The 57,671-nt window shown below is 55.5% G+C and carries 48 protein-coding genes and 1 tRNA gene; 15 read left to right on the top strand and 34 right to left on the bottom strand.

Going from position 1 to position 57,671, the window contains the following annotated elements; all coding sequences use genetic code 11:
* Window positions 1–43: 43 nt before the first annotated feature.
* Window positions 44–2,206 carry a dihydroxy-acid dehydratase domain-containing protein gene (locus tag WBY09_RS18905; RefSeq protein ID WP_336233594.1) on the bottom strand — a complete coding sequence of 721 codons (2,163 nt, stop codon included), beginning with the start codon at window positions 2,204–2,206 and terminating at the stop codon, window positions 44–46.
* A 72-nt stretch (window positions 2,207–2,278) separates the two neighbouring features.
* Window positions 2,279–3,040: an SDR family NAD(P)-dependent oxidoreductase gene (locus WBY09_RS18900; RefSeq protein ID WP_008892007.1), complete on the bottom strand. Its 762-nt coding sequence runs from the start codon at window positions 3,038–3,040 to the stop codon at window positions 2,279–2,281.
* A 241-nt stretch (window positions 3,041–3,281) separates the two neighbouring features.
* Here WBY09_RS18900 and xylF point away from each other — a divergent pair, with 241 nt between their 5' ends.
* The 5 genes from xylF to WBY09_RS18875 all read left to right on the top strand — a co-directional run bounded on the left by xylF (window position 3,282) and on the right by WBY09_RS18875 (window position 9,042).
* The gene (xylF, locus tag WBY09_RS18895; RefSeq protein ID WP_336233591.1) at window positions 3,282–4,313 is read left to right on the top strand and encodes a D-xylose ABC transporter substrate-binding protein; all 1,032 of its coding nucleotides are present in this window, start codon (window positions 3,282–3,284) and stop codon (window positions 4,311–4,313) included.
* 101 nt (window positions 4,314–4,414) lie between these two features.
* Entirely contained in the window at window positions 4,415–5,680 is a 1,266-nt protein-coding gene (locus tag WBY09_RS18890) for a sugar ABC transporter permease (protein ID WP_336233590.1), read from the top strand.
* An 11-nt stretch (window positions 5,681–5,691) separates the two neighbouring features.
* Complete coding sequence (locus WBY09_RS18885) at window positions 5,692–6,519, top strand: ATP-binding cassette domain-containing protein (RefSeq protein ID WP_336233589.1); 828 nt, start codon at window positions 5,692–5,694, stop codon at window positions 6,517–6,519.
* Between the two features lie 17 nt (window positions 6,520–6,536).
* On the top strand, window positions 6,537–7,718 hold the full coding sequence (locus tag WBY09_RS18880; protein ID WP_336233587.1) for a fumarylacetoacetate hydrolase family protein: 1,182 nt from the start codon (window positions 6,537–6,539) through the stop codon (window positions 7,716–7,718).
* Between the two features lie 58 nt (window positions 7,719–7,776).
* Complete coding sequence (locus WBY09_RS18875; RefSeq protein WP_336233586.1) at window positions 7,777–9,042, top strand: ROK family transcriptional regulator; 1,266 nt, start codon at window positions 7,777–7,779, stop codon at window positions 9,040–9,042.
* Between the two features lie 78 nt (window positions 9,043–9,120).
* Here the strand turns inward: WBY09_RS18875 and WBY09_RS18870 are convergent, their stop codons facing one another.
* The 3 genes from WBY09_RS18870 to araD all read right to left on the bottom strand — a co-directional run bounded on the left by WBY09_RS18870 (window position 9,121) and on the right by araD (window position 13,169).
* Window positions 9,121–10,635, bottom strand: a complete 1,515-nt coding sequence (locus WBY09_RS18870) for an aldehyde dehydrogenase (NADP(+)) (protein WP_336233585.1) — start codon at window positions 10,633–10,635, stop codon at window positions 9,121–9,123.
* A gap of 69 nt (window positions 10,636–10,704) precedes the next feature.
* Complete coding sequence (locus WBY09_RS18865; RefSeq protein WP_336233584.1) at window positions 10,705–11,424, bottom strand: ribonuclease activity regulator RraA; 720 nt, start codon at window positions 11,422–11,424, stop codon at window positions 10,705–10,707.
* An 11-nt stretch (window positions 11,425–11,435) separates the two neighbouring features.
* Complete coding sequence (gene araD / locus WBY09_RS18860; protein WP_336233583.1) at window positions 11,436–13,169, bottom strand: L-arabinonate dehydratase; 1,734 nt, start codon at window positions 13,167–13,169, stop codon at window positions 11,436–11,438.
* A 227-nt stretch (window positions 13,170–13,396) separates the two neighbouring features.
* On the opposite strand from araD, the gene WBY09_RS18855 reads away from it, so the two are divergent.
* Entirely contained in the window at window positions 13,397–14,107 is a 711-nt protein-coding gene (locus tag WBY09_RS18855; RefSeq protein ID WP_336233581.1) for a GntR family transcriptional regulator, read from the top strand.
* Window positions 14,108–14,132: 25 nt separating this feature from the next.
* Here the strand turns inward: WBY09_RS18855 and WBY09_RS18850 are convergent, their stop codons facing one another.
* The 8 genes from WBY09_RS18850 to WBY09_RS18815 all read right to left on the bottom strand — a co-directional run bounded on the left by WBY09_RS18850 (window position 14,133) and on the right by WBY09_RS18815 (window position 24,344).
* Complete coding sequence (locus WBY09_RS18850; RefSeq protein WP_336233580.1) at window positions 14,133–15,044, bottom strand: dihydrodipicolinate synthase family protein; 912 nt, start codon at window positions 15,042–15,044, stop codon at window positions 14,133–14,135.
* 238 nt (window positions 15,045–15,282) lie between these two features.
* On the bottom strand, window positions 15,283–16,089 hold the full coding sequence (gene fdhD, locus WBY09_RS18845) for a formate dehydrogenase accessory sulfurtransferase FdhD (RefSeq protein ID WP_336233579.1): 807 nt from the start codon (window positions 16,087–16,089) through the stop codon (window positions 15,283–15,285).
* Window positions 16,089–16,313, bottom strand: a complete 225-nt coding sequence (locus tag WBY09_RS18840; RefSeq protein WP_063090392.1) for a formate dehydrogenase subunit delta — start codon at window positions 16,311–16,313, stop codon at window positions 16,089–16,091. Before WBY09_RS18840 ends, fdhD begins: the two co-directional genes overlap by 1 nt.
* Window positions 16,314–16,405: 92 nt before the next feature.
* Window positions 16,406–19,285: a formate dehydrogenase subunit alpha gene (fdhF, locus tag WBY09_RS18835; RefSeq protein WP_336233578.1), complete on the bottom strand. Its 2,880-nt coding sequence runs from the start codon at window positions 19,283–19,285 to the stop codon at window positions 16,406–16,408.
* A gap of 4 nt (window positions 19,286–19,289) precedes the next feature.
* Window positions 19,290–20,846 carry a formate dehydrogenase beta subunit gene (locus WBY09_RS18830; RefSeq protein WP_336233577.1) on the bottom strand — a complete coding sequence of 519 codons (1,557 nt, stop codon included), beginning with the start codon at window positions 20,844–20,846 and terminating at the stop codon, window positions 19,290–19,292.
* Entirely contained in the window at window positions 20,843–21,307 is a 465-nt protein-coding gene (locus WBY09_RS18825) for a formate dehydrogenase subunit gamma (RefSeq protein WP_064781958.1), read from the bottom strand. The genes WBY09_RS18830 and WBY09_RS18825 overlap by 4 nt, the downstream gene beginning before the upstream one ends.
* Before the next feature lie 111 nt (window positions 21,308–21,418).
* Window positions 21,419–22,312, bottom strand: a complete 894-nt coding sequence (locus WBY09_RS18820; RefSeq protein ID WP_336233576.1) for a LysR family transcriptional regulator — start codon at window positions 22,310–22,312, stop codon at window positions 21,419–21,421.
* A 307-nt stretch (window positions 22,313–22,619) separates the two neighbouring features.
* Window positions 22,620–24,344, bottom strand: coding sequence for an OFA family MFS transporter (locus WBY09_RS18815; RefSeq protein WP_051007672.1), 1,725 nt, complete (start codon window positions 24,342–24,344; stop codon window positions 22,620–22,622).
* A 371-nt stretch (window positions 24,345–24,715) separates the two neighbouring features.
* Here WBY09_RS18815 and WBY09_RS18810 point away from each other — a divergent pair, with 371 nt between their 5' ends.
* A complete protein-coding gene (locus WBY09_RS18810) occupies window positions 24,716–25,294 on the top strand; it encodes a GNAT family N-acetyltransferase (RefSeq protein ID WP_336233575.1) in 579 nt (192 codons plus the stop codon).
* Between the two features lie 6 nt (window positions 25,295–25,300).
* Here WBY09_RS18810 and WBY09_RS18805 read toward each other — a convergent pair whose 3' ends face one another.
* The 4 genes from WBY09_RS18805 to WBY09_RS18790 all read right to left on the bottom strand — a co-directional run bounded on the left by WBY09_RS18805 (window position 25,301) and on the right by WBY09_RS18790 (window position 30,414).
* Window positions 25,301–27,316: a sensor histidine kinase gene (locus WBY09_RS18805; RefSeq protein WP_336233574.1), complete on the bottom strand. Its 2,016-nt coding sequence runs from the start codon at window positions 27,314–27,316 to the stop codon at window positions 25,301–25,303.
* Window positions 27,313–28,746: a sigma-54-dependent transcriptional regulator gene (locus WBY09_RS18800; protein WP_336233573.1), complete on the bottom strand. Its 1,434-nt coding sequence runs from the start codon at window positions 28,744–28,746 to the stop codon at window positions 27,313–27,315. Before WBY09_RS18800 ends, WBY09_RS18805 begins: the two co-directional genes overlap by 4 nt.
* 138 nt (window positions 28,747–28,884) lie before the next feature.
* Window positions 28,885–29,643 carry an SDR family oxidoreductase gene (locus WBY09_RS18795; RefSeq protein WP_197145452.1) on the bottom strand — a complete coding sequence of 253 codons (759 nt, stop codon included), beginning with the start codon at window positions 29,641–29,643 and terminating at the stop codon, window positions 28,885–28,887.
* A 36-nt stretch (window positions 29,644–29,679) separates the two neighbouring features.
* Window positions 29,680–30,414 (bottom strand): TSUP family transporter, encoded by a 735-nt coding sequence (locus WBY09_RS18790; RefSeq protein WP_197145453.1) that lies wholly within the window; start codon window positions 30,412–30,414, stop codon window positions 29,680–29,682.
* A gap of 196 nt (window positions 30,415–30,610) precedes the next feature.
* Here WBY09_RS18790 and WBY09_RS18785 point away from each other — a divergent pair, with 196 nt between their 5' ends.
* Window positions 30,611–31,930, top strand: coding sequence for an aminotransferase class III-fold pyridoxal phosphate-dependent enzyme (locus WBY09_RS18785; protein WP_286791913.1), 1,320 nt, complete (start codon window positions 30,611–30,613; stop codon window positions 31,928–31,930).
* A 68-nt stretch (window positions 31,931–31,998) separates the two neighbouring features.
* On the opposite strand, the gene pdxR is transcribed toward WBY09_RS18785, so the two are convergent.
* Window positions 31,999–33,513 (bottom strand): MocR-like pyridoxine biosynthesis transcription factor PdxR, encoded by a 1,515-nt coding sequence (pdxR, locus tag WBY09_RS18780; protein ID WP_286791914.1) that lies wholly within the window; start codon window positions 33,511–33,513, stop codon window positions 31,999–32,001.
* A gap of 234 nt (window positions 33,514–33,747) precedes the next feature.
* Between pdxR and WBY09_RS18775 the strand changes: the two genes are divergently transcribed.
* The 4 genes from WBY09_RS18775 (at window position 33,748) to WBY09_RS18760 (ending at window position 38,237) form a co-directional block, all read left to right on the top strand.
* Complete coding sequence (locus tag WBY09_RS18775; protein ID WP_286791915.1) at window positions 33,748–34,890, top strand: substrate-binding domain-containing protein; 1,143 nt, start codon at window positions 33,748–33,750, stop codon at window positions 34,888–34,890.
* Between the two features lie 158 nt (window positions 34,891–35,048).
* Window positions 35,049–36,146: an ABC transporter ATP-binding protein gene (locus WBY09_RS18770; protein ID WP_120225340.1), complete on the top strand. Its 1,098-nt coding sequence runs from the start codon at window positions 35,049–35,051 to the stop codon at window positions 36,144–36,146.
* Between the two features lie 13 nt (window positions 36,147–36,159).
* Window positions 36,160–37,080, top strand: a complete 921-nt coding sequence (locus tag WBY09_RS18765; RefSeq protein WP_064781968.1) for an ABC transporter permease — start codon at window positions 36,160–36,162, stop codon at window positions 37,078–37,080.
* Window positions 37,077–38,237 carry an ABC transporter permease gene (locus tag WBY09_RS18760; RefSeq protein WP_064781969.1) on the top strand — a complete coding sequence of 387 codons (1,161 nt, stop codon included), beginning with the start codon at window positions 37,077–37,079 and terminating at the stop codon, window positions 38,235–38,237. The genes WBY09_RS18765 and WBY09_RS18760 overlap by 4 nt, the downstream gene beginning before the upstream one ends.
* Before the next feature lie 85 nt (window positions 38,238–38,322).
* Here WBY09_RS18760 and WBY09_RS18755 read toward each other — a convergent pair whose 3' ends face one another.
* The 15 genes from WBY09_RS18755 to WBY09_RS18685 form a co-directional block, all read right to left on the bottom strand.
* Window positions 38,323–38,718: a RidA family protein gene (locus WBY09_RS18755; protein WP_063090420.1), complete on the bottom strand. Its 396-nt coding sequence runs from the start codon at window positions 38,716–38,718 to the stop codon at window positions 38,323–38,325.
* Window positions 38,711–39,142 (bottom strand): acyl-CoA thioesterase, encoded by a 432-nt coding sequence (locus tag WBY09_RS18750; RefSeq protein WP_064781970.1) that lies wholly within the window; start codon window positions 39,140–39,142, stop codon window positions 38,711–38,713. The genes WBY09_RS18755 and WBY09_RS18750 overlap by 8 nt, the downstream gene beginning before the upstream one ends.
* A gap of 1 nt (window position 39,143) precedes the next feature.
* Complete coding sequence (locus WBY09_RS18745) at window positions 39,144–39,833, bottom strand: ABC transporter ATP-binding protein (protein WP_064781971.1); 690 nt, start codon at window positions 39,831–39,833, stop codon at window positions 39,144–39,146.
* A 1-nt stretch (window position 39,834) separates the two neighbouring features.
* Window positions 39,835–40,584, bottom strand: coding sequence for an ABC transporter ATP-binding protein (locus WBY09_RS18740; protein ID WP_336233571.1), 750 nt, complete (start codon window positions 40,582–40,584; stop codon window positions 39,835–39,837).
* Window positions 40,577–41,563, bottom strand: a complete 987-nt coding sequence (locus WBY09_RS18735; RefSeq protein ID WP_064781973.1) for a branched-chain amino acid ABC transporter permease — start codon at window positions 41,561–41,563, stop codon at window positions 40,577–40,579. Before WBY09_RS18735 ends, WBY09_RS18740 begins: the two co-directional genes overlap by 8 nt.
* Window positions 41,563–42,480 (bottom strand): branched-chain amino acid ABC transporter permease, encoded by a 918-nt coding sequence (locus WBY09_RS18730; protein WP_064781974.1) that lies wholly within the window; start codon window positions 42,478–42,480, stop codon window positions 41,563–41,565. Before WBY09_RS18730 ends, WBY09_RS18735 begins: the two co-directional genes overlap by 1 nt.
* Window positions 42,481–42,559: 79 nt before the next feature.
* A complete protein-coding gene (locus WBY09_RS18725) occupies window positions 42,560–43,699 on the bottom strand; it encodes an ABC transporter substrate-binding protein (RefSeq protein WP_008891971.1) in 1,140 nt (379 codons plus the stop codon).
* Window positions 43,700–43,836: 137 nt separating this feature from the next.
* Window positions 43,837–44,685, bottom strand: a complete 849-nt coding sequence (kynA, locus tag WBY09_RS18720) for a tryptophan 2,3-dioxygenase (protein WP_197145460.1) — start codon at window positions 44,683–44,685, stop codon at window positions 43,837–43,839.
* Between the two features lies 1 nt (window position 44,686).
* Window positions 44,687–45,880, bottom strand: coding sequence for a kynureninase (gene kynU, locus WBY09_RS18715; RefSeq protein WP_197145461.1), 1,194 nt, complete (start codon window positions 45,878–45,880; stop codon window positions 44,687–44,689).
* On the bottom strand, window positions 45,877–47,502 hold the full coding sequence (locus tag WBY09_RS18710; RefSeq protein WP_336233569.1) for an AMP-binding protein: 1,626 nt from the start codon (window positions 47,500–47,502) through the stop codon (window positions 45,877–45,879). Before WBY09_RS18710 ends, kynU begins: the two co-directional genes overlap by 4 nt.
* 25 nt (window positions 47,503–47,527) lie before the next feature.
* Window positions 47,528–48,679 carry an acyl-CoA dehydrogenase family protein gene (locus WBY09_RS18705; protein ID WP_197145463.1) on the bottom strand — a complete coding sequence of 384 codons (1,152 nt, stop codon included), beginning with the start codon at window positions 48,677–48,679 and terminating at the stop codon, window positions 47,528–47,530.
* Entirely contained in the window at window positions 48,679–49,491 is an 813-nt protein-coding gene (locus tag WBY09_RS18700; RefSeq protein ID WP_197145464.1) for an enoyl-CoA hydratase family protein, read from the bottom strand. The genes WBY09_RS18705 and WBY09_RS18700 overlap by 1 nt, the downstream gene beginning before the upstream one ends.
* On the bottom strand, window positions 49,484–49,978 hold the full coding sequence (locus tag WBY09_RS18695; protein WP_143588777.1) for a MarR family winged helix-turn-helix transcriptional regulator: 495 nt from the start codon (window positions 49,976–49,978) through the stop codon (window positions 49,484–49,486). The genes WBY09_RS18700 and WBY09_RS18695 overlap by 8 nt, the downstream gene beginning before the upstream one ends.
* Before the next feature lie 2 nt (window positions 49,979–49,980).
* Window positions 49,981–50,739, bottom strand: coding sequence for an SDR family NAD(P)-dependent oxidoreductase (locus WBY09_RS18690; protein ID WP_197145465.1), 759 nt, complete (start codon window positions 50,737–50,739; stop codon window positions 49,981–49,983).
* 6 nt (window positions 50,740–50,745) lie between these two features.
* Window positions 50,746–53,040 (bottom strand): bifunctional salicylyl-CoA 5-hydroxylase/oxidoreductase, encoded by a 2,295-nt coding sequence (locus WBY09_RS18685; RefSeq protein WP_336233567.1) that lies wholly within the window; start codon window positions 53,038–53,040, stop codon window positions 50,746–50,748.
* Between the two features lie 180 nt (window positions 53,041–53,220).
* On the opposite strand from WBY09_RS18685, the gene WBY09_RS18680 reads away from it, so the two are divergent.
* The 3 genes from WBY09_RS18680 (at window position 53,221) to WBY09_RS18670 (ending at window position 57,184) form a co-directional block, all read left to right on the top strand.
* Window positions 53,221–54,057: an alpha/beta hydrolase gene (locus tag WBY09_RS18680; protein ID WP_197145467.1), complete on the top strand. Its 837-nt coding sequence runs from the start codon at window positions 53,221–53,223 to the stop codon at window positions 54,055–54,057.
* 1 nt (window position 54,058) lies between these two features.
* The gene (locus WBY09_RS18675; protein ID WP_197145468.1) at window positions 54,059–56,017 is read left to right on the top strand and encodes a 3-hydroxyacyl-CoA dehydrogenase NAD-binding domain-containing protein; all 1,959 of its coding nucleotides are present in this window, start codon (window positions 54,059–54,061) and stop codon (window positions 56,015–56,017) included.
* A 213-nt stretch (window positions 56,018–56,230) separates the two neighbouring features.
* A complete protein-coding gene (locus tag WBY09_RS18670) occupies window positions 56,231–57,184 on the top strand; it encodes a glycosyltransferase family 2 protein (protein ID WP_197145469.1) in 954 nt (317 codons plus the stop codon).
* A 233-nt stretch (window positions 57,185–57,417) separates the two neighbouring features.
* Here the strand turns inward: WBY09_RS18670 and WBY09_RS18665 are convergent.
* Window positions 57,418–57,494: transfer RNA gene (locus WBY09_RS18665), tRNA-Met, on the bottom strand.
* Between the last annotated feature and the right edge of the window lie 177 nt (window positions 57,495–57,671).

Raw genomic sequence — 57,671 nt, 5'->3', positions numbered from 1 at the left:
ACGGCACGGGGCGTTTTGCATTTTGGTGTGAAACCCTTGCGGCTTAGCACCAAGATTTGGTTGCGCGACGATCGACGGCACGGGGCACAATACCGCGAGCGGCATTGCCAATCCCGTCAAGCACGTTGCTTGCGGCGATATCACACTGGCGATCGGCCATGCGTTTGAACCGTGCATCAAAGACCGGCTTGCGATCCGCAATGTCGCGGGGATCGGATGCGACCTCTTCCCCACGTTTGAATGCCTCGGGATCGAGCCAATCCAGCGTTAGCCCGGTCAGATCAAGACGCAGCACATCGCCATCCTTAAGATAACCGATTGCACCACCTGTAAAGGCCTCCGGCACCATATGACCGATACAGGCCCCCTTGGTGACCCCGGAATAACGTCCATCGGTGATCAGCATGGATGATGCTTCGAGAATGCGGTGATGGCGCAAGTTCTGCGACGGCGAAAACATTTCCGGCATGCCATAGGCTTCCGGTCCCTGCCCGCCGATGACAAACGCAAAGGACAGATGACCCTGTTCGAACATGTCCTTTGGCGTATCCATATCGACACGATTTCCGCCATTGCGACGCACGACTGCGGCAATCAGTTCCTCGTCAACGCCATCGGTTTCAATCAGACGCGTAATCAAATCGGGCGAAGCAAAGTCGGCATTACAGACATGTTCATTTTCGTAATAGCGCACGATGAAGACATGATCATCAAAGTGCGACAATAACCGGTCGCTCATACCCGATGTCTTGACCGCACAATTTTCAAAGAAACTGCCGGTGATGACATCAACGCCTGAACGCTGTCTGACCGGGTTGGCACGAATGACCGATGCATCGCCCAGCGACAGATCAACCGGATTTTCAAGATTGGCAATGCGTTCCGCCCAGGTTTTTCCGAGGATGGTTGGCGCATCAAGATCCATCGCCACGCCGAGATCGGCCAGAATGCGATAGATGCTTTCCATACCGCGGTTTTTGCCTTCGGCCATTTGCTGAGCCAAGACAAAAGTGTCGCGGTTTTCCGTCAGGCTGTGGGCGAAAATTTCCGGCACCGGGGTTTTGGTGCGCACATCCTGATAATCATCAATCGAGATATCAAAACCGGCATAGCGCATCATGAATGGCAAATGCAAAAGCATGTTGCTGCTCGATCCCGTGGCATTATGAACACGCACGAAATTGGCGAAGTTGGCCTTCAGCAAATTGCCAATCGCATATTCCGGCTTGTTGAAAACGCCAAACAGGGCATCGATCCCGGCGGCCACGGCCTCGAACGGCGGAACATCGGTCAGCAATTCCAGTTCCGGCGGGGTCAGGCCGAAGGCCGCCAACATGGTGCGCGATGAATTGCCCGTGCCGTTAAAGGCACAAATGCCGCCCTTGGAATCACAGGTCGCTGTTGCGAGCTCATCCAGAACCCGACGTTCAAGCGCCCCGTCGATAATCCCCAGAAGGCGGGCACGTTCGAGCAATCCTGCAAATGCCTCGTCCGAGGTGCATTGCAGGATATAGCGCATGTTTTCGCGGATATCGGCGCCCAGGTCATCATGCCCCGCGGCATCGGAGTCAGCGGCGATTTTATCCAGCAGACGACGCGTGCCTTCGGGAATTTCGCCGCCTTTTAGAACATGCGACGGTGCAAAGACTGCCCAGACCGGCGCCTGATCGCCGCGCCAGGCGCGTGCATGATCGGCCGCTGCCAGCCCCGCCACCACAGCGGCAGGCGACTTGTCGCAGCCGGCAATCACATAGGCCGCATGATAACTGTGGCCTTCAAAGGTGATATTGACTGCCGCCGCCGTATGGTTGCGCGACGCCAGTGAATAGCTTTGCCCGATATTGTTTTGCGCCGTGCCATCGCAAATCACCGGCACATGGAACAGGAACGGAACCCCGCCCATTTCCCAAATGCGCAGTGCCGCCATCAGCGCCTGCGGACGATCCAGAAGATGGGCCGGATGATCAGGTGCGCCGGCAATGATTGCGATGCGCGGGCGGTTTTCCACCAGACGCCCGACCACGTCCTTGATTTCGGGAACGGCAAAATTGCGACCACTGGCAACGACCGGGTTTTCGTTCACAGCATCACGCAGCAACCGGACGACTGTGATCGGCTGGTTGGCGAGACCCTGGATGCAGTCGCGATACGGGTTGGCTTTTTCATCGATGATGATTGGCTGATCAGAGAGATTTGCAGGCGACATATACTGTTTTTTCCAAGTTCGAGCAGTGGTCTCGGGGCGAGCAGCGGTCTTGGCACCCGTCGAAACACACGATCAGACGATGCCGCCATCCACGATGAAGTTCTGTGATGAACAGGCCGACGAAACATCAGATGCCAGGAAAAGAACCATCTGTGCAACATCATCCCCCACCAGCCGGCGTTTGACGCATTGCTGCTCCTGAATGCGTTCTTCATCCTCGGGAGAAATCCAAAGATCAAGCTGGCGCTGTGTCATGATGCAGCCCGGCGTCACCGCATTGACGCGAATGCCATATTCACCCCAGTCCCGGGCAAGCGCGCGCGTCAGTCCGATAATACCGGCCTTTGCGGTCTCGTACGTTACCAGATCCGGCAGGCCCATCATATAACTCACAGAACTGAAATTGATAATACTTCCGCACCGTTTTTCCTTCATGCCCGGTGCGACTGCCTGGGCACAAAAGAAATGATGGTTCAGGTTCACATCCAGACCATCACGCCATTTGTCAGGACTGATATCTTCGGGCGAATGCCGATCATCGCGCGCTGCATTGTTTACCAGAACGTCAATCGGACCAATCGCAACCGACATGTCGCGAACCGCATCGGAAATGGATGATTGGTTGCGCAAATCAAGCGATTTGTAGACCGGGGTTACGCCGTGCTCTTCCTTTATGGAGGCGATCAGTTTTTGCGCGGCGGCATCATCGATATCGAAGAACCCGACCCGCGCCCCCTGCGCACAGAATGCGCGCACGATCGAGGCGCCAATCCCGGATGCACCGCCGGTTACAAGCACGGATTTACCGTCAATGTCGTGATAACTCGCTGTCATAACGTTCCCTGTCTCTTTTAATATTATTTTAGGTGAACAAATTAAATGCTGCAGCGCACCACACTATAAACACCGCCAATTCAACCCTTAATCGCAAAACGCGATATAAAAATGCGTGAAAAGCGATGAATTTAATTTATTCACTAAAAAATATTTGACAGGACGCCTTCTTCACGTCAACATTTTTTCGATAACAAAAATAAATGTCACCAGAAGACACATTTATTCAGGGAAGAAACCGATGAAAAAACTCCTATCAACGGCCATGTTGGCCGGAACCGTTCTGCTGTCTGCAAATGCCTTTGCTGCTGATCTGACTGTTGGTGTCAGCTGGTCGAACTTCCAGGAAGAACGCTGGAAAACCGATGAAGCTGCCATCAAGGCTGCTCTGGATGCTGCGGGGGCTGAGTACATCAGCGCCGATGCCCAAAGCAATCCGTCCAAACAGCTTTCCGATATCGAAAGCCTGATCGCACGTGGTGCCGATGCCCTGATCGTCCTGGCACAGGACTCAGCATCAATTGGCCCGGCTGTCGAGAAGGCCCTCAACGAAGGCATTCCGGTCGTTGGCTATGACCGCCTGATCGAAGACTCGAACGCCTATTACATTACGTTCAACAACAAGGAAGTTGGCCGCCTTCAGGCCGAAGCCGTTTTTGCCGAACAACCGAAAGGCAACTACGTCTTCATCAAAGGCGCACCGACCGACCCGAACGCCAACATTCTGCACGAAGGACAACTTGAAATCCTGCAGAAGGCAATTGACGCGGGCGACATCAAAGTTGTTGGCGAAGCCTATACCGACAGCTGGCAGCCAGCGATTGCGCAGCGGAACATGGAACAGTTCCTGACGGCTGCGGATAACAAGGTTGATGCCGTTGTCGCATCCAACGACGGCACCGCCGGTGGTGTTGTTGCAGCACTGTCTGCACAGGGCATGCAGGGCATTCCTGTATCGGGTCAGGACGGCGATCACGCCGCATTGAACCGTGTTGCACTTGGAACCCAGACGGTTTCGGTCTGGAAAGATGCCCGTCTTCTTGGCAAACGTGCGGCTGAGATCGCCGTTGAACTCGCCAAGGGCGCCAAGCTTGACGAGGTTGACGGTACCGAAGATTGGCAGAGCCCGAATGGTGTGACCATGAAGTCTTACTTCCTTGATCCGGTTGCGATCACCCAGAACAAACTTGATCTGGTGATTGATGCTGGCTGGGTATCCAAAGACGTGGTTTGCCAGGGCGTAACCAACAGCAAGGTTGCGGCCTGCAACTAGGCCAACCTGTTTCCTCCGACCTTGCATAAACCCGGGGCCGACTGCATTTCACGCATCGCGCAGATATCGCAGTTCGGCCCCGCTGCTTTACGAGCTTTTTCATGTCACGACTACTTTCGAAAATGGAAGTCGACCGTCGTCTGGTTGGCCTCGCCGTTGTCCTGCTGATTATCTGGGTGGGTTTTGACATTGCCTCGGGCGGTCGCTTTATCACGCCCCGAAACATCTTTAACCTGTCGGTTCAGACTGCCTCTGTGGCGGTGATGGCGTGCGGCATGGTCCTGATCATTGTCACCCGCCATATCGACCTTTCGGTCGGGGCCGTCCTGGGCGTTCTGGCCATGATCATGGGGGTCGTTCAGACCGATGTCCTGCCGCAGTTTCTTGATTACAACCATCCCATGACCTGGGTGCTGACGCTGTTGGTTGGCATTGTTGTCGGCGGCCTGATCGGCTCCATTCAAGGGGTGGCAGTCGGTTATCTTGGCGTCCCGGCATTCATCGTGACACTTGGCGGGCTTTTGGTCTGGCGCGGATCGGCGTGGTGGGTCACACAAGGGCGCACGGTTGCCCCGCTTGATCAGAATTACATTCTGCTGGGCGGCGGCATCGAAGGAACGATTGGCGCGACCTGGAGCTGGGTCGTTGCCCTGATCGCCATTCTTGCAATCATATACGCCGCGATCATGGAACGCCGTCGTCGCCTGTCCTTCGAATTTCCGGTCAAACCGATTTGGGCCGAATACACCAACACGATTATCAAGGCTGGCTTGGTCCTGATTGTTGTCGCGACACTGAATGCCTATCACCTGCCAACGCGCGCGGCAGAACGCCTTTTGGAAAACAAGGGCATTCCGGTCACACCAGAAAACCTTGAAATTTCGCACGGCATTCCGATCCCGCTTCTAATTGTTGCGCTTGTCGCGATCATCCTGACCATCGCGGTTAAACGCACCCGTTTCGGGCGCTATGTCTTTGCCATTGGCGGCAACCCGCAGGCGGCCGAACTGGCCGGGATCAACGTCAAACGCATGACGGTGGCGGTCTTTGCCCTGATGGGTGTGCTTTGTGCGATCAGTGCGGCGATTTCATCGGCCCGCCTGCAATCAGCCGGCAACGATCTGGGCACGCTTGACGAACTTCGCGTGATTGCAGCCGTGGTCATTGGCGGCACGTCGCTTGCCGGTGGACTTGGGACGATCTATGGCGCGCTGATCGGGGCGCTGGTGATGCAAAGCCTGCAAAGCGGCATGGCGCTTTTAGGGGTCGATACCTCGTTGCAAAGCATCGTCATCGGCCTGGTTCTTGTCGTCGCCGTCTTTAGCGACAAGTATTTCCATCGCCGTTACAGCGACCCGACCGCGTAAGGAGATCCGTGATGACTGATCCAAACATGACCAAAGATCCGCTGGTCGAAATGCAAGATATCCATATCAGCTTTGGCGGGGTAAAGGCTGTCGATGGCGTATCCATTGATCTATATCCCGGCGAAGTGGTTGGCGTTCTGGGCCATAACGGTGCTGGCAAATCAACGCTGATCAAAATTCTTTCGGGTGCCTATCAGGCCGATAGCGGCCAGATCATTGTTGATGGCAAGGAAGCCAAGATCGAGAACGCGCGTGACGCACGCGACAACAATATCGAAACGATCTATCAGAACCTGGCACTTGCCGACAATCTTGATGCCGCCCAGAACCTGTTTCTGGGACGTGAAATCACTGACAAGTTCGGGTTTCTTGACGATGCCGCCATGGAACACAAGGCGCGTGAAGTCCTTCATCGCCTGAACCCGAATTTCAAAAAGTTCACCTCCCCCGTATCGGCCCTTTCGGGCGGGCAGCGCCAGTCGGTTGCGATTGCACGTGCCCTTCTGTTTGAAGCACGCGTGTTGATCATGGATGAACCCTGTGCGGCCCTTGGCGTTCATGAAACAAAGATGGTCGGTGAACTGATTGACCAATTAAAGCGTGACGGTTTGGGTATTTTGTTGATTAGCCACGATCTTCATGATGTGTTTGACCTTTCTGACCGGTTGCATGTCATGAAGAACGGAAAACTGGTTGGCAGCGTTAGAACCGAAGATGTCACACATGACGACGTACTTGGGATGATCATTCTGGGCAAAATGCCCGAGCACCTTCTGCATCTGGCGGGCCCCGGCGCAACCAATGCAACGGGTGCCGCGAATAGCACCACCCACAGATAAACAAGCGAGACACCGAGATGACCACAGGCTTCCCCATCAACGCCCAAGACATCCTGCCCGATGACGCAAGTAATGCCGTCCTGATCGGGCGCATCTGGGACCCGCGCGTCTCCGGACCGACACCGGTGCTTCTTGATGGTGAAACGCTGCGCGATATCAGCAGTGTCGCACCGACCGTCAGCGAAATCCTTGAACTTGATGACGCTCTGGCAAAGCTTTCAAATCCGGCAAGCTTCCCGACTGTCGCCACCCTAAGTGATATTCTGGACCAGTCCCGTCCGGGGGCCGATGAAAACACCCCTCACCTTCTGTCCCCCAATGATCTGCAGGCGATCAAGGCAAGCGGTGTGACCTTTGTGGCAAGCCTCCTTGAACGCGTGATCGAGGAACAGGCACGCGGTGACTCAAGTAAAGCCGATCAGATCCGCACCGAAATCACCGGCATTATCGGTGATGACCTCTCACAGATCGAACCGGGCTCGCAAAAGGCCGCCGATATCAAAACCGTGCTGCTCGAAAAAGGCGCGTGGTCGCAATATCTTGAAGTCGGCATTGGTCCGGATGCGGAAATCTTTACCAAGGCGCCGGTCATGTCGGCTGTCGGGCATGGTGCGCATGTCGGCCTGCACCCGATTTCAACCTGGAACAACCCGGAACCGGAAGTGGTTCTGACCGTGACGTCAAAGGGCAAGATCGTCGGTGCCACACTTGGCAATGACGTCAACCTGCGCGATGTCGAGGGGCGCTCTGCCCTGTTGCTCGGCAAGGCAAAGGACAATAACGCATCCTGTGCGATTGGCCCGTTCATCCGCCTGTTTGACGGCAAGTTCACGTTGGAAACTGTCAAATCGGCAGATATCGCCATGGCCGTTGATGGACCAGAGGGATATCACCTGGATGCGGTCAGCTCCATGAGCCAGATCAGCCGCACACCCGAAAGCCTTGTTTCACAGGCGATCGGCAAACATCACCAATATCCGGATGGCATCATGCTGTTCCTTGGAACGATGTTTGCCCCGACCGATGACCGGGGTGGTGCGGGCAAGGGCTTTACCCATGAAATGGGCGACCTTGTCAGCATCTCGACACCAAGCCTTGGCAAACTGGTCAATCAGGTCGACCGATCAGATGCCATTAAACCCTGGACGTTCGGGATCAGCGCGTTGATGAACAACCTTGCGCGTCGCGGATTGCTCTGAGCGCTGGCACATATAAATTGCCCGAACGGGCATGTTAACAAGGATACTGATCAACCACATGATGCGCCGTACAGAAAGCGAAACACCGCGCCAGCCCTCCCAGACGGCGATCTTGCGCTATCTGCGCATGCATGGCCCCGCTGCGCGCATTGATATCGGTACGGCAACCGGACTAAGCCCTGCGACTGTCACGTCGCTAACCGCCGACTTGATGGCGCAGGGTTTGGTGAAGGAAAGCGAAGGCAGTAACAATAACGGCACCGCGAACGGCAATGGGACTGGCAACGGGACCGGCACCACGCGTGGTCGTCCCAAGGTCTTGCTGGATCTGGTGCCGAATGCGGCCTGCGTCATCGGGGTCAAAATCACCATCAATCTGATCGAAATTGCGCTGGGCAATTTCAAGGGCGAGATTGAACGCAGCATCGAACACTGCATCAATACCCGCGACCTTGGCGCAGAAGAACTCACCAGAACCCTGATTGCGTTGATTGACCGGTTTCTTGAAAAGAACCGCGATTTCTGCATCCATCCACCCGCGGGCATCAGCATCGCCATTCAAGGGGTAACAGACAGCAACAGCGGCGAGATCATATGGTCGCCAGCGCTCCGCCACCGCCACATACCCCTGGTTAAATCACTCAGCGAGCGATATGGCAGTGCTGTTCAGATGTCGAACGACGCAAACTGCATCGCAACGGCGATCTCGCAAAATACCAACCTGCATAATGACGGCGACTTTGCCGTGATCATGCTGGGCTACGGGATCGGTATGGGACTGGTTCTGAATGGCAAGGTCTATAACGGTGATTTTGGGACTGCTGCGGAATTCGGCCATACCAAATACCAACCCGATGGGCCGCTGTGCAATTGCGGCCGACGTGGGTGTCTTGAGGCCTATATCGGGGACTATGCCATTCTGCGTGATGCACGCGGCGTGATTGACCTGCCCGATACCAATAACCTGCACCCCAGCGAAGACCAGATGATGGATCTGGTTGCCCGCGCCCGCCGCGGCGATACCGGTCTTGCCGAACTGTTCCGCCATGCTGGCAAGGTTCTGGGATATGGCATCGCCAACCTGATTGCCCTTTTGGGGCCCAAGCAGATTTTCATTACCGGATCGGGTGCCAGGGCATTCGACATGATGGAACCGGAACTCAGGCGCGGTCTGGACGAGGCACAGGTACCGGAACTCAGCCGAAACCCGACCATCACCTATCTTCCGTGGGACAAGGATCTGGCCCTTCAAGGGGCGATTGGCCAAAGCTTGTTACGGCATGATGAAAACATGTTTCAGGCCACCGCAACAGTCCGGGACTAACAAATCCGGGATTAACAAAAAAGCCGCCCAAATGGGCGGCTTTTTCGTTTCAGCAAAGCTGTCGCGAAGAGATATCGCTTAGGCGATGTCTTTGGGCAGAACATCGGTCGGGATGTTCTGATAGCAGACCGGACGCAGGAAGCGACGGATGGCCATGGTCCCGACAGAAGTCGCCCCGAAGTTGGTCGATGCCGGGTATGGCCCGCCATGAACCATGGTGTCGGATACTTCCACACCGGTCGGGAAACCGTTGGCCAGAACGCGGCCAGCCTTGTGTTCAAGGATCGGCAGAAGCGAACGGGCATCTGCCGCGTCGGCTGCATCAAGGTGCAGCGTGCAGGTCAACTGACCTTCAAGCGATTTGGCGATCTTGCGCATTTCGGCAACGTCCTTGACGCGAACGACAAGGCCGAGCGGACCAAAGACTTCTTCGCCAAGTTCATGGTTGGCAAGCCAGTTTTCACCGGTGGTCTCAAACAGATACGGCGTCGCATTGCGCAGATCACAAGACGTGGTCAGAACTTCTTTGACACCCGAAGTCGCCGCGACACGCTTGGCACCGGCGCGATAGGTTTCTGCCATACCATCGGTCAGCATGGTTTGCGGACCAACACCCGCAAGACCTTCCTTGGCGGCGGCAACGAATGCATCGGCATCCGGGCCTTCGATCACAACTGCGATCCCCGGATTGGTGCAGAACTGGCCGGCACCCATGGTCAGCGACCCTGCCCAGCCTTTGCCGATTTCCGCACCACGTGCCTTAACAGCGGCCGGCAGCAGGAACATCGGGTTGACCGAACCAAGTTCGCCAAAGAACGGGATCGGCTCCGGACGGGCAGCACACAGATCATAAAGCGCACGGCCACCGCCAAGCGATCCGGTAAAGCCAACCGCCTTGATCAACGGATGCTGCACCAGGCTTTGGCCAACGTCACGTTTGCCGCCCTGGATCAGGCTGAATACGCCCGGGTGAACACCGCATTTCTTGATCGCGGCATCAATCGCCTGGGCAACGATTTCACCGGTACCCGGATGTGCCGAGTGGCCCTTGACCACGACCGGGCAACCAGCAGCCAGTGCCGATGCGGTATCACCACCCGCGACCGAGAAGGCCAGCGGGAAGTTGGACGCACCAAATACCGCAACCGGGCCAATCGGACGCTGCATCAGACGCAGGTCAGGACGCGGCAGCGGCGCACGATCCGGAAGAGCTTCGTCATAACGACGATCCAGATATTCGCCATCAAGGATGTGACTGGCAAACAGGCGAAGCTGACCGACGGTACGGCCGCGCTCACCCTGAAGGCGTGCTTCGGGCAGACCGGTTTCCTGGGTACCGATTTCGGTGATTTCATCGCCACGCGCATCGATTTCATCAGCAATGGTATTGATGAATTTCGCGCGCTCTTCGCGGGTTGAATAGCCGTAAGTCCAAAAGGCTTCTTCGGCGGCCTTTGCGGCCTGATCAACTAGGGCGGGCGTGCCAACCGGGAAGGTATTAGCCGGGCCGTGGGCCGGCTCGGACTGGAAGGTCGTCTCGCCAGCGACCCATTCACCGGCAATCAGATGTTTTCCTGTCAGGGTATAAGACATTTCAATCGATCCTCTGGAATGCGTGGATAGGGGTAAATTGATTACATGAAGGTCAACGTAACCGCGATTTTACTGACTTGCCAGCCATTCCTCATACTTTTTGCGATTCTCTTCTTTGGTGCAGGGATAAAGTCCGATAATTGACGCCCCGTTGGCCACCTGTTCGATCACAAAGGCCTCGTAACTTTCCATGCCTGCACAGGCATCGGCGATCTCGTCCGCCAGATGTGCGGGGATCACCATGACCCCGTCCGTATCGCCAACAAGAACATCACCCGGGAAGACGGCAACATCGCCACACGCGATCGGAACGTTGATATCAAGCGCTTCGTGCTTGGTCAGGTTGGTCGGGGCTGACGGACCGGCAAAGTAGGCTGGCATGTCAAGCTCACCGATCCCTTCGGCATCACGGAAACCGGCGTCTGACACGATCCCGGCACCACCGCGTACAGCAAGACGGGTAACAAGGATCGACCCGGCAGATGCCGCAGACGCATCCTTGCGACCATCCATCACCAGAACATGACCCGGCGGGCAGGTTTCGATCGCAACACGTTGCGGATGGTCTTCGTTGCGGAACACCTCGATCGGGTTGCGGTCTTCGCGTGCGGGGATATAGCGCAGCGTGAAGGCCTGCCCGACCATGTTTTTCTTTTTCGGTGCCACGGGCCGGACACCCTGAATGAACTGGTTGCGCAGGCCCCGCTTGTAAAGCTGGGTGGCAACAGACGCCGTCGAGGTGCGCATCAGTTTTTCGCGCGTGGCATCAGACAATACATATTCCGTCATGGTCGGTGTCCTTAGAAAATGTCAGGTTCGCCGGCAGTTTTGCCGAAATCGGTTTCAAGGAAGTCAAAATCGCAGCCCTGATCGGCCTGGGTCACATGGCGCGAGAACAGGTAGCCATAACCACGTTCGAAACGCGGTTCCGGCGGTGTCAGGGCCTTGCGCCGCGCTTCAAGCTCTTCTTCAGAGACGAGCATATCAAGCGAGCGATTTGGCAGATCAAGGCGGACCGTATCGCCATTTTTCAGAAGTGCGAGTGGCCCGCCGATATAGCTTTCCGGGCTGACATGCAGAACACACGCGCCGTAAGACGTGCCAGACATGCGGGCATCGGAAATCCGCAACATGTCACGATGGCCCTGCTTGATCAGCGCCTTGGGGATCGGCAACATGCCCCATTCCGGGAAACCGGGACCGCCTTGCGGACCGGCATTGCGCAGAACCATCACATGATCAGGCGTAATATCGAGGTTCTCGTCATCAACCGCCTTTTTCATTTCCGGATAGCTGTCAAACACCAGTGCCGGGCCTTCATGGACATGGTATTTCGGATCACAGGCAGCCGGCTTGATCACCGCACCGTTCGGGCAGAGATTGCCTTTCAGCACAGCGAGCGAGCCTTCCTTATAGACCGGATTATCAAGCGGTCGGATGACATCGTCATTATAGACCACCGCGCCTTCAAGGTTTTCACCAAGGGTCTTGCCAGTCACCGTCATGCAACTGGTGTCCAGACGATCTTCCATCTGCTTCATCAGGGCGCGCAGGCCCCCGGCATAGAAGAAGTCCTCCATCAGGTAATCCTTGCCCGATGGCCGGACATTGGCGATCAGCGGCGTGGTGCGGCCAAGCTCATCAAGGTCTTCAAGCTTAAGACCAACACCGGCACGTTTGGCCATCGCGATCAGATGCACCACGGCATTGGTGGAACAACCGGTTGCCATGGCGACAATGGCAGCGTTTCGGCAGGATGCATCGGTGATGATCTGATCAGGTGTCAGGTCTTCCCACACCATCTCAACAATCCGGCGTCCGCAATCAGCCGACATGCGCTGATGACCACTATCGACGGCCGGGATCGATGACGCACCCGGCAAGGTCAGCCCCATTGAATCGGCAATCGCCGTCATGGTCGATGCGGTGCCCATGGTCATGCAGGTCCCGGCCGACCGGGCAATACCGCCCTGAATACCAAGCCATTCTTCATCGCTGATATTACCCGCGCGACGTTCATCCCAGTATTTCCAGGCGTCAGAGCCCGACCCAAGGATTTTGCCCGCATAGTTACCGCGCAACATCGGCCCGGCAGGCAGATAGATCATCGGCACACCGGCCGAAATCGCGCCCATCACCAGACCCGGCGTGGTCTTGTCGCAGCCGCCCATCAGAACCACACCATCAAGCGGGTGGGACCGAATCATTTCCTCGGTCTCCATGGCAAGCAGGTTGCGATAAAGCATCGAGGTCGGCTTGGTGAAGCTTTCATCAACTGAAAGCGACGGCAGTTCGACGGCAAAACCACCCGCCTGCGCAACACCACGTTTCACATCAACGACACGTTCGCGGAAATGCGAATGACAGGTATTGAGTTCCGACCAGGTATTCAGGACACCGATGATTGGCTTGTCGCGAAAATCATCTTCGGAATAGCCAAGCTGCATCATCCGTGATCGATGGCCAAATGTCCGCAGATCGTCGGGGGCGAACCAGCGTGCCGATCTCAGGTCCTGAGGCTGTTTCTTACTCATTGTCTTATCCTCGGAATGTAAAACGCGACCATGCTTGCAACGGGCGGCACTCAGAAAGGCGATCTCCGGTCTTGGACGCAAACGCCGTGGCCTGAGGATTTCCGCCGCCGCTGACAGGCACAGAAAGATATTCACTTTTGTCTGTTTGATATAGTAATATATTAGTGCATGTCGGGCAAGACGCCTGTATACAAATTGTGTGACCAGAAATGAATTGCGGGAACATCATGGTCGAGAACCTGTTGAAAGACGCACCGATCGCCAAAAAGCGCCTGCCCAAACTCAAACGTGGCTCGGCAAGCACGCAGCTCCATGATTCTTTGCGCAAGCGCATCATCGATCTGGAACTTGCGCCGGGCCAATACCTGTCACGGGCCGAAATCGCCGAAGAATACGGGGTCAGCCAGACACCGGTCCGCGATGCGTTGCTTAAGCTTGAAGAAGAAGGCCTTGTTGATACCTTCCCGCAATCCAAGACCGAGGTTTCGCGCATTGATGTCGAGCAAGCCCTGGAAACCCAGTTCCTGCGTCTGTCGGTCGAGCTGGAGGTCACCCGCCGTCTCGCCAATGCCAAAGACCCTGCCCTGACTGTCAAAGCGCACTCCATCCTTGCTCAGCAAAATGCGGTCAGTGCCGCAAACGATCTTGATACCTTTGGCAAGCTTGATCGCGATTTCCATTACGCGCTCTATGAGGCTGCCGGTGTCGCCCAACTTTATGGCGTTGTCGAAGCCAGGTCAGGCCACATTGACCGCCTGCGCAAGCTTAACCTGCCCGACCCGGGAAAATCGGCATCCATCCTTGATTGTCATGCGCGTATTCTGGCCGCGATTGACAAGGGTGACGCCGAGACCGCCTGCGAAGTCGTTCGCGAACATCTGATGGGGACCCTTGCCACCGTCGATGCTATCCGCGAACGCCATCCGTCCTTCTTCTAGGACGGCGCAGTTACCCAAAGGCGGCCTAACCGATCAGGCCGTTTCCCTTCATGAAGCCTGTAAGCTTTTCCTCTTGGGCCTTGGTCAGCGGCCAAGCAGACGGCGGGCGGGTGGGGCCACAATCATCACCGAGTAATTTCAGGGCTGCCTTCACACCGGTCACGTTGGTGCCGTTCATTTCCTCGGCCCGGACTTCTTCAAAGGCCTTCATTTCCGCGATCAACTGCCGCGCCTTGGCATAGTCGCTGGCCTCAAGGGCGGCGTGAATGGCCATGGACCGTTCCGGCCAAACGTTAATCAGGCCAGATGTAAATCCACGTGCGCCAACAGCATAAAATGCCGGTGCCCAGGTTTCCGCAAGCCCCCCGACCCAGACGATATCCGGATCGCAGGCCTGAATTGCCTCGGCCAGCTTCATCGGGTTTGGCGTTGCCCATTTAACGCCAGCAACACCTTCGACCGCGCACAGTTCCGTAATGGCCTTGGTGCCAATGGCATCGTTGCGCAGATACAGCATCATCGGCAAACCACCAGACGCATCGGCAATCCGTTTGATGTAGTCGACAACACCGCGCGGGGCGACAAACGGGTCTGGCGGCTGATGGATCATCAAGGCCTCTGCCCCGGCTTCGGCCGATGCCTTGGCAAGCGCGCAGGCATCACGCACACCCCGGCCAATCCCGGCCAGCATCGGGGCACGACCATCCAGCATTTCAGCGACCGACTTCGCCATCAAGATCGCCTCGTCGGTGGTCAGGGCATAAAATTCGCCGGTATTGCCATTCACAACCGGGAAATGGACCCCCGCGGCCAGCGCACGATCAATCACCGGCACGAGCTTCTTGGGCGCGACATCGCCATTGTCATCATAGGGCGTGACAAGAATGCCCGAAATCCCCGACAAAACGGCGCGCAATTCAGTTTTTGAAAGTGCCATGGTTTCCTTATCCCCGTGCCGTGGCCCGCGCGCAGCAGATCAAATATCCGACTGACCGGCGGGACCATCTTGTAATATTTAATTACATCTTGAATAACAAGTATGCGGGGATATGGCAATTCCAATTATGCGCTTAAGACACCGGAAAGCGCGGTTCAGGCAGACGTGTACAATTACACCTGTGTTGCAAACAGGTGATCATCAGAAAATTACAAGCTGGGAAAAAGCTGCTTGCAGGTCAGGCAAAGCGGCGAAACAGACCACGCCGTTCGCGGCAGATCATGGTCAAACCGGCCTTGCGCGCAAGGTTCACCGCCGTCAATGTCGGGCCCGAAAGGGTTACAAGTCCGCCCACCCCGAATTGCACGGTCTTGGTGACAATTTCATAGGAGCAACGACTGGTCATCAGAATGAACCCGCCGGTCGGATCGATCCCCTGTCGCGCCACAGCACCAAGCACCTTATCAAGCGCATTGTGGCGACCGATATCTTCACGGACCAGAACGATGTTACCGCTACCATCAACAAAGGCGCTGGCATGTAGCAACCCACCGCCTTCGCGATTGCGGGTCTGATATTCCGGAAGCGCGTCAATCGCCCGCAAGACGACATCCTGCGTCATGTTGGATGGCGTGACCGTCCCGATCTTGTCCATGGCAACAGCTTCAAGCGATTGCACACCACACAATCCGCAACCCGACCGGCCTTCGAGTGTCCGTTGACGGTCGGCAAGACGATCAAAGACATCTTCATGCAGATCAGCCTCGATCACATAACCCTGCAAGGTCTTGCGCACGTCACGCAGCGTGATCTGGGAAATGTCATCGGCAATGCCTTCGGACAGGGCAAAGCCGACCATGAAGTCTTCAAGATCATGCGGCGACACCATCATCACCGCATGAGAATGACCATTAAACGTCAAAGCAGCCGGGACTTCCGGCTGCAACATGATCGGCGCGTCATCATTACCATCATCGCCTGACACGGCACGTGCAAGATCAACGTCGCGCCCTTCCAGAATGCGATTTTCCGATGGCTTGGCCATCATGCGGTTTCCTTGACCTTCCGGATTTTCGGGGCGGCCTTGATCACCAAAGGATGGAAGTCGGCCTTGCCTTCGGCGATCATGTCAAACAGCTGCTTGCGCATGCGCGGTTCCCAGAAATCGCTGATATGGTTGGCAACACCATCAACGCCCTCGCCCTCGGGCTGGGATTTGAAGAAGGTCGCGATCTGATTGGCCATATAGACAAGTTTGTCGGGTGCCATTGCGGTTCACTCTTTGACTGTAAACTTTGTATTCAAGCAGGAGAGCCAGACATCATGCCAAGGGAGTATAGCACAATGTCTGGCTCGTTATCCTATTCGGCGGCATCAACACGCGGTTTGATCCGGCGTGACTGTTCGGCCTGACGATCATATTCGACCTGCCATTCGGTCGGGCCATTGGATGGCGAAACCTGAACCGCGGTAACCTTGTATTCCGGGCAGTTTGTCGCCCAGTCGGTATAGTCGGTGGTGATCACGTTGGCCTGTGTGCCCGGATGGTGGAAGGTTGTGTAAACCACACCCGGTGCGACACGGTCGGTAATGGTGGCACGAAGGGATGTCTCACCCGACCGGGATGCCAGACGGATCCAGTCGCCTTCGCGAATGCCACGCTGTTCGGCATCGTGCGGATGGATTTCCAGCAAGTCTTCCTTATGCCAGGTGGTGTTTTCCGTGCGGCGGGTTTGTGCCCCGACATTATACTGGCTGAGAATTCGTCCCGTCGTCAGCAGAAGCGGGAAGCGCGGGCCGGTACGTTCGTCGGTTGCGACATATTCTGTGACAACAAACTTGCCCTTGCCGCGAACAAAGCCATCGATATGCATGACCGGGGTCCCTTCGGGCGCCTTGTCATTACACGGCCACTGGACCGAGCCCTTTTCTTCCAGCAGGTCATAGCTGACTTTGGCAAAGCTTGGCGTGGTTTTGGCGATTTCATCCATGACCTGCGACGGATGGGTGTAGTTCCAGTCAAGACCCATCGCACGGGCCAGGTTCTGGGTGACTTCCCAATCGGCAAAGCCATTAAGCGGTGTCATCACCTTGCGCACGCGGTTAATGCGGCGTTCGGCGTTGGTGAAGGTCCCGTCCTTTTCAAGGAAGGTCGACCCCGGCAGGAACACATGCGCGTAGTTGGCGGTTTCATTAAGGAACAGGTCATGGACGACCACACATTCCATTGCCGCCAGACCGGCCGCGACATGTTTGGTATCCGGGTCAGACTGAAGAATATCTTCGCCCTGAATATAGATGCCCTTGAATGTGCCTTCGACAGCCGCATCGAGCATATTGGGGATACGAAGACCCGGCTCGTCATCCAGTTTGACGCCCCAGATATCTTCGAAAATATCGCGGGTGGCACTGTCCTGAATATGGCGATAGCCCGGCAGTTCATGCGGGAACGACCCCATATCGCACGAACCCTGCACGTTGTTCTGACCACGCAGCGGGTTCACACCCACACCCGGACGACCGATATTGCCGGTCGCCATGGCAAGGTTGGCAATCGCCATCACGGTGGTTGAACCCTGGCTGTGTTCCGTGACACCCAGACCGTAATAGATCGCGCCATTGCCGCCGGTGGCAAAGGTGCGTGCGGCCTTGCGCATGGTTTCCGCGTCCACGCCGATCATATCGGCGATGGCTTCGGGGCTGTGTTTCGGATCGGAAACAAAGGCTGCCCAATCCTGGAATTCATCCCAGTCGCACCGTTCACGCACGAACGCCTCGTCAAACAGGCCTTCGGTGACGATGACATGGGCAAGCGATGTCAAAACCGCAACGTTGGTGCCCGGGCGCAGCGGGATATGGGCGACCGCCTCGATATGCGGGGAACGGACAAGGTCAATCCGGCGCGGATCAATCACGATCAATTTCGCCCCCTGACGCAGACGCTTTTTCAAGCGCGAGGCAAAGACAGGATGGCCATCGGTCGGGTTGGCGCCAATCAGGATGACAACATCGGTATGTTCGACAGAATCAAAATCCTGCGTCCCGGCCGAGGTACCAAACGTGGTTTTGAGGCCATAACCGGTCGGCGAGTGGCAAACACGGGCACAGGTATCGACGTTGTTATTGCCAAACCCGGCACGGATCAGTTTTTGAACAAGGAAAGTTTCCTCGTTGGTGCAACGTGACGAGGTAATCCCGCCCAGCGCGCCCTTGCCGTATTTGGCCTGAATGCCCTTGAACTTGTCGGCGGTAAAGCGAAGCGCTTCTTCCCAGCTGACTTCCTGCCAGGGTTCATCGACGCTTTCGCGAATCATCGGGTTGAGGATGCGGTCCTTGTGATTGGCATAGCCATAGGCAAAGCGCCCCTTCACACAGGAATGTCCCCGGTTGGCCTTGCCATCCTTATATGGGACCATACGGACAAGTTCTTCGCCGCGCATTTCCGCCTTGAACGAGCAACCCACCCCGCAATAAGCACAGGTGGTGACAACGGAGTGTTCCGGCTGGCCGATCTCAATGACCGATTTTTCCTGAAGCGTTGCCGTCGGGCAGGCCTGCACACAGGCACCGCACGATACGCATTCGGAATCCAGGAAGTTTTCATGCATGCCCGGCGACACGCGGGATTCAAAGCCACGACCTTCGATGGTCAGCGCAAAGGTGCCCTGCACTTCTTCGCAAGCCCGCACACAGCGCGAACAAACAATGCATTTCGACGGGTCATAGGTGAAATACGGGTTGGTTTCATCCTTGACCATGTAGCGCGGATTTTCTTCGCCGTTCTGGCGGACCTGAACGTGGTTTTCACCCTCATAGCCATAACGCACATCACGCAGGCCAACCGCACCGGCCATATCCTGCAATTCGCAGTCGCCATTGGCGGCACAGGTCAGGCAATCAAGCGGATGGTCAGAGATATAAAGCTCCATCACGCCTTTGCGGATTTTCTTAAGCCGTTCGGTCTGGGTATGGACAACCATGCCGTCAGCGGCCGGCGTCGTGCAGGATGCCGGTGTGCCGTTGCGGCCTTCGACCTCAACCAGACACAGGCGGCACGACCCGAACGCATCAACCATATCGGTTGCGCACAGTTTCGGCACCTGAATGCCGGCCTCCATGGAGGCCCGCATCACAGAGGTGCCTTCAGGCACGGTAATGTCCTTGCCATCAATGGTCAGGGTTAACGTCTTTTCGGACTTCTTGGCGGGGGTTCCGTAGTCAACTTCTTTGATCAAGGACATCGTTTCACTCCGCAGCTATATCAAGCGCGCGTGGCTTGAAGTCATCAGGGAAATGAGTCAGTGCACTGAGGACCGGATACGGGGTAAAGCCGCCCAGTGCGCACAGCGATCCGAACTTCATGGTCTCACACAGATCACGCAGCAGCTCGATCTGCAATTCAGGCTCCTCACCGCGTTCAAGCTTGTCGACCACTTCGGTCCCGCGTACAGAGCCAATACGGCACGGCGTACATTTGCCGCACGATTCAATCGCACAGAATTCCATGGCAAAGCGGGCCTGCTTCATCATGTCGACCGTGTCATCAAACACGACAACACCGGCATGGCCGATCAGGCCATCACGCTTGGCGAATTCTTCGTAGTCAAACGGCGTATCAAACAGTTCCTTGGGGAAATAGGCCCCCAAAGGACCACCGACCTGAACCGCCTTGACCGGACGCCCTGTGGCCGTCCCACCGCCAATTTGTTCGACAATTTCACCAAGGCTCAGACCAAAGCCGACTTCATAAAGCCCGCCATGTTTGACGTTTCCGGCAATCTGGATCGGGATGGTGCCGCGCGACCGGCCCATGCCATAATCGCGATAATATTCCGCACCCTTTTCCAGAATGACCGGCACAGAGCACAGCGAAATCACGTTATTGACGACAGTTGGTCGACCAAGGAAGCCTTCAAGGGCGGGCAATGGTGGCTTGGCACGGACAACACCGCGCTTGCCTTCCATGCTGTTAAGAAGCGATGTTTCTTCGCCACAGACATAGGCGCCCGCACCCATGCGGACTTCCATATCGAACGCCTTGCCAGATCCAAGGACGTTATCGCCCAGAACACCGGCGGCACGGGCGACATTGATAGCCTCGTTCATGACGTCAATCGCGGTCGGGTATTCCGAACGGGTATAGACATAGCCCTTGGTCGCGCCAGTGGCGAGACCGGCAATGATCATGCCTTCGATCAGAACAAACGGTTCGCCTTCCATGATCATGCGATCGGCAAAGGTCCCGCTGTCGCCTTCGTCGGCATTACAGACGATGTATTTTTGATCGGCTGGCGCTTCGCGGACGGTATTCCATTTGATGCCCGTCGGGAAACCGGCACCACCGCGCCCGCGCAGGCCGCTATCTGTGACGGCCTTGACGATTTGTTCGTCTGTCATCTTAAGTGCGTTTTCAAGCCCCGTAAGGCCATCATTGGCGCGGTAATCGTCAAGCGATACCGGATCAACAATGCCGCAGCGCTGGAACGTCAGGCGCGACTGGCTTTTGAGGAACGGGATTTCCTGGGTGCGGCCGAGATACAGCTTGTGTGGGCCGCCAGTCAGGAAGTCGGCCTCAAACAATGCGTCGATATCATCGGTGCTGACCGGGCCATAGGCGACACGCCCGCGCGGGGTTTCGACCTCGACCATGGGTTCCAGCCAATACATGCCAAACGAGCCGTTGCGCACGATCTTGACATCCGAACCGGCCTTCGATGCCTTGGCGGCAATCGCGGCTGCAACGTCATCGGCCCCCAGTGCAACAGAACCGGAATCAAGTGGAACGTAAACCTTGATGCTCATGACCCCACCTTTTGAAGAATGCGATCCGCACTGACGCGACCAACAACCTTGCCATCAATCATTGCGGCTGGCGCACAGGCACAGAGACCAAGGCAAAAAACCGGTTCCAGCGTGATCTTGCGATCGGCGGTGGTTTGAGACCAGTCGACTTTCAAATGACGACGGATCTGATCACCAAGGGCATCAGCCCCCATCGCCTGACAGGCTTCGGCCCGGCAGATCTTGATGACATGCTTGCCGGCCTTTTCTTCGCGGAAGTCATGATAGAAGCTTGCCACCCCGTGGACTTCCGCCCGGCTGAGGTTCAGCTTCTTAGCAATTGTCTGAAGCGCGCCATCGGGGATATAGCCAAATTCTTCCTGCACCTCGTGCAGAATTGGCAATAACGGTCCTTCCAAAGTGATCAACTGATCACAAATGGCAGCGACGCGGACATTCTGGTCCTCGGTCGTTTCCGACATGCAAGCCTCTCTCTCAAGCATGTTATCAAATTCTTGTTTATTATGAACATTGTCGGGCATTGTCCCGACCTGTTCAATAAAGCCATCCCGTTACGCGATAGCGAAAACCTATCAAGCGGTTTGCAGCTCCGATATTCGGGCGGCTTCTTTCAAAAGTGCCGAAACCACAGGGGTCGCAGGTTCGCGTTTTGCCGCGATCAGGCCAACCGTGTGGGTCGCATCCGGTTCAATGATCGGGATTGATTTGACCCGGTCGCGCATCCCGAAACTTTCGACCATTTTTTCCGGCATGATGCTGGCCCAGTTGCCGGTTTGCACATGGGTAAACAGCGCAATCATGGAATCGCTTTCAAGCGTCGCACTGACCTTTGCCCCGACGGCATCAAGATGCTGATCAATGATGCGGCGGTTCTGCATATCAGGCGTCAAAAGACAAAGCGGCAATTTGGCGGCCTCGTGCCAAGTGATTGTATCTCGCCCGGCCAGATCATCCATGTTGGACGTCACCAGATGATAGCGTTCGCGATACAGCGGAATGGCGGCGACACGCCCCAAGGGTTCGTTATCAAGATAGGTAATCCCGGCATCAATGCGAAGATCATCAAGCAATGCCTGAATTTCGACCGAGGTCCGCGACAGGATGGCAAAGCTGACATCGGGGTGCTTTTCGCGAAACGGTGTGGTCAGTTCATGGACCATCGCAAGGGCCGTCGGAATGACGGCAATCTGTACCTGCCCGGTCAGGCCAAAGCGCATGGCGCGCATTTCATCGCGCATGGAACGGGTACTGCCGACGATATGGCGCGCCCATTCCAGAACCCGTTCGCCTTCGGGTGTCAGCCCCTGATAGCGCGACCCCCGTTTGACCAGCACGACGCCAAGATGATCTTCAAGCTGGCGCAAGGCGCTTGAAAGGGTTGGCTGGGTCACGCCGCAATGTTCGGCAGCATGGCCAAAATGCTGCTCGCGGGCGAGAACCATAAACATTTCGAGTTTATCAATCATGGCGTATCCGGCATCGCAAGGCGGATGCTTTTTATGGCGGTGATCGCGATCCTGTTTTCGGGTCGCGTTATTATTGACTGAACACTCTACGTCGCGGGGAAGTGTTCTGGTTGCAGGATAACCGATTACCCCTTCGGGCATAAAGGTTATTCCTGCAACAGAACGCAGATCCGGGCCGGATGAACAGAGCCCGGATCTGCCCCTGACGCTTTGGCATGATGTCCCACTCATGCCCGGTTTTGCTGGAAAGTGGCACCGGCAAAACGGGCGCTGGCCATGGGTATGTTGGCCAGCGCCCCTGGTCAGGTTAGGCCTTGGACGGAGCCTCGCTTCCGCCAGCTTGCTGCGTTTCCATGTGATGCTTTTCATGGATCGGGCTGACCAGTTTGTTGGCAACCAGCGCAATCGCAAGCAAAGCCGCCATGGCATACATGGTGGTGTTATAGAGGCTTGAGGTCGGATCAACCGTCCCCGCGGGTGCGATTTCCATCAGACGCCCGATGGTCACTGTTTTGGCCGCAACCAATTGATCAAGCTGGGCAATACCGGCACCGAACTTTTCCTGGAAGGCAGCCGGGTCGACCTTTGAGGCCAGATCCTTGATCGAACTTGTGACCGAGGCCTGACGCAACTGGGTGATGGCAAGCGGACCAAGAACACCGGCTGTGCTCCATGCGGTCAGAAGACGACCATGGATGCCACCGACGTATTTGGTGCCAAAGATATCGGCAAGATAGGCCGGAATGGTTGCAAAGCCACCGCCATACATCGTGAAGATGATCATGGTTGCGGCATAGAACATGACAAGCCATGTCACAGCCGGATTGATGCTGACCTGTTCTGCGGCAAACGGGATCGACAGATAAAGCGCGATACCAAGAATAAAGAAGCAGTAATAGGTGTTCTTGCGCCCGATATAATCAGACATCGACGCCCAGAAGAAACGACCGCACATGTTAAAGACCGAAATCATGAACACATAGGTCGCCGCAAAGGCAGAGTTCACAACCAGTGGCAAGGTCGTGCCAAAGATTTCCGTCATCATGGTTTTGGCAACACCAATCACCCCGATGCCCGCTGTCACGTTAAAGCACAGCACAATCCACAGCAGATAGAATTGCGGGGTTTTAAGCGCCTGATCAATGTGAACGTTGGCATGCGTGATCATGCGTTTGGACGCGGCATCGGCGGTCGGCGGCGTCCAGCCAGCCGGAAGCCAGCCTTCGCGCGGCACGCGATAGGAAAAGGCCGCAATAACCATCACGATGAAATAGGCAACACCAAGCGTAAAGAAGGTCGCAGCCGCACCGGTGTTACCGGTTCCGACAACATAAACGCCCTCTTCGATGGGCACAGGGGCCGAGGCAACCTGTGCGGCACCAGCAACCACGACTTCAACCATCTGGCCTCCGACTTCGGCCATACGTTTGCCGCCCTCGGTCACAAGGTTTACGGCACTTTCCGGGCCGAGATATTCCGGCACCTTATAGAACGCCGACAGCAGGCCTTCCTTGATCGGGGTTGCGATCATCGCACCGCCGCCAAAGCCCATGATCGCCATGCCGGTCGCCATACCACGGCGGTCGGGGAACCATCGAATAAGCGTTGATACCGGCGAAACATAGCCAAGACCAAGACCACAGCCGCCAAGCGCGCCATAGCCGAGATACACCAGCCAAAGCTGGTGGGTCATGATGCCAAGGCCACCGATGATAAAACCACCACCCCAACAAAAGGCGGCAACGACGCCGACCATACGCGGGCCGACCTCTTCAAGCCACTTGCCGCCAAATGCCGCCGCAAGGCCAAGGAAGACGATGGCAACAGAGAAAATCCAGACAACGGATTGCAGGCCCCAGTCACCGGAGCTAGCACTGACCACGCCAAATTCCTTGATCAGTGGCGGGTTGAAGATGCTCCAGGCATAGACGGAGCCAATACACAAATGAATAGCAATGGATGCTGGTGGCACTTTCCAGCGATTGAAATCGTCACCAGCGACGATGTGTTCTTTTTTGAGCTTGTCAAACATAGCGATGTTGTCCTCCCGGTCTTTGGATTTTCCTTGCCCTTCCCCGTCGCACAATTGGTCATGGTGCAGGGCAAACACGGTTAAATCCGGAACTCTCAACATCGCAATCGCCATGCCATTGCATAACAAGCGCCGTTTTCTGTCATTCTTCCAAACTGAAATGGACTGCTGCAGCGCACACGCATGGACAAAATGTCCATATCTTTTTTCACGCATAACGTGCAAATGGACAAAATGTCCACTCGCAACCGCAGCAATTTCAATGCGATGCCCCAACGCGCGTTCCGGGTTTGGACAGGATTGTGGGGGATTGAAAAATCACGCTTCGATAACCCTTTTCATTGCGCGTACCGCTTTAGTAAGAAAGGGCGATGAGCCTGTTACCATCCGCTTACCCGCGAAGGACGCATATGAGCGACATCATCACAGACAGATTGATCATCAGACCCTTTGTTGAAGCTGATGCCGCAGAACTGTTCGAGTACATTTCCAACCCGCGCGTAAACTGCTTTATGGATGACAAAGTCACAACGCTGGCACAGGCGAAGGCAAAGGCCCGGAAACGTGCAAACGATAAGACGTGTCTTGCGGTCTGCCTGAAAGAAACAGGAGCCTTAATTGGTGAACTGTTGCTTCATCACGATGGCCCCGAACAAGCCGACACCTATTCCGTCGGCTGGAACTTCAACGAAAAGGTTGAAGGCAAGGGATATGCCAGTGAAAGCGCACATGCCTTGTTTGAGCATCTATTCACACAGCGCGACGCAAGAAGGCTTTATGCCTATGTCGAGGACAACAATTTTAAATCGCAGAAGCTGTGCGAGAAACTTGGCATGCGCAAAGAGGCTTGCTTTGATGAGTTTATTTCGTTTGTTAACAACCCGGACGGCACACCCAAATACGAAAATACTTTTTTGTATGCCATTCTGAAAAAGGAATGGCTGCGATAACACCTGCTACTCATCAGCTTCGGGCAGCCAGATCATGAATGTGGTGCCCTCTCCGAGTTTGCTTTCCACTTCAAGCCCGCCACCCTGCCGATCAATCAGGGTCTTGGTAATCGACAGGCCAAGCCCCGTCCCTTCGCGCCGTTTCGTGGTATAGAACGGATCAAAGATACGGTTCAGGACCTCAGCATCCATACCCGATCCGGTATCGCGCACCGTGATCAGAATACCCGGGACGCCATCGCGGTCCTGATCAATATCGGTCAGGGTCAGCGTCCCGCGCTCGGACATGGCGTGCAGGGCATTGACCATCAGATTGACCAGAACCTGTTGCAACTCGGTCCGGTTCATCAGAACCAGCCGGGTTGAATGATGTTCGCGCACGACGTCGATATCGGCCCGGCTAAGCAGATGGGCGACCAGCGGCATGCAATCGTCAATCACCTCGGCAACGCTATGGCGTTCGACATATCCGGCATATTCTTCGGGCTTGGCGAATTGCAGAAGTTTGGTCACGATCAGATTGATGCGATTGACCTGTTCATCAATAAGGCGGAATTCGGTATCCCCCAATCTGGCATGTTCGCCCAACAAATCGCGAAGGACATCCAGGTTGCCCTGAAGCACGGCCACCGGATTGTTGATTTCATGCGCCACCCCGGCGGTGATTTCCCCAATGGCCGCAAGCTTTTCTGACATGATCAATTGTCTTGTGGTGGCTTCGAGCTGACGGTTGGCTTCGCGCAGTTCGCTGGTGCGGGCATCGACGCGTTCGTTCAGCTGATCGTTCCAGGCGCGCAAACGTTTATCGCGTTCCTGCACCTGATCCAGAAGGTCATCAAGATGGTCGGCCACAAGGGCAATCTCGTCCTGTACCTGATCAATATTGGTTCTGGCTGACAGATCGCCGTTTTCAACCCGACCAATGGTATTGGCCATGCGTTCCAGCGGTTTGAAAATACCCCGCGCCCAGCGCAGGAAGATCGGCACCGACAGGGCTGCGACAAACAAAAACGCCCCGATCAGGATTAGCAGGCTTTCATATTTGGTTTGGGCAAACGGGGCTTCAAGAAACCCGACATACAGCATGCCAACCCGTTTGCCATAGCTGTCCTTGATCGGCTCATACGCCGATATATACCAGTCATTGACGACAAAGGCGCGATCAAGCCAGACTTGGCCGTCTTCAAGGACAGTTTTGCGCACCGCACTTGATACCCGCGTGCCCAAGGCGCGACGATCGGCGAACAGGCGGACATTGGTGCTGACCCGCACATCATCAAGGAAAAGGGTCGCCGTTCCCTGACTGCCTTCGGGCAGGCTGCTTTGGCGATAGACAAGATCGTTGATCGTATCGATGAAAGCCAAATTCTGGTTGAGCAAAATACCCCCGACCAAGGCGGCATTTTGCCCGTTTGGCAATTCAACATGACTTGCCGAATGTACAACCATGCCCCGCGTTTCGGCATTGCGTGTCGAGGGCACGGCATTGGGCGTATCAATCAGATCCAGATGGGCGCGTTCGGCCAGATCGGGCGAAATCGCCGCCAACTCGCTGTTGCTGAAAATATCGATGCTGGTCATCGATTGCCCGCGCAAGGCACTGTCGATCACCGGCCAGTCGGCATCGGGTTGGTCGGAACCTGTGCCACCCGGCGCGGGTGACAGATAGAGGAAATCAAGGCCAAGCTTGCTTTGACGTTCAGAAAGCAGGCGGTCGACCTCTGCAACATCACCCTTGGCAAGCACTTCGCGAAAGGCAACCGATTGGCCAAGTGCCTGAATCTGTTCGCCGGTATTTTCAAGGATATGCGTGAAGTATTGATGGGCAATCGTCAGATCACCACTGACCTTTGATGTTAACAGTGCATCGAACTTGGTATTCCACCGCACCATCATCACGCCAAGCAACAATGGCAGGATCACAAGCGTCGGCAAAAGCGCAATCGCCAGCAATTTGAAACGAACAGATCGTGTTCTTTTGGCGGGGGGCTTGGTGGCGCCCGACAATGACGCGTCGGTCATTCCTGTTCCCAGCTTGCGCATTTGCGATCGATGGTCTTGCGTGATACCCCCAACCGTCTGGCGGCTTCGTTGCGATTGCCATTGGTCTTGTGCAACATCGCCAGAATGTGACGCCGTTCCATCTCATCAAGCGTTTCATCACGGTCGACCTGCGATCCCTGATCGGCAAGTTCATCGCGGAATTCCGCCGGGAACTTGCCAAGAATAAGTGTCCGTTCAATCAGGTTGCGCAATTCACGCACATTGCCCGGCCAGTCATAGCGTGTCAGCCCGGCACGCACAGCCGCATCCATTGGCACGGCACGTACGCCAAGCTGCTTGGACAGTTTGGTCATGAACAGTTCAGCCAGCTCAAGGACATCATCCCCGCGGGCCGAAAGTGGTGGCATTTCGATATGCATGACATTGATGCGATAAAACAGATCAGCGCGGAAACGCCCGGCGTCGACTTCGGCCTCAAGATCGGCATTGGTGGCAAAGATAAAACGCAAATCAACAGGTGCTTCGCGTTCAGAACCCACCGGGCGGACACGGCGACTTTCGATTGCGCGCAAAAGCTTGCTTTGGGTCGCCAGCGACAATTCACCAACTTCGTCAAGAAACAGGGTGCCGCCCTGCGCATGCATGAAAAGCCCGTCACGTGCGGATTGCGCGCCGGTAAAGGCCCCTTTGACGTGACCAAACAATTCCGCCTCGATCATCTCAGACGGAATGGCGGCACAGTTAATCGGGACGAACGGCTTTTCGGCGCGGTCAGAAAGCGCATGCAGCGAGCGTGCGGTGACTTCCTTGCCCGTGCCACTTTCCCCGGAAATCAGAATGGATGTCGGAAGGGGTGCCACGCGGGCGATGGTTTCACGGATTTCCTGAATTTGCGGCGAATAGCCAATCAGCTTGTCGCGCAGCAACACATGATCGGACGTTGCGCGCAATTCGTGGCGCAGCACATGGTTTTCACGGCGCAACCGCATCCGATCCAGACAGCGCGCCACCGCGTTCAAAATCTGGTTGGAGCGAAATGGCTTCAGGACAAAGTCGACCGCACCGGCACGCAGCGCCTTGATCGCGGTATCAAGATCGGCATAGGCCGTCATCAGGATGGCGTCAGAGAAGAAGCCGATTTCGCGCTGTTCGGTTAGCCATTCCACCCCGCTTTTGCCGGGCATGATGTTATCAAGGATGACGACATCAAAGTGGTGCTGGTCAAGAAGGGCTGTGGCTTCTTCGCAATCGGCGGCTTCTTCGACGCGCTTGGCACGTGGCCCCAGGGTACGGACAAGGAAATTGCGCATGCCCGGTTCGTCATCGACGATCAGGATGGATGCCTTTTCAAGCCACGGCCCAAATTCGGGCCCCGGCCCGCCATGGTTTGCGTCATTGCCGACAGGTGGCGCTGCCCCATCTGACGCGCCCAGAACGGTCGATCTCATGATGTCCCTCCGATGAAACATGCTTTTTATTTTTTTAAAAGCTTAGTTCAGCGGAAAGAGAAAAGCAAAACCGTTGGTGAGGGTTAGCTCATTCTAACGCAGAAGTTACCTTCACCAACGGATGTGCAAAATATGGGATCAAGCTTGCTTGCGATGAATGGCAAATGGCGACCAGCTTTGGCTGACCGGCATGACTTCCAGCGAGTTGACATTCACATGTGCTGGCAAGTTCGCCACCCAGAAAATGCTTTCGGCAATGTCTTCGGGCTGGATCGGGTCGGCACCGCTGTAAAGCTTGTCATAGGCTTCCTTGTTGCCGCCAGTACGGACCAGCGTGAATTCGCTTTCACAAAGGCCCGGCTCGATCGAGGTGACGCGAACGCCCGTCCCCGCAAGGTCACAGCGAATACCCAGTGAGAATTGCTGAACGAACGCCTTGGTCGCGCCATAGACATTCCCGCCCGGATAAGGCCAGTTCGATGCGATGGAGGCCAGATTAACAATCGCCCCTTTTCGTTCGATCAGCTTATCAAGCAGGATACGGGTAATGGCGACCAGCCCCTTGGTATTGGTATCAATCATCGTCATCCAGTCTGACAGATTGCATTCCTGTGCCGGACCGGTGCCAAGCGCCAAACCGGCATTGTTAACCAGAAGATCGATCTCGGCGAAGTCGGCCGGAAGGCTGTTAATTGCGTTCCGGGTTGCATCAGCATCCTGAATATCAAAGCAAAGTGCATGGGCAACCGATGCCCCACCGAGTTCATCGACAAGCGCGTCAAGCCGTTCGGCACGCCTGCCGGTTACGATGACTTTCCAGCCTTCCTTGACAAAACGCCGGGCCGTTGCCGCGCCAAAGCCAGAAGTTGCGCCGGTAATGAGTGCTGTTTTGGTCATGGGGAACTCCGGTGGTGTGAGTAGATGGTAAATGTCTTACAGACCAAGTGCGATGGTCTGCGCGAAACCGATAATGGCAATAAGAACGAGGCTGATGGCACAAACACGCCGCCAGGTGGTTGCCGACATGCGCCGATAGATCATCTCGCCGGGGAAATAGGCGATCATGGCAATCACCAGCAGCGGCAAGACAAGTGCGATGAAATCATCGGGCAACATGCCCGCGGCCGCCCGGGTGATAAATCCCAGCACATCGACCGCGCCGAAATAAATCGCAAGCGTGTTGCGCACCCGGACATCTTGCGTGCCACCGGCCAAAAGCCAGGCCGCAACCAACGGGCCGCCAACGGCAAATCCCGACATCAGAATACCGACCGAACAGGCCAGCAGTGCCCCGATAACAAAATGTCCCATCCATTTTGGCGGATGGTGCAACATGGCAACCAGTGCCGCCACCGCAATTGCAAGGTTGGTGGCAATCCGGATGGTCTGATCATCCAGTGCAAAGGCGACATACGGGCCAAGCACCGCCCCGAAAAGTCCAAAACTCAGCAGGATCGAACAGGCCCGCCAGTCGACCTTGGCCCGATCAAAATCACGCAGGATCAAGCCGGTCAGTACAATATCAATGATCAGGATGATTGGCGTTGCCGTTGCCGGGGCCAGCAAGCTTGAAAGACCAAGTGCTGCCAGCAATGCAAAGCCAAATCCGGTGACGCCACGAAACAGGGCGGCAACCGCGACAACCATACCAGACAAGATCAGTTCCATGGAATTCCTCGTTGTTACAGACCTGAATTACGCCACTGATGGCGTCGACAATAGAGCCACATCGTCCCTTTTGATGGAGCCACATAGCGATCTGGACCCAAATATTATCGAGTTCTGGCACTAACGCCATGCGAGGGGACGGGTTTAGCTAGCAGCATAATATTTCCGCCCCACACTCTTGCCGACAGGAGCCAGCATGAACGTGTCCGTCAAGCCGAACATGACCAACCATTGGATGCCTTTCACCAACAACCGTCTGTTTCATGAAGAACCGCAGATGTTTGCCAAGGCAGAAGGTGTGAAATACTGGACCCCGGAAGGCCGTGAAATTCTGGATGGTTCGTCGGGTCTGTTTTGCTGTGCGGCCGGGCATGGACGCCCGGAAATCGCCGATGCGGTTTATAAACAGCTGAGCACGCTGGATTATTCACCGCATTTCCAGCGCGCGGCCCCCGTGTCGTTTGAATTTGCCGAAAAGCTGGCCGGTATCCTGCCAGACGGGCTTGATCGTGTGTTCTTTGCCGGATCAGGTTCCGAGGCGGTTGATACCGCAATGAAGATGTGCCTCGCCTATCACCGTGCGACCGGCAATGCGCAGCGCACCCGTTTTGTATCGCGGGCATGGGGCTATCACGGGGTGAACCTTGGCGGTACGTCGCTTGCAGGCATGGTCAATAACCGTCGTGATTTTTCCGGGATTACCTGTGATGTCGTGCATATGCGTCACACATGGACCGAAGAACAAAAATTCACCCGCGGCCAGCCGGAAACCGATGCCGATCTGGCCAACGATCTTGAAGAAATCTGCAAGACCTATGGCGGCGATACGATTGCTGCGGTCTTTGTCGAACCGATTGCCGGATCGATTGGCACCATCGTGCCGCCCAAAGGCTATCTCGAAAAGCTTCGCGCGATTTGCGACAAATACGGCATCCTGCTGGTATTTGATGAAGTGATTACCGGTTTTGGCCGAACAGGTTCTGCTTTCGCCTCCCAGGCATTCGCAGTCAAGCCGGACCTGATCACCATGGCCAAGGCACTGACCAACGGCGCTATTCCCATGAGTGCCGTTGCCACCAGTGCCGAAATTCAGGCGGCTGTCTTTGACGCCGCCGGCGATGCGGACCGCCCGGAATTCTTCCATGGCTATACCTATTCCGCCCATCCGGTGGCCTGTGCCGCCGGGATCGCAGCCCTTGATATCTATGCCAAGGACAAACTGTTTGAACGTGCCAACGAATTGTCTTCGCACTTCCTTGATGGTGTGTTTGGCCTGCGCAACCTGCCCCATGTCAGCGATCTTCGCGGCTATGGCATGATGTCGGGTATCCAACTGACCCCCGGTGATGCGCCGGGTGCAAAAGGCAGTTGGGCACAGCGTGCACTGTTTGACGAAGGCCTGCACGTCAAGGCGACCGGCGATGCGATCATTTTCGCGCCCGCCTTCGTCAGCACCGAACAGGATATCGACGATATGGTAGCCATCCTGCAGAAGGTACTTGGTTCGCCGATCTAATCTGCTTTGCCGGGCACAGATGCCGATCTCGGGGGAGTGGGGTCGGGATGAAGGGATCGCCATGCAGTTTACTGTGCGGCGGTCCCTTTCCTGTTTTCAGCAATCACCGCCATGATGGCATTGCGCAACTGAGTGATGCCGGGCGCAATCTGATCGCGCTCAATCACGGCAAACCCCAGTCTGAGGCGATCACGCGGTGCGCGGTCGGGATCACAATAATGCACATCGCCCGGCTCGACCAAAACCCCGCGTTTAGCGGCTTCGCGATGGACGGCCCAAGCATCGATATTGTCGGGCAGTTTAACCCAAACTGCTGACCCGCCCGTGGTCGGGGTGACATTCAATTCGGGTAGTTGCCGGGAAATTTCGTTTTGCATCAATTGCCACTTTTCCGACAGGCGATCACGCGTCCGGCGCAGGTGTGAGTCCAGATGACCTTCGCCGATGAACAACGCCATGGCGCGCTGATCCTGCGCGGATGGGTGGCGGTAATTCAGGCGACGCAGCGCACGCAATTCCTTGATCAGTTCACTGTCGGCAAGGATGTAACCAATCCGCAAGCCGGGGAACATCAGCTTGGTCAGACTGCCGATATAGATGATATGGCCGGAATTATCGTAGCTTTTAAGGGCCGCGCGCTGATGACCAAGGTAATTCAGCTCATGCTCGTAATCATCTTCAACCAGGATGAAGTCATCCTTGCGCGCCCGTTCAACAAGCTGAAGACGGCGATCCAGTGACATGGTCACACTGGTGGGGCATTGGTGCGATGGCGTGGTGTAGACCATATCGCAGTTCGACAGCACGGATGAGTTGGCAAGACCGTCGCTATCAATCGGAAGCGGGCAGATTTCAGCCCCCGTGGAGGCAAAGATATTGCGCGCATCCACATAGCCCGGGTCTTCGACGCCAACTGTCCTGCCCCGCCCTGCCAGAAGCTGCCCGACAAGAAACAGCGCGTTTTGCGCACCGATGGTAATCAGCAACTGTTCCGGATGGGCGCGCAAACCGCGATGGGGCAGAATGCGAGTAATGATCTGCTCGAGAAGTTGCGGGTCATCCATATCGACCTGATCACCAACCCAGCTTTGCGAATGGGCAAGCGACCCGGCCAGCCGCATGGAATCGCGCCAGCGCGAAATGGTGGTTTTGTCAGGTGAGACCTGTCCGTAAATGAACGGATAGGGAAAATCGCGCCAGTTGGCCGGTTTGACGATGTTACGCGCCTCGGTCGGGCGGAACTGCAAATGGCGTCGCCACAAATCAGGATCGCGTTCCTTGGTAAACAGCGAAGCGGTGCGCGTATCCACACTCAGGCGCAGTTGCTGGCGAATATATTGCTCATTGACGAAATGCCCGCGCCGCCAGACGGCTGTCAGATATCCATCATCGAGCAGGCGTTGATAAACCAGCACCACCGTATTGCGTGACACCTTAAGGGCGGACGCCAGATCGCGGGTCGACGGCAAGGGTTCATGCGACGGCAACCGACCTTCAAGAATCGCATCGACGAGGCCCTGATGCAGCTGTTGCTGCAGGGTTTGACCAGCAATTGCCGGATCCTCAAGTCGAATGTCGAGCATCGGTTATGCCCCTTTTATTCGGCACTGCAGCACGTTAACCGGCGTGGCACCATAGTTTTTGCCTTGTGGCTCTATTACTAGAGTAACCGGCAGATATACCATTTTGTCAATGCGATAAAGCAGGAACAAGAACCGCGATCATAATGCGGTCGGTTCAGGGAAGTTATGTCCACCAGGGAGGCGCATGGTGCGCCGCACATAAGGGAAAAATCCCTGCTATCAGGAGACATACGGATGACCAAGTTCACTTCCGGCCCGAAACTTAACCGGCGCACACTTCTTAAAGGTTCGCTTGCCGCCGGTTCGGCACTTGCAATGCCTGCAATTATCAGCAGAAAAGCACTCGCATCCTCTGGCGAAATCAACATTCTGATGTGGTCTGATTATCTGCCAGAGACGTTCCTCAAATCGTTTACCGATGCAACGGGCATCAAGGTGAACTACACCGGCATCGGCTCGAACGAGGAAATCATCAACAAGATGAAGGCTTCCAAAGGTCGCGGTTTTGATATCGTATCGCCGACCAACAACCGTGCCCTTCAGTGGAAGGCACTGGAACTGCTTCAACCGTTTGACATGTCCAAAGTCGCCATTGAGGCCGTGAACCCGGCAATGGCCAAGATCGGCAGCACCGATTGGGCGTTTGAGGCTGGCTCCACCTATTGGCTGCCACATATCTGGGGCACCGAAGGCATGGCGTGGCGTACCGATATGTTCCAGCCAGAAGGCATGTTCCCGTCCTACGGCGATGTCTGGTCCGAAGCCAATGCCGGCAAAACCATGGGCCGCGCGCATTCCATGATGCTGGGTGCAGGTCTTTACATGGAAACCACGGGCAAACTGGCCCCGGGTTCGGTCTGGAAGGCCTACACCTCCGAAGAAGAAATGCGCCCGGTCTGGGAAAAGATCACCGAATGGTGCATTGCGCGTAAAGGCAACATCAAACTGATCTGGAACGATGCCGACACCCAGAAGAACGGTCTTCTGAACGAAGGCGTCATTGTTGGCCAGACCTGGGATGGCCCGCCGCTTGCACTTAAAACGGCTGGCGAACCGGTCATGTATCGTGCCCCGAAAGAAGGTGCGCTGGCATGGGTCGATGGCCTTGCCCTGCCGACCGGTGCCGAAAACATCGAACAGGCTTATGAGTTCATCAAATATGCCTACATGCCGGAACTGGCAGGTGAGGCAATTGACCATCACGGTTACAACTCCCCGGTTCTGGGTGCCGACAAGTTCGCTGGCGAAGCCTATGCCAAGAACTTTGCAGATGCCTATCCGGGCGAAGCATTGGCCAACCTCAACCCTTGGCCGTCCGAACCACAGTGGTATGCCGACATGCGTACTGAATATGTGAACCGCTTCGAAAGCGCCTGATTCCGATCTTTGGGGCGGCACGACTTTGCGCGTGTCGCCCTTTTTGGGTTTCCAGGGATATGATCCTAGGGCCGATCCATTTCAAACAACAATAATTCCGGTATCGCCTGTGTTTACGGGCGGACGGGCTTTGACGTTTTCAGGGGGTTGTCAGTTCTATGACCAAAGAAATTTCGCTTGAGCATGTCTGGGTAGAGTTCGGCGAATTCACCGCTGTCCATAAAGCAAATCTGAACATCGCGGGTGGCGAGTTCTTTTCATTTCTCGGCCCATCAGGTTGTGGCAAGACAACGCTTTTGCGCTGCATTTCCGGTTTTCAGGAACCGACACGCGGCAAGGTTAAAATCGGTGGTCAGGACATGCGTGGCGTTGGCCCGAACAAACGCCCCACCGCCCTTATTTTCCAGAACCTTGCCCTTTTCCCGCTTCGCTCGGTCGCTGATAACATCGCCTTCCCGCTTGAAGTGCGCGGTGTCGACAAGAAAACCCGGCGCAAACGTGCCGATGAATTGCTTGAACTGATTGCTCTGCCCGGTCAGGGCGACAAAAAAGTCAGCGAACTTTCCGGTGGTCAGAAACAACGTGTGGCGATTGCCCGCGCCCTTGCGGTTGAGCCTGACATTCTTCTTCTTGATGAACCGTTATCGGCCCTTGATCTTAAACTGCGTCAACACATGCGCACCGAATTGCGCGCCATTCAAAAACAAGTCGGTTTGACCTTTATCTACATCACCCACGATCAGGGTGAGGCACTGACCATGTCAGACCGCATTGCCGTGATGAACAAGGGCAAGATCGAACAGATCGGCGATGGCAAGGCGATCTATGATCACCCGACGACAAGCTTTGTCGCGTCATTTGTCGGTGAAAACAATGTGCTTGATGGCACGGTTTTGTCCAACGACGGCAAGGTGATGAAAATCGATGCGGGTCTTGGCACCCCCTTTACGGTCGAAAACCATCCGGCGGGCGGCCCTGCCTTGGCGCCCGGGGATGCGTGTCATCTGTTCGTGCGTCCCGAAGCGCTTCGGCTTTCGAAAGACGATAGTGCAATCAATCAGTTCGAAACCAACTTCGTTACCGAAGAGTTCGAAGGCAATATGCGCCATATCGTGATGAATGCGAGTGGCACGGACCTTAAGCTTTCGCTGATCAATGATGGCACCAACGCGATTGATGCCAATACCCCGGTCAAACTCGATTTCGCACCGGAAATGGGCATTGCGCTCAAACCGGGCGAATTGGCCAGCGCGTAAGGGGGCCCGTATCATGCGTGATCTTTTTTACGACCTTGTCAGACGCAACGGGATGGCTGTCTCGATCTATCTGATGCTTGCGGTCAGCCTTTGGGTGTTCATTCTGATCATCCTGCCGCAACTGACCATGCTGGATTATTCGTTCCGCTTTAACCTGCCACCGGCCAAGATTGGCGGCCCCGAAGACGTTTATACCCTTGAGCAATATCGCTATTTCTTCCAGGGAAGTGGCGCGTCCGACGGGTTAAATACCCTTGATATCGGCATCCTGTTCAAAACGCTGCTTGCGGCTGTGTTTGTCACAGTGTTCGATTTGATCATCTGTTATCCGGTGGCCTTTGTGCTGGCGAAATCATCGACCGGTGCCAAGGCGCGCTTGCTGGTACTGGCGCTTATCGTGCCGTACTGGATCAACGAAATCCTGCGTGCCTTTGCGTTTCGTATTCTGTTTGGCGCCACGGGTGTGATCAATGAAACCGGCATGGGGCTTGGCCTTTGGGATACGCCAATTGACTTTATCCGCCAGGACGTCGCGCTCTATGCCGGGTTGGCTTATGCCTACATCCTTTTGATGATCTTCCCGCTTTATAACGCGATTGAAAGCCTTGATCGTAACCAGATCGAAGCCGCGCGTGACATGGGCGCCAACTGGTGGCAGGTCCATGCCAAGGTTGTCATTCCCTATGCCAAGCCGGGCATTGCATCGGGCATGACGATGGTCTTCATGCTGACATCCGGCGCCCTTGCTGCACCGCAGATTTTGGGAGGCCCATCGAACCTGTGGTTCACGCAGCTAGTCTATCAATGGTTTAACTCCGGCGGCAACTGGCCGCGTGGGTCGGCCTATGCGATGGTTCTGCTGATTGTCTGTATCGCGCTTGTCCTGCTGGTGATGCGCCTGTTCAAGGTATCGATCGGGGAGATCAAACAATGAGGATGAAATCCCCGACTGCATTGATCCCCGGTCTGTATTTGACCCTGTTCTTTGCCTATTTGTTCGGACCGTTGATCATTATGGTGATCACCGCGTTCAACTCATCGACCTTCCCGCGCGTATCGCCGTGGGAGTGTTTTACCACCGACTGGTTTGGCAAGCTTGCCAGCGATGACAAGCTTCTTTCCGGGCTTGGTAATTCGCTTTTGATCGGGGTGGGCGTTGTTTGTGTTGCCATTCCAATCGGACTGGCAGCCGCAATCACACTGTCACAGGTTGGGCCCAAATTACGCGCAGCCCTTTATACGATCTTCATTGCGCCCATTCTCGTACCCGGCGTTGTCATCGGTCTTTCGACCCTGATTTTCTGGGACAGGATCGGCACCCTTTTCAATGCACCGTATGAGAGCTTCTTTTATGACGGAACGTTCCTGACCATCTTTGGTCAGGTGACCTTCATCGCCGCTTATTCGATGCTTGTGTTCCTGTCACGTATCCAGCGGTTTGACACCACGCTTACCGAAGCGGCCCTTGATATGGGGGCCACGCCAACACAGGCGTTTGTCAAAGTGCTTTTGCCCTTCATGGCACCGGCGATTGGTTCGGCGACGGTTCTTGCGTTTCTGGCATCGCTTGAAAACTACAACACCACCGTGTTTACGATTGTTTCAAGCAGCACCTTCACCACGGTTCTGTCATCGAAGGTGCGGTATGGTCTTGACCCGTCAATCTCGGCCGTGGCGGTGATTATTATCGCCATCACGCTCATCGGTGCGATCATTTATGAATGCCGCAATCGCTATTACACCAAGGGCTGGGCCCATGTGATTGCCGAACGTCCGGCTTTGAAGATCGCGACCCATCCAGGAACGGTGGCCGTGATTTTGGGGGTTCTGACACTTGCCGCGGTTCTGTTTATCCAGAACCATGATTCCAGTGTCTGCACGGCGCAAGTCCTTGAAGAAAAGCGCGCCCTGCAACAGCAGTTGATGGAACAGCAATCGATCAACACACCACAACAGGCTGTGCCAGCCCCGACCATGCCCAACCTTGGCCCGCTTGGCGGTGATGAGGGCGGTGCATCGGCACCAAGCCCGTTTGGCAACAACATCTTCTCGCCCGAGAACCTCGGAACCAGTGCCCGGGAAGGCAATTAAAAATCACCTTCCGGCAAGCTGATCAACAAAAAGGGCAGCACGTGATGTGCTGCCCTTTTTTGTTCCGTCATGTCCTAATGCTTGATCAGGATGGGATGGCGGCGGTTGCTTCGATCTCGACCAGAGCTTCGTCTTCGACGAGTTCCTTGACCACAACCATGGTCATCGCCGGGAAATGCTTGCCAAGAACGCGCTGATAGGCCTGCCCGACTTCGCGCTGATGGGCGAGATATTCCTTTTTATCCGTGACATACCAGGTCAGTCGGGCAATGTGTTCGGGCTTGCCACCAGCGGCTTCCAGAACGGCAACAATGTTTTTAAGCGCCTGTTCCATCTGGCCGACAAAATCCTTGGCAACAAAGACCTGATCTTCGTTCCAGCCAATCTGGCCACCGATGTAAAGTCGGGCACCATCGGCCAAGACGCCGTTGGCATATCCCTTGGGCTGTTTCCATCCGTCCGGCTGAATGATTTTATGCATTGTTTTCTACCACTTGATTGATTTCTTTTTCGATTTTGGCACGCAAATCATCTGGCCATGCCACTGACTTTCCGGCCCCGTGTTTCGTAAAGACCAGGGTGACCGTTGTTTTCAGGCGTTGCTCGGCACCTGATCGTGCGGTGATTTCCAGCTCTAAACTGGAACGTCCGATCCGGGTCGGGATCAGACAGAATTCCAAAACATCGCCAAGCTTGCTTGGCGCAGTAAACGCGACACTGAGTGCCGCTGTCGGCACGGCAACCTTCATCGGGCCATGCATGGTCGGAAACCCGAACCCGATGACCTGATCAAACCATTCCTCGACCGTGGCATTCACCATCTCGAAATAGCGGGGATAGAAAACAATCCCCGCCGGATCGCAATGTTGGAACAGAACCTTCTGCTGATAGGTGAATGCCCCCATATCAGACCCCCAGATACCGGTCAGCCAGATCGTCGGTCAGTTCATTCACCGCCCCACTCCAGGCCGTGATGCCCTTTTCGACAATCACATAGCGATCAGCGACACCCGAAAGTTCCTTAAGCGACTTGTCGACCACAAGGATAGTCAGCCCCGATTGTTTAAGCTGATTGATCGCCGCCCAGATTTCCTGACGCACGACGGGGGCCAGTCCCTCGGTTGCTTCATCAAGGATCAGCAAACGTGGGTTGGTCATCAGCGCCCGGCCAATCGCCAGCATCTGTTGCTCGCCCCCCGAAAGGGTCATGGCCTTTTGATCACGGCGTTCGGCCAGACGCGGGAACAGTCCCGCCACACGATCAAAATCCCATTCGCCCGGGCGGGCAGCAGCAATCAGGTTTTCGGTTACGCTAAGCTGGGCAAAGCACCGGCGTCCTTCGGGCACCAGACCAAGACCAAGGCGGGCCGCCTTGTGCGATGGCATCTTCGCCAGATCCTGCCCGGCAAAATGGATCGAACCATCACGATGTTCCATCATGCGACAGATGGTTTTGATCGTGGTGGTTTTGCCCATGCCGTTACGGCCCATAAGGGCGACGGCCTCGCCTTCGTTGAGGGACAAATCAATGCCAAACAGGGCCTGCGATGCGCCATAAAACGCGGTAACGCCACTAAGTTCGAGAAGTGCAGTCATATCAGGCTTCCTCCCCGAGATAGGCACGTTTGACATCATCATTGCCGCGGATTTCGTCCACCGTGCCGGTGGCAATGATCCGGCCATACACCAGAACCGAAATCCGGTCTGCGAGCGCAAAGACCGCATCCATGTCATGTTCGACCAGAAGGATCGGTGCCTGTCCGCGCAATCCATCAAGGAAACCGGTCAGGCGTTTGGAGCCCTCTGGCCCCATGCCGGCCATCGGTTCATCAAGCAGAAATGCCTTGGGTTCAAGTGCAAGGGCGACGGCCATTTCAAGCTGGCGACGTTCGCCGTGTGAGATGTCGGCTGCACGCATTTGCACACGATCTGCCAAGCCAACCCGTTCAAGCTGTGCCATCGCTGGATCAACCAGCGACTTGTCACCCAGAACCGGCTTGAAGAAGCGAAACACCTTGCCGCTAACCGATTGGCGCGCCAGCATCACGTTTTGCAGGACCGAGAATTCCGGCATCAGGGACGATACCTGAAACGTTCGGGCCAGCCCCATGCGGGATCGCGCCACCGCATCAAGCGCGTTGATGTTCTGACCGTTGAAATGGATATCGCCGCGGTCAGATTTAATCTCGCCCGCGATCTGTTTGATCAGGGTGGATTTACCTGCTCCGTTCGGACCGATCAGGGCGTGAATTTCGCCCGCTCGCAAATCAAGCGTGACGCTGTCACTGGCCAGAAGTGACCCGAACTGCTTGGTGACATCGGAAAGCGAAAGAATGGCATCAGACATGTTTACGCTCCCCCGCCAGAACACCGACAAGTCCACCGCGCGCAAACAGCACGACCAGAAGCAGCAACACGCCCAGCGGCAACTGCCAGAATTCCCAGACACCCCCCAGAAGATGTTCCAGAATGATGTAAAGGGCCGCACCGGCAAGCGGACCAAACAAACGCCCGACCCCGCCCAGAATGACAAACACCATGATTTCACCTGACATGTGCCAGGACAGCATTGTCGGGCTGACAAAGCGGTTGAGGTCGGCATAAAGCGCACCGGCAAGGGCGGTGATCATCGCCGAAATCACAAAGGCAACCAGCCGAATGCGAAACGGCGCAATACCAACCGCCGTCATGCGTTGCGCGTTCTGACGCGCCCCCTGAAGGGCAAGACCGAAGCGCGAGCGGATCAGAACGGCCGAGAACACCATCGCAATCGCCAGCATCACGGCACAAAGCGCGAAGAAGCTGATCGGATCAAGGGTGTTGATCCCCGGGAAGCCATTGCGCACATAGATCGACAACCCGTCTTCCCCACCATAAGCTGGCCAGGAGATTGCGAAGTAATAGATCATCTGCGCAAAGGCCAGCGTGATCATGATGAAATAGACCCCGCTGGTGCGCAGCGTGATCGCCCCGATCACCAGCGCAACAAGTGCCGAGACCACAAGGGCAACAATCCAGATGACGATCATCTGGGTTGTACCTTCGATCAGGAACGGGCTTTCCATGATCGGTTCATAGTTTAGCGCATGGCTGGCAAGAATACCGGCAGCGTAACCGCCAATACCAAAGAACGCCGCATGCCCGAACGACACAAGCCCACCATAGCCCAGCACAAGGTTAAGCCCGACACCGGCCATGGCAAAGATCGCGACCTTTGTGGCCAGGGTGATGATAAATGGTTCATCCATGCCAAGCGCGATCAGCGGAACGGTGATGAGCGCAATCGCAAGGATGGAATTAATCAGAAACTCGCGGTTCATGGTCATCAGGAAGTCGCCCCGAACAGACCGCTTGGCCGCAGGAACAGAACCAGCGCCATCACGATATAAATCAACATGGATGCCAGTGCCGAGCCAATCGCCGTGGCACTTGACGGATCAAGGAAGGTCGCAAAAGCATGCGGCAACAGGAAGCGCCCCATCGTATCGGTAAACCCAACCAGCAACGAGCCGACCAACGCGCCTTTAATGGAGCCGATGCCGCCAATGACGATCACGACAAAGGCCAAAATCAGAACCGGTTCGCCCATGCCAACCTGAACCGATTGTGTCGTGCCAACAAAGGCACCGGCAAGCCCGGCCAACGCAGCCCCAAGGGCAAAGACAATGGTGTAAAGACGATCAATATCGACACCAAGGGCCGCGATCATGCCACGGTCAGCCTCGCCCGCGCGGATGCGGATGCCAAGACGGGTTTTGCCGATCAACAGGAACAACCCGACCGCAACAGCAAGCCCGGCGACAATAATAGCCAAACGGAATAGCGGGTATTGCGATCCGCCCGGCAAGATAACAGTGCCGGTCAGGAAATCAGGCACGCTTAAAAACAGCGGGAAGGATCCGAAAATCCAGCGGGTGCCTTCGGAAAATATCAAAATAAGCGCAAAAGTCGCCAGAACCTGATCAAGGTGATCACGGTTATAAAGACGGCGGATAATCAACATTTCGACCAGTGCACCGGCAATGGAAGCCGCCATCAGACTGGCGACAAGCCCCAGCCAGAAAGACCCGGTCCATGCAGCCACAGCCGCACAGGCAAACGCACCAATCATATAAAGGGAGCCATGGGCAAGGTTAATCAGCCCCATCACGCCGAAAACCAGCGTCAGCCCCGATGCCATCAAAAACAGCATCACCCCGGACTGAAGGCCGTTTAACAGCTGCTCCAGAAAAAGAGAAAACATTATTGGAAACTCCGTCACAAGGTGGTCGGGGGCCAATTACAAATTCGAAACCGGCCCCCGGCCTCTTGTCAGCTCTTTATTACATCGAGCATTCCGACGCATAGGCGTCAGAGTGATCCGTCAGCGCCGTACCAATGATCTTGTTGGTCAGCACATCGCCTTCTTTGACGACTTCACGGACATACAGATCCTGGATCGGATGCTGGTTCGGACCGAAAGTGAACTTGCCGCGCACGGAATTGAAATCAGCCGCACGCAGGGCTTCACGGAAGGCATCCTTGTCCGAAATGCTTGCCTTATCCATCGCCGACAGCAGCAGATTGGCGGTATCGAAGCCAAACGATGCATAGAGCGACGGCAGACGACCATATTCAGCCTGGAAGGTCTCAACGAAAGCCGCGTTGGTCGGATTGTCGATATCTTTCGACCAGTTCGAGGTGTTTTTCACACCAAGTGCTGCGTCACCAACGGCACCGAGGATGCCCTGATCCATCGAGAAGGCCGGACCAATCAGCGGCTTGTCGACGCCAGACTGGGCATACTGCTTCATGAACGCGATGCCCATGCCGCCCGGCAGGAAGAAGAATACATGATCCGCATCTGATGCACGAATTTGTGCAATTTCAGCTGCGTAGTCGGTTTGGCCAAGCTTGGTGTAAACTTCGTTGGTGATATCGCCAAAGAAGAAGCGCTTGAAGCCGGTCAGTGAATCTTTACCTGCCGGATAGTTCGGGGCAAGGATGAACGCCTTTTCATAACCCGCACTCGAAGCATAGCCACCAGCGGCTTCATGCAGGTTGTCGTTCTGATAGGATACGCTGAAATAGTTCTTGTTGCAGCCCTTGCCTGCCAGCTGCGACGGTGCCGCGTTAACCGACATGTAGATCTTGTCCTGAGCCACAGCAGACGGCACAACCGCCATCGCAAGGTTCGACCAGATGATACCTGTCAGAACATCAACCTTGTCCTGCTGGATCATTTTATCGGCCAGCTGAACCGCGATATCCGGTTTGCGCTGATCGTCTTCGATTACGACTTCAAGATCAGGATTGTTTGCCTGTTTGACAGCAAGCATAAAGCCGTCACGTGCATCAATACCAAGCCCTGCACCACCGCCAGAAAGTGTGGTGATCATACCCACCTTGACCGGCTCTGCCTGCGCAGCTCCGGCTGCAAGCAAAGCAGCAGCTGCTGCGATGGTTGTCTTAATACCCTTCATTTAAGCCTCCGTGTTTATACAATTTTTCATTTAGCAACACGTTGATCCCGCGACATTTATGTCTTTATGCGCCACGGTTTTAGTGAACCTGATGCCTGCCCCTGATTTTGCAGTATTTGCATCCGGTCCGTCCATCCTCAAAGCGCGGTTCGTACCCGCCAGAGTTCCGGAAACAGTTCTACTTCCAACATTTTCTTCAGGTAACTGACGCCTCCCGTGCCGCCAGTGCCACGCTTGAACCCGATCACGCGTTCGACCGTCGTGACATGGTTAAAGCGCCATCGCCGGAAATAGTCTTCGAAATCGACCAGCTTTTCCGCCAATTCATAAAGCGACCAGTATCTGCCCGGATCGCTGTAAACCTTTTGCCAGGCGGCAATCACCGCATCATCAGGCAAATAGGGTGCCGACACATCACGGTTCAGAACGTCTGCTGGCACATCAATTCCATCCTCTGCATTCAGCAAGCAAAGGGCTTCGTCATAAAGGCTTGGTGTTGCCAGCTCCGCCTTGAGCATTTCGGTGATGTCTTCGCGGTGCGCATGCGGGCGCAACATCGCGTGGTTGCGATTGCCCAGCATGAATTCGATCAGGCGATATTGATAGGACTGGAAGCCTGATGACGGGCCAAGCGCATCGCGAAACGTGGTGTAATCGCTTGGCGTCATGGTGCGCAGGACATCCCATGCGTTGTTCAGCTGTTCGAAAATGCGCGACACACGCGCCAGCATCTTAAACGCCGGGCGCAGATCGCCGCCATGGATCGCCTTGCGGGCCGCACTGATTTCGCGAATGGCAAGCTTCATCCAAAGCTCGGATGTCTGGTGCTGAATGATGAAAAGCATTTCATCATGGGCATCGGACTGCGGGTGCTGAGCCGTCAGGATCGCATCAAGTGACAGATAATCCCCATAGGACATCTGATCGGAGAAATCCGTGCGCGCACCTTCCGTGCTTGGATCATATGGCGAGGTCTGCTTTGCCATCTCAGGTCACCGCGTTGCGTTTGTGGAACTCCGGCTTGTCCCAAGCACGCGTTTCCATGATTTCAGCCAAAATCTTCACCGCACCATCAACATCACCCTTGTCGATATAAAGCGGGGTAAAACCAAAACGGATCACATCCGGTGCGCGGAAGTCACCAATCACACCGCGCGCAATCAAGGCCTGCATAACGGCATAGCCCTGATCAAACTTGAACGACACCTGCGATCCACGTTGTTCGGGATGGCGCGGGCTTGCCAGCTCCAACATCGGACAATTTGCCTCGACCCCGGCGATGAATTGTTCACACAGCTCGATACTGCGTTTGCGGATATCGACCATGTCAACGCCGTCCCATGCCTTCATGGCTTCTTCCAACACGGTCATCTGAATGACCGGCGGGGTACCAACACGCATGCGCGACACATCCGGTGCCGGGGTGTAATCGGGATCAAAGGCGAAGGGTGCTGCGTGCCCCAACCAGCCCGAAAGTGCCGGACGGGCAGATTTTGCATGATCCGGGCGGACATAGATAAAGGCCGGTGCACCGGGACCACCATTCAGATACTTGTAGGTACAGCCTACCGCGAAATCGGCATTGCATACCGCCAAATCAACCGGCACAGCCCCGGCCGAATGCGCCAAATCCCAAATCACCAACGCACCAGCGGCATGCGCCAGATCGGTAAGGAGTTTCATGTCGTGCATGCGGCCCGTCCGGTAATCCACCTGGGTCAGCATCAGCACAGCCAGATCCTCGTTAATCAGGCTTTCGACATCTTCCGGGTTCGGTGTTTTCAACACATGACCACGATCAAGCGACTTGATCAGGCCGTCCGCCATGTAAAGATCGGTCGGGAAGTTGCCATTATCAGAAACGATCACCTTGCGATCCGGGCGCATTTCAAGCGCACTTGCGAGTGCCTGATAGACCTTGATCGACAGGGTATCGCCCATCACCACAGTACCGGGTGCCGCCCCGATCAAACGCGCGACAAGATTGCCGACACGTTCGGGTTGCTCCATCCATTTGGCATCGTTCCAGCCACGGATCAGCATTTCCCCCCATTCCTGTTCGATCATCTCCTTAGCACGGTTGGCCGCCGTTTTCGGCAGCACGCCAAGCGAGTTCCCATCAAGGTAAATCACACCTTCCGGGATATGGAACAGGGATTTGGTGGCGGCAAAGTCGGTCATGCAGACGGTTCCTGTTTCAGTCTGAAGCGCTGGATTTTTCCAGTCGCGGTTTTTGGCAATGCCTCGATAAAGACGACGGAGCGCGGATATTTAAACGGCGCGATGGTCGCTTTTACATGATCCTGAAGCGCTTTGGCCATCTCGGGCGTTGGATCGAACCCTTCGGCCAGGACAATATGCGCCTGAACGATCGTTCCGCGTTCCTCGTCGGGCGCGCCAACAACCGCACATTCCGCCACCGAAGCATGTGCTAACAACGCCGCCTCGACCTCTGGCCCGGCGATGTTATAGCCCGACGACACAATCATATCGTCGTTGCGTGCCGCGAAATGATAGTAGCCGTCTTCATCAACAAAGAACGCATCCCCCGTCAGGTTCCAGCCATCGCGGACATACACGCTCTGACGCACGTCATCCAGATAACGACATCCCGTGGGACCACGCACCGCAAGGCGCCCGACGGTTCCGACCGGTACTTCGTTCATTTTGTCATCGACAATCTTGGCTTCGTATCCGGTTACCGGCCGACCTGTACAGGCCGGATGGCTGTCACCGAACCGGTTGGAAATAAAGATATGGAGCATCTCGGTCGCACCGATGCCATCAAGCATCGGCTTGCCGGTTTTTGCCATCCACGCTTCATAGACCGGGACTGGCAGGGTTTCACCGGCCGAAACAGCGGCGCGCAGCGATGACAGATCAGCACCATCTTCCATGGCTGATAACATCACGCGGTACGCAGTCGGTGCGGTAAAGCAGACCGTTGCCTTATAGGTTTCGATGATTTCGATCATATTGGGCGGCGATGCCTTTTCAAGCAAGGTCGCGGTCGCCCCGAACCGCAGCGGAAAGATCGCAAGCCCGCCAAGCCCGAATGTAAAGGCCAGCGGCGGGGAGCCGACAAACACGTCATCAGGGGTGACATTCAGCACTTCCTTGGCATAGCCATCGGCAATGATCAAAAGATCCCGGTGGAAATGCATGGTTGCCTTCGGACTGCCGGTGGTGCCCGATGTAAAGCCAAGCAAGGCAACATCATCGCGCCCGGTCTTGACCGCTTCGAATTTGACCGATTTGGTCAGGGCAATGCGATCAAGCTCCGCGTCATGATTGGCCGTACCATCAAAGCCGATCACCTTTTTAAGGAACTTGCTGTCCTTTGCACACGCCACCAGTTCATCCGTCAGGCGGGTATCGCACAGGGCAAATTCGATCTCGGCCTTGTCAACGATCTGGCCCAACTCACCGGCACGCAGCATCGGCATGGTATTGACCACAACCGCACCGGCCTTGGTTGCCGCCAGCCAACAGGCTACCATCGCCGGGTTATTGGCCGACCGGATCAGGATGCGATTACCGGGTTTGACACCGTAATCCTCAGCCAATGCATGGGCGATCCGGTTGGTCCAGTCTGCCAGTTCCTTATAGGTACGCTGGCGTCCATTGCCGATCAGGGCTGTGTTATCGCCAAATCCCTGTTCGACCATCTTGTCGGTCAGTTCGACCCCGGCATTCAGATATTCGGGATAATCAAACCCATCCAGATTGATATCCGGCCATTCTGCAAACGGGGGCAACTTGTCCCGTGTGAAGCTATCGGTATGTGCGGTTGGTCCGAGCATTGTGAAGTCCCTGATACAGCCATTATTACGCCAGCGTTTGCCGTGCGATGATTATTTTCTGGACGTCGGATGCGCCTTCATAAATGCGAAGGGCGCGAATTTCCCGGTAAAGCGATTCAACGATGTGCCCGCTGCGCACACCATCGCCGCCATGAATTTGCACCGCCTTATCAATGACGGTTTGTGCATGATCGGTTGAATAAAGTTTGGCCATCGCCGCCTCGCGACTAACCCGCGGCGCCCCACTATCCTTAAGCCAGGCGGCGCGATAAACCAGAAGGGCCGAGGCATCGATATCAAGCGCCATGTCCGCGACATGCCCCTGAACCATCTGCAAATCAAAAAGCGGCGCACCAAACAGTTCGCGTTCCTGAACGCGGGTGATGGTTTCATCAAGCGCGCGACGGGCAAAGCCAAGGGCGGCTGCGGCAACGGTCGATCGGAAAACATCCAAAACCGACATCGCGATCTTGAACCCATCCCCTCCCTTGCCCATCAGGGCGGATGCCGGAATACGGCAATCGGTAAATTTCAAACGTGCCAACGGATGCGGCGCGATGGTGTGAAGGCGTTCCGCGATTTCAAAGCCGGGCACGTTCGCCGGAACGATGAAGGCCGAAAGACCCTTGGCCCCGGGGGCTTCGCCGGTGCGGGCAAAGACGCAATAGAAATCGGCAATGCCACCGTTTGATATCCAGGTTTTTTCACCGTTCAGGACGAAGTCATCACCATCACGCTTTGCCTCAAGCGCGATATTGGCAACGTCGGAGCCCGATTGCGGTTCGGTCAGCGCAAAGGCGGCAATCGCCTTACCGGAACGTACTTTTGGCAACCAGTTATCTTTCTGGTCGTTTGTTCCGAACAAGGAGATTGCGCCACTCCCCAACCCTTGCATCGCAAAAGAAAAATCAGCAAGCCCGTCATAACGCGCCAGTGTTTCACGGATCAGGCAAAGCGATCTGACATCAAGCTTTGATCCCGCGTCAGCCGGATCAATCGCGGCATGACGCAACCAGTCGCCACTGGCCAGACGTGCGACAAGATCGCGACAGGCCGCATCGACATCTTCGTGATTGATACCCTTGATGTTGGCCGCGGCCCAATCATCAAGCTTTGTCGCCAGTTCACGATGGCGGTCTTCAAAGAATGGCCAATCAAGATAGGTCTTATCTGCCATCAGTCGCCCTCGAAAACCGGTTTTTCCTTGGCAACGAATGCCTTGTAGGCGCGATTGAAATCCTCGGTCTGCATGCAGATCGCCTGCGCCTGTGCTTCGGCCTCGATCGCCTGCTCGATCGACATATTCCATTCCTGGGCCAGCATGGTTTTGGTCATCATGTGACCAAAGTTCGGGCCTTGGGAAATGCGGGTTGCAAGGGCAATCGCCTCTGCCTCAAGCAGCTCCGCTTCGACCAAACGATTATAAAAGCCCCAACGTTCGCCTTCCTCTGCCGACATGGATCGGCCGGTATAAAGAAGCTCAGCCGCGCGGCCCTGTCCGATGATGCGCGGCAGGATGGCGCACGCGCCCATGTCACATCCGGCAAGCCCGACCCGGGTAAACAGGAACGCGGTTTTCGATGCCGCCGTCGCCAGTCGCAAATCAGATGCCATGGCAATGATCGCCCCCGCACCGACACAAACACCATCAACCGCCGCAATCACCGGCTTGCCACAGCCAATGATCGCCTTGACCAGATCACCGGTCATGCGGGTGAATTCAAGAAGGCCTTTCATGTCCTTGTCGATCAGCGGGCCGATGATGTCATGCACATCCCCGCCAGAGCAGAAATTGCCCCCGTTCGAGCCAAACACGACCGCCTTGACGTCATCGGCATAGACCAGATCGCGGAATGTATCGCGAAGCTCGGCATAACTTTCAAAGGTTAGCGGGTTCTTGCGATCCGGGCGATCAAGCGAAATGACCGCAACGTCGCCTTCCATGCGCCAGTTGAAATGTTTGGGCGTGATGTTTGCCATCTTAGTCATGGTGGGGCGCCTCGTTATGATGGGAAATGTTGCGCAGGATGCGGATCAGGGCATCGGCATCGCCAGACGACAAATCGGAAAACAGATCCGAAACCCAACCTTCATGCACCAACGCACGTTCAGCGAAATCTTTTTCACCGGCCTTGGTCAGACGCACAATTGATGCCCGGCGATCATTTTCGACCGGCATGCGAACAACCAATCCCTCTGCCACCAGACGATCAACGATCCCGGTGACATTGCCGTTTGATACCATCAGAGACTTTGAAAGCTCGCTCATGCGCATGCCATCGCGTTCGCGATAAAGGGCGGCCAGCACGTCAAAGCGCGGCAGGGTCGATCCGAACTCAAGGCGCATCTTTTCACGCAACTCGCCCTCGATCTTGCGCGATACCTTCAGGATTTGCAGCCAGGCGCGTAAACGTGCCTTCGACAGATCAGACGTCTCATTTCCTGCCCGTTCGGAAAGTGCTTCGGATTTGTTCATGTTCATACTTCTCCTCCCGAAACGGAAATCGTCTGTCCCGTTATCGATGCCGCCTTGGGGCTGCAAAGCCACATGACGGTTTCAGCAACCTCTTCAGGCTGAATGAACCGGTTTTGCGGATTGATTTTGGCAAGGCTTGCGCGCGCGGCATCCTTGCTCATGCCGGTTTTGGCAACGATGTTTTCAACCGACTTTGCCAACATCGGCGTTTCCATGAAGCCCGGGCAAACCGCATTGATCGTGATCGGGCTGGTGGCAAGCTCGGCTGCCATACCCTTGACCATGCCCACAACGCCATGTTTTGCCGCACAATAAGCCGTAACATAGGCATAGCCCTTGAGCCCCGCTGTCGATGCGATTGAAATCAGCCGCCCCGGCTTGGTCTTATCCATCGCGGCCAATCCTTCACGGAACGTCAAAAACGTCCCGGTCAGATTGACATCCATGGTCCGCTGCCAAAGATCGACCGATGTTTTGCCAATCGGTGCACTTTCAGCCATCCCTGCATTGGCGATCACCAGATCGGGGGTGCCGACCACATCGACCATGGTCGTGAACATATCTTGTACTGATGTTTCATCGGTGACATCGGCCACGATGGCAGTGATGTTTTCATATTCAGCAACTTCGGCCAGCACATCTGATCGCCGTCCGGATACCACAACCTTCACCCCGGCATCGGCAAGCATCCTGGCCATCACGGCCCCGACACCGGAACCGCCGCCGGTGATCAATGCGTTATGAACGGCAAGATCGGCCATCGGTGCTTATACCTTTCCGGTCATGGTTTCAGCCCGCTCGGCAAGACGGCACATCTGATCACGCCCGGCATAGTATGGCGCCGGCCAGTTTTCTGTGCGGTTGCCAAGGCTGGCTGCCTGATGCAGCGTCCAATACGGATTGGCAAGATGCGGTCGCGCCAGACAAACAAGGTCGGCACGCCCGGCCATCAGGATCGAATTGACGTGATCGGCCTCATAGATATTGCCAACCGCCATGGTCGGAATACCGGCTTCATTGCGGATACGGTCGGAAAACGGCGTCTGGAACATACGGCCATAAACAGGTTTGGCATCCGTTGTCGTTTGCCCTGCCGATACGTCACAAATATCGACATCATTGGCCTTAAGCATTTTGGAGATCTCAACCGCCTCTTCGGGCGTAATCCCCGCATCACCGACCCAGTCATTGGCCGAAATACGCACCGACATCGGCTTATTCTTGGGCCATGCCGCACGAACGGCATTGATGACCTCAAGCGGATAACGCATCCGGTTTTCAAGCGACCCACCATATTCGTCATCGCGAATATTGCTGACCGGGCTGATGAAACAGGACAGAAGATAGCCATGCGCGGCATGAACCTCGATCATGTCAAAGCCTGCACGATCGGCCATTTTGGCAGATGCAACAAACTGATCACGAACCATATCCATGTCTTCACGCGTCATGGCCTTGGGCACCGCATTGCGGTCCGACCATGCGATGGCAGATGCCGACATCAGCGGCCAGTTGCCATCCTTTAACGGTGCATCCATTTCTTCCCAACCGAGCTGGGTCGAGCCCTTGCGCCCGGAATGACCGATCTGCATGCAGACCTTGGCATCCGTCTCGGCATGAATGAAATCTGTAATCCGCGTCCAGGCCTTCTCTTGGCTGACATCATACGCACCCGGGCAGCCCGGCGTGATGCGGCCTTCCGGCGAGACACAGGTCATTTCGGTATAAACCAACCCTGCCCCGCCTTTTGCGCGCTCGGCGTAATGCACCAGATGCCAGTCGGTCGGGCAGCCATCAACCGCCTTGTACTGTGCCATCGGAGACACAACGACGCGGTTCTTAAGCGACATGTCGCGCAACTGATAGGGCACAAACATCGGATGACGCACCGGTGCACTTTCCGGAAGACCCGCCTGAGTCTGGAACCATTTTTCCGCACCTTCAAGCCATTTGGCATCGCGCAGGCGCAGGTTTTCATGACTGATGCGCTGCGATCTGGTCAGAAGCGAATAGGTAAACTGGGTCGGATCAAAATCGAAATAGCGTTCGATTTCTTCAAACCACTCCATCGAGTTGCGTGCAGCCGACTGCAGACGCAGGACCTCAAGACGGCGCTCGTCTTCGTATTTGCCAAAGGCGGACTTAAGGTCACCTTCGGAATGCAGGTAGTTGGCCAGCGCAATCGCGCTTTCAAGCGCAAGCTTGGTCCCCGACCCGATGGAAAAATGCGCTGTTGCCGCCGCATCGCCCATCAGAACGATGTTTTCATGTGACCAGCTTTTGCACAGAACGCGCGGGAAGCTCAGCCAGGCCGAACCACGAATATGATGCGCATTGCTGATCAGATTGTGACCGCCCAGATGATCCTTGAAGATATCCTCGCAAGTCGCAATCGACTCTTCCTTGGACATCTCGCCAAAACCATAGGCATTCCAGGTTTCCTGCGTGCATTCGACAATGAAGGTCGCGGTTTCGTCATCAAACTGATAGGCGTGCGCCCAGACCCAACCCTTGTCGGTTTCCTCAAAGATAAAGGTAAAGGCATCATCGAATTTCTGATGCGTACCCAGCCAGACGAACTTGCATTTGCGGGTATCGATATCAGGCTGGAAATGTTCGGCAAATTCCGTGCGGGTTCTGGAATTCAGGCCGTCACTGGCAACGACAAGATCAAATTCCTTGGCGTAATGCGCGGCACTTTCGGCCTCGGTCTCAAACCGAAGCTCAACACCAAGTTCGCGTGCCCGATCTTGTAACAAGATCAGAAGCTTTTTGCGGCCGATGCCGCAGAACCCGTGACCGGTGGAAATTGTCTTTTCGCCCCGATACTGAACCGCAACGTCATCCCAATAGGAAAAGTTGGCGCGAATGGCCTCGGCACTTTTGGTGTCATTCTCGGCCAGATTGTCCAGCGTCTCGTCAGACAGCACCACGCCCCAGCCAAATGTGTCATCAGGCTTGTTGCGTTCAATCACAACAACCTCATGCGCGGGGTCGCGCAATTTCATCGAGATTGCAAAATAAAGCCCCGCAGGACCGCCACCCAGACAAGCTACTCTCACCAGCTTTTCCCTTCCTGATTTGTTTGGTTGTTTCGGGAAACTGATAAAACGGTACGCCTCGTTTTATTTTATTTCAAGCACAAATATTTTAAGTTTGAAATATCTACGGATTTGCCTAGAATTTGATCCATAACCAGAATGCACCAGACAGGTGCTGCACGAAATTTCAGGGAACCGACAATGATTACCGACTGGGATGATGCTTATGCCAATGGCGATTACATTGCCGATGCCGCAACCTATCCGGAACTTTGGGCGACCCAGTCGGCAAAGTTTCGCGACGAGCTGAGTGGCGACAATCGCGCCCGGCTTGACATCGCCTATGGCAACGCCCCCCGCGAAAAATACGATCTTTTCCTCCCGGCCGGCACGCCAAAGGGCTTGGTCGTGTTCGTGCATGGTGGCTACTGGAAGGCGTTTGACAAATCCAGTTGGTCGCATCTGGCGAATGGTGCCGTGACCAAGGGATGGGCTGTCTGCATGCCAAGCTACACACTCGCCCCTGATGCGCGCCTTTCCGACATTACCCGCCAGATCGGGGCTGCAATCACCCATGCCGCGGACCAGATTGCAGGTCCGCTCCGCATCACGGGGCATTCGGCTGGCGGCCATCTGGTTAGCCGCATGGTCAGCCACACGTCACCGCTTTCGTCCTCCATTCTGGCACGGATCGAAAACACGGTTTCCATTTCCGGCCTTCATGATCTTCGCCCGCTGCTGAGGACCTCGATGAACGATACCCTCGGACTGGACGCGGCCGAAGCCGAACATGAAAGTGCTGCCCTTCTGAAGCCCGCGTTATCGTGCTCGATCACCTGCTGGGTCGGGGCGGATGAACGTCCGGAATTTGTTCGCCAGAACGATCTGCTGGCCAATATCTGGACCGGCCTTGGCGCCCGCACGCGAAGTGTGCATGCCCCGGACAAACATCATTTCAATGTGATTGCCGATCTCGCCAACCCGGATTCCGATCTCGTTGCCTGTCTGCTTTCCCCCATCAGTGCAGAGGACGCATAAAATGTCGACCGTCACACTGACACTTGAAAACGCCATTGCGGTTATCACCGTCAACAACCCGCCAATTAACGCGACCAGCCACGTTGTGCGCAGCGGGATCGTCGATGCCCTCGATCAGATTGATGCCAATGATGACATCCGCGCCGCGATCCTGATTTGCGACGGCAAGACCTTCATTGCCGGTGCCGATGTCAGCGAGTTTGGCCAACCGCCAAAGGCGCCGATCCTGCCCGACGTGATCAAACGCATAGAGGCCGCAACCAAACCGGTCATCGCCGCCATTCATGGTCACGCTCTTGGTGGTGGACTGGAAGTGGCCCTTGGTTGTCATTACCGCATTGCCGATAGCACCGCCAAACTTGGCCTGCCGGAAGTCAACCTCGGCCTGATCCCGGGGGCTGGTGGCACGGTCCGCTTGCCACGACTTGTCCCGGTCGCAGAGGCCATCTCGATGATTACCAGCGGCAAACCGGTTTCGGCCACCAAGGCCAACGAGATCGGCTTGCTTGATGCGATTACCCACGGTGCCTTGGGCGATGCCGCACGCGACTTTGCCAAAACCATCCTCAGTCGTGAAACACCGGCATCGCTTCTTGCCCGTGATCCCATTGCTGCGCCGAGCTCTGCGCAATGGGATGACATAACATCCGCGACGAAAAAGAAGGCCCGTGGTCAGGTCGCCCCGCTTGCGGCCATCTCCGCCATCCGAAATGGTATCGAACACGGCCCGGATGCAGGCCTTGATTTTGAACGCGAAAAATTCATCGAACTGCGTGACAGCGATCAGTCAAAGGCGCTGCGTCACATCTTCTTTGCCGAACGCTCTGTTGCCAAACTGCCCGAACTCAAGGGTGTCGAACCGAACCCGATCCGCCAGGTCGGTGTGATTGGCGGCGGCATCATGGGGGCTGGCATTGCCACTGCATCCCTGCTCGCGGGCTTTGATGTCACGATCATCGAACGCGATGAAGCTGCCTGTGACAATGGCCGTGCGACGGTTGAAAAACACCTTGCCGGCAGCCTCAAGCGCGGCCTGATCAGCCAAGATCGTTTTGATGCTCTGATGGCGTCCTTTTCGACCAGCATTGATTACGCTGCCTTGTCTGATGCCGATCTGGTGGTCGAGGCTGTGTTTGAAGATATGGCCGTCAAACATGATGTCTTTGGCAAACTAGGCCTCCATTGCAAAGCCGATGCGGTGCTTGCGTCCAACACATCCTATCTCGACATCAATGAAATTGCCGCGCGCAGCGTTAATCCGCGGCGCGTAATTGGTCTGCATTTCTTCTCACCCGCCCATATCATGAAGCTGCTTGAGGTTGTCCGAACCGACAAGGCCGACGCCAAAAGCCTCGCGACCGCATTCGAGTTCGCCCGCGCCCTTGGCAAGATTGCGGTACCGTGCGGGGTCTGCGATGGCTTTATTGGCAACCGGATCATGTCGGCTTATCGCAAGCATTGTGAATATATGCTCGAAGACGGCGCACTGCCTCATCAAATTGATGCCGCGATGGTTGAATTCGGCTTCCCGATGGGCCTGTTTGCCATGCAGGATATGGCGGGCCTTGAGATTTCCTGGGCCACCCGCAAACGCCTCGCCCCGTTCCGCGATCCGTCAGAACGTTATGTCGCTTTGGGGGATTACCTTTGCGAGATGGGACGTTTTGGCAAAAAGAACGGCCTTGGCTGGTATCGTTACGATGAACACGGCAAGGCTCAGCCTGATCCGGAGGTCGATGCATTGGTGATCGCCGAATCAGAGAAAAAGGGCATTACCCGGCGTGATTTCACCAGCACGGAAATTATGAATGTCATCCTGACCGCCATGCGGAATGAAGGCGACAAGATCATGTCAGAAGGGATCGCCACCAGTGCTGATGCCATCGATGTTGTCATGGTCAATGGGTACGGCTTCCCGAGGCATAAGGGTGGGCCGATATTTATGACGGTATCTGACTAAGCGGTGCAACAGTATGCGTAATTCATTATCAGAAGACCTCGCCTCCAGTTTTTAGACATTTCGTCAGCGTGAAGACCGGTCTCTTTGACAGCCTGACCACAGAGGTGACTAATGCAGTTGGGCCTGATAAAAGCGTCCACTTGGAGAACCAAAAACAACCAAAATTCTTGATTGCAGCACTCAAACAGCAAGCCTTGTGAAGGAATTGGACCGTTGAAGCCAGATGTCAGCTTTGTCGCAACATTTTATAACAAAGAAGATTTCATCCCCAATGTACTGAGCGCGATTTTTGCTCAAAAAGACGTCGGAGACTGTGAATACATCTTCATCGACGACGGCTCGACGGATAATAGCCTTGCTGTTTTAGAAGAATGTTCAAATAATCGCGACAACGTAAAGATCATCACCCAGAAAAACGCTGGCCCCGCGATCGCAACCAATGTCGGCATTGACGCAGCAACACGTCCCTTTATCAAGTTTTGCGACGGTGATGACATTCTCCATCCTCGCGCGACCATAGAACTTTATAAGGCACTAAAGCAGTTCGATGTCGGGCTCGCGTGGAGCTTGGGCGAGGTCGTTTCCGCGAACTCCGAGAAGATGGATGCACCAGACCTACCATTGTCAGACGAAAAACCACAGCTCCTGGCTAATCCAATCGAGCGCGCCCTCAAACTGGCAATTTTCAACCTGACGTGTGTTCTCGCCAAGACAGAAACAGTTCGTGCTGCAGGCGGATGTGACCCGCGCGTCTTTATTCAAGATTATTCTTTCACGCTGCGCCTCGCAAACCAGACAGACTTTGTCCTTGTTCCAAGCATTCTGAATTGGTGCCCAACCGTCGAAAAGACCAACAACCGTGCTTCCGCGTTGGCTGGAGGATCTCAGGTTCTCCATGACCTCAATGCTGCACTTGCATATTTCATCTACGACCATCCCAATATGGATACAAATGTTCGTACCAAAATGCTTCAACGCGCGACAAGCCGCGCTTGGACATGGGTGAAACGACAAGAAAACGCGACCGTGTTTTCTAAAGAATTTTGTCGGTATCTTAACGCTAAGATTTTCCCAAACATCGGAAGTGCCTTTGACCGCACACTAGCCACTTGTGCTTCTTTCCGCCCTGACCGCGGGGTACGCATTCCGCCGACCGCAAAGGGTTGAGCTCATTTGGTTTCTGACCCAAGACTAAAACGACAAACCCCGCCAATGGCGGGGTTTGTCGTTTTGGTTGCGGGGGCAGGATTAGTCTGCGCCCTATGGGCTCCGCCAGCTCCGGCCATTGGCCTTCGCAAAGAACCTGCAAACAGGCATTGGCCTGTTTGCGATGTTCCAATCCGTATGCACCCGGCAAGCGAACATTAAAAAGCCCGCCACAAGGGCGAGCTTTTTAATGTTGGTTGCGGGGGCAGGATTTGAACCTGCGACCTTCAGGTTATGAGCCTGACGAGCTACCGGGCTGCTCCACCCCGCGTCAGTGGGTGTATTCTGTTTAGGCGCTGGGCTTTAAACAGATAACGCCGCTCATGTTTGAAGCGGCGTTGGATGTTTGGGAGTGTATATAGGGAATATGTTGCTGTATTTGGAAGGCCCGGCGGTGACCTACTCTCCCGTGCCTTAAGACAAAGTACCATCGGCGCAGGCTGGTTTC

The sequence above is a fragment of the Thalassospira sp. CH_XMU1458 genome, assembly GCF_037027205.1.
GTDB lineage: Bacteria > Pseudomonadota > Alphaproteobacteria > Rhodospirillales > Thalassospiraceae > Thalassospira > Thalassospira tepidiphila.
This window is presented reverse-complemented; position numbering and strand designations above follow the sequence as displayed.

Bases quoted from the DNA above. Each gene is read 5' to 3' on its own strand.
- WBY09_RS18905 (WP_336233594.1), bottom strand. From the start codon at position 2,206: ATGTCGCCTGCAAATCTCTCTGATCAGCCAATCATCATCGATGAAAAA.
- WBY09_RS18900 (WP_008892007.1), bottom strand. From the start codon at position 3,040: ATGACAGCGAGTTATCACGACATTGACGGTAAATCCGTGCTTGTAACC.
- xylF (WP_336233591.1), top strand. From the start codon at position 3,282: ATGAAAAAACTCCTATCAACGGCCATGTTGGCCGGAACCGTTCTGCTG.
- WBY09_RS18890 (WP_336233590.1), top strand. From the start codon at position 4,415: ATGTCACGACTACTTTCGAAAATGGAAGTCGACCGTCGTCTGGTTGGC.
- WBY09_RS18885 (WP_336233589.1), top strand. From the start codon at position 5,692: ATGACTGATCCAAACATGACCAAAGATCCGCTGGTCGAAATGCAAGAT.
- WBY09_RS18880 (WP_336233587.1), top strand. From the start codon at position 6,537: ATGACCACAGGCTTCCCCATCAACGCCCAAGACATCCTGCCCGATGAC.
- WBY09_RS18875 (WP_336233586.1), top strand. From the start codon at position 7,777: ATGATGCGCCGTACAGAAAGCGAAACACCGCGCCAGCCCTCCCAGACG.
- WBY09_RS18870 (WP_336233585.1), bottom strand. From the start codon at position 10,635: ATGTCTTATACCCTGACAGGAAAACATCTGATTGCCGGTGAATGGGTC.
- WBY09_RS18865 (WP_336233584.1), bottom strand. From the start codon at position 11,424: ATGACGGAATATGTATTGTCTGATGCCACGCGCGAAAAACTGATGCGC.
- araD (WP_336233583.1), bottom strand. From the start codon at position 13,169: ATGAGTAAGAAACAGCCTCAGGACCTGAGATCGGCACGCTGGTTCGCC.
- WBY09_RS18855 (WP_336233581.1), top strand. From the start codon at position 13,397: ATGGTCGAGAACCTGTTGAAAGACGCACCGATCGCCAAAAAGCGCCTG.
- WBY09_RS18850 (WP_336233580.1), bottom strand. From the start codon at position 15,044: ATGGCACTTTCAAAAACTGAATTGCGCGCCGTTTTGTCGGGGATTTCG.
- fdhD (WP_336233579.1), bottom strand. From the start codon at position 16,089: ATGGCCAAGCCATCGGAAAATCGCATTCTGGAAGGGCGCGACGTTGAT.
- WBY09_RS18840 (WP_063090392.1), bottom strand. From the start codon at position 16,313: ATGGCACCCGACAAACTTGTCTATATGGCCAATCAGATCGCGACCTTC.
- fdhF (WP_336233578.1), bottom strand. From the start codon at position 19,285: ATGTCCTTGATCAAAGAAGTTGACTACGGAACCCCCGCCAAGAAGTCC.
- WBY09_RS18830 (WP_336233577.1), bottom strand. From the start codon at position 20,846: ATGAGCATCAAGGTTTACGTTCCACTTGATTCCGGTTCTGTTGCACTG.
- WBY09_RS18825 (WP_064781958.1), bottom strand. From the start codon at position 21,307: ATGTCGGAAACGACCGAGGACCAGAATGTCCGCGTCGCTGCCATTTGT.
- WBY09_RS18820 (WP_336233576.1), bottom strand. From the start codon at position 22,312: ATGATTGATAAACTCGAAATGTTTATGGTTCTCGCCCGCGAGCAGCAT.
- WBY09_RS18815 (WP_051007672.1), bottom strand. From the start codon at position 24,344: ATGTTTGACAAGCTCAAAAAAGAACACATCGTCGCTGGTGACGATTTC.
- WBY09_RS18810 (WP_336233575.1), top strand. From the start codon at position 24,716: ATGAGCCTGTTACCATCCGCTTACCCGCGAAGGACGCATATGAGCGAC.
- WBY09_RS18805 (WP_336233574.1), bottom strand. From the start codon at position 27,316: ATGACCGACGCGTCATTGTCGGGCGCCACCAAGCCCCCCGCCAAAAGA.
- WBY09_RS18800 (WP_336233573.1), bottom strand. From the start codon at position 28,746: ATGAGATCGACCGTTCTGGGCGCGTCAGATGGGGCAGCGCCACCTGTC.
- WBY09_RS18795 (WP_197145452.1), bottom strand. From the start codon at position 29,643: ATGACCAAAACAGCACTCATTACCGGCGCAACTTCTGGCTTTGGCGCG.
- WBY09_RS18790 (WP_197145453.1), bottom strand. From the start codon at position 30,414: ATGGAACTGATCTTGTCTGGTATGGTTGTCGCGGTTGCCGCCCTGTTT.
- WBY09_RS18785 (WP_286791913.1), top strand. From the start codon at position 30,611: ATGAACGTGTCCGTCAAGCCGAACATGACCAACCATTGGATGCCTTTC.
- pdxR (WP_286791914.1), bottom strand. From the start codon at position 33,513: ATGCTCGACATTCGACTTGAGGATCCGGCAATTGCTGGTCAAACCCTG.
- WBY09_RS18775 (WP_286791915.1), top strand. From the start codon at position 33,748: ATGACCAAGTTCACTTCCGGCCCGAAACTTAACCGGCGCACACTTCTT.
- WBY09_RS18770 (WP_120225340.1), top strand. From the start codon at position 35,049: ATGACCAAAGAAATTTCGCTTGAGCATGTCTGGGTAGAGTTCGGCGAA.
- WBY09_RS18765 (WP_064781968.1), top strand. From the start codon at position 36,160: ATGCGTGATCTTTTTTACGACCTTGTCAGACGCAACGGGATGGCTGTC.
- WBY09_RS18760 (WP_064781969.1), top strand. From the start codon at position 37,077: ATGAGGATGAAATCCCCGACTGCATTGATCCCCGGTCTGTATTTGACC.
- WBY09_RS18755 (WP_063090420.1), bottom strand. From the start codon at position 38,718: ATGCATAAAATCATTCAGCCGGACGGATGGAAACAGCCCAAGGGATAT.
- WBY09_RS18750 (WP_064781970.1), bottom strand. From the start codon at position 39,142: ATGGGGGCATTCACCTATCAGCAGAAGGTTCTGTTCCAACATTGCGAT.
- WBY09_RS18745 (WP_064781971.1), bottom strand. From the start codon at position 39,833: ATGACTGCACTTCTCGAACTTAGTGGCGTTACCGCGTTTTATGGCGCA.
- WBY09_RS18740 (WP_336233571.1), bottom strand. From the start codon at position 40,584: ATGTCTGATGCCATTCTTTCGCTTTCCGATGTCACCAAGCAGTTCGGG.
- WBY09_RS18735 (WP_064781973.1), bottom strand. From the start codon at position 41,563: ATGACCATGAACCGCGAGTTTCTGATTAATTCCATCCTTGCGATTGCG.
- WBY09_RS18730 (WP_064781974.1), bottom strand. From the start codon at position 42,480: ATGTTTTCTCTTTTTCTGGAGCAGCTGTTAAACGGCCTTCAGTCCGGG.
- WBY09_RS18725 (WP_008891971.1), bottom strand. From the start codon at position 43,699: ATGAAGGGTATTAAGACAACCATCGCAGCAGCTGCTGCTTTGCTTGCA.
- kynA (WP_197145460.1), bottom strand. From the start codon at position 44,685: ATGGCAAAGCAGACCTCGCCATATGATCCAAGCACGGAAGGTGCGCGC.
- kynU (WP_197145461.1), bottom strand. From the start codon at position 45,880: ATGACCGACTTTGCCGCCACCAAATCCCTGTTCCATATCCCGGAAGGT.
- WBY09_RS18710 (WP_336233569.1), bottom strand. From the start codon at position 47,502: ATGCTCGGACCAACCGCACATACCGATAGCTTCACACGGGACAAGTTG.
- WBY09_RS18705 (WP_197145463.1), bottom strand. From the start codon at position 48,679: ATGGCAGATAAGACCTATCTTGATTGGCCATTCTTTGAAGACCGCCAT.
- WBY09_RS18700 (WP_197145464.1), bottom strand. From the start codon at position 49,491: ATGACTAAGATGGCAAACATCACGCCCAAACATTTCAACTGGCGCATG.
- WBY09_RS18695 (WP_143588777.1), bottom strand. From the start codon at position 49,978: ATGAACAAATCCGAAGCACTTTCCGAACGGGCAGGAAATGAGACGTCT.
- WBY09_RS18690 (WP_197145465.1), bottom strand. From the start codon at position 50,739: ATGGCCGATCTTGCCGTTCATAACGCATTGATCACCGGCGGCGGTTCC.
- WBY09_RS18680 (WP_197145467.1), top strand. From the start codon at position 53,221: ATGATTACCGACTGGGATGATGCTTATGCCAATGGCGATTACATTGCC.
- WBY09_RS18675 (WP_197145468.1), top strand. From the start codon at position 54,059: ATGTCGACCGTCACACTGACACTTGAAAACGCCATTGCGGTTATCACC.